General features: G+C 72.5%; 56 protein-coding genes and 1 pseudogene (2 of these 57 only partly in view). 25 read left to right on the top strand and 32 right to left on the bottom strand.

Translation table 11 applies throughout. The features are described 5' to 3' along the window. Window positions 1-247, top strand: the 3' portion of a protein-coding gene (locus tag G3I60_RS18395; protein ID WP_138353842.1) for an ATP-binding protein. It extends 215 nt beyond the left edge of the window; only the last 247 of its 462 coding nucleotides appear in the window; the start codon falls outside the window, past its left edge; its stop codon occupies window positions 245-247. A 145-nt stretch (window positions 248-392) separates the two neighbouring features. Here G3I60_RS18395 and G3I60_RS18390 read toward each other — a convergent pair. The 4 genes and pseudogenes from G3I60_RS18390 to G3I60_RS18375 form a co-directional block, all read right to left on the bottom strand. Next, window positions 393-2,956 (bottom strand): annotated as a pseudogene (locus G3I60_RS18390) (ABC transporter permease). Then, the gene (locus G3I60_RS18385) at window positions 2,953-3,741 is read right to left on the bottom strand and encodes an ABC transporter ATP-binding protein (RefSeq protein WP_164294224.1); all 789 of its coding nucleotides are present in this window, start codon (window positions 3,739-3,741) and stop codon (window positions 2,953-2,955) included. The pseudogene G3I60_RS18390 and the gene G3I60_RS18385 overlap by 4 nt, the downstream one beginning before the upstream one ends. After that, window positions 3,738-4,070 carry an SHOCT domain-containing protein gene (locus G3I60_RS18380; protein WP_164294225.1) on the bottom strand — a complete coding sequence of 111 codons (333 nt, stop codon included), beginning with the start codon at window positions 4,068-4,070 and terminating at the stop codon, window positions 3,738-3,740. The genes G3I60_RS18385 and G3I60_RS18380 overlap by 4 nt, the downstream gene beginning before the upstream one ends. Window positions 4,071-4,222: 152 nt before the next feature. Continuing rightward, window positions 4,223-4,603, bottom strand: a complete 381-nt coding sequence (locus G3I60_RS18375; protein ID WP_138353846.1) for a PPOX class F420-dependent oxidoreductase — start codon at window positions 4,601-4,603, stop codon at window positions 4,223-4,225. A gap of 59 nt (window positions 4,604-4,662) precedes the next feature. Between G3I60_RS18375 and G3I60_RS18370 the strand changes: the two genes are divergently transcribed. After that, window positions 4,663-5,562 carry a DUF2797 domain-containing protein gene (locus G3I60_RS18370; protein WP_343241045.1) on the top strand — a complete coding sequence of 300 codons (900 nt, stop codon included), beginning with the start codon at window positions 4,663-4,665 and terminating at the stop codon, window positions 5,560-5,562. Window positions 5,563-5,615: 53 nt separating this feature from the next. Here the strand turns inward: G3I60_RS18370 and G3I60_RS18365 are convergent, their stop codons facing one another. Together G3I60_RS18365 and G3I60_RS18360 are read right to left on the bottom strand one after the other, a co-directional pair. Next, a complete protein-coding gene (locus G3I60_RS18365; RefSeq protein WP_164294226.1) occupies window positions 5,616-7,253 on the bottom strand; it encodes a DUF2142 domain-containing protein in 1,638 nt (545 codons plus the stop codon). A 434-nt stretch (window positions 7,254-7,687) separates the two neighbouring features. Continuing rightward, window positions 7,688-8,911, bottom strand: a complete 1,224-nt coding sequence (locus G3I60_RS18360; protein WP_164294227.1) for an ROK family protein — start codon at window positions 8,909-8,911, stop codon at window positions 7,688-7,690. Between the two features lie 41 nt (window positions 8,912-8,952). Between G3I60_RS18360 and G3I60_RS18355 the strand changes: the two genes are divergently transcribed. Both G3I60_RS18355 and G3I60_RS18350 read left to right on the top strand, forming a co-directional pair. Beyond that, window positions 8,953-10,182, top strand: coding sequence for an MFS transporter (locus tag G3I60_RS18355; RefSeq protein WP_164294228.1), 1,230 nt, complete (start codon window positions 8,953-8,955; stop codon window positions 10,180-10,182). 161 nt (window positions 10,183-10,343) lie between these two features. After that, entirely contained in the window at window positions 10,344-11,087 is a 744-nt protein-coding gene (locus tag G3I60_RS18350; RefSeq protein WP_138353849.1) for a maleylpyruvate isomerase family mycothiol-dependent enzyme, read from the top strand. 27 nt (window positions 11,088-11,114) lie between these two features. Here the strand turns inward: G3I60_RS18350 and G3I60_RS18345 are convergent, their stop codons facing one another. Next, window positions 11,115-12,485 (bottom strand): deoxyribodipyrimidine photo-lyase, encoded by a 1,371-nt coding sequence (locus tag G3I60_RS18345; RefSeq protein WP_164294229.1) that lies wholly within the window; start codon window positions 12,483-12,485, stop codon window positions 11,115-11,117. A gap of 100 nt (window positions 12,486-12,585) precedes the next feature. Continuing rightward, complete coding sequence (locus tag G3I60_RS18340) at window positions 12,586-12,981, bottom strand: MarR family winged helix-turn-helix transcriptional regulator (protein ID WP_164294230.1); 396 nt, start codon at window positions 12,979-12,981, stop codon at window positions 12,586-12,588. Window positions 12,982-13,067: 86 nt separating this feature from the next. Between G3I60_RS18340 and G3I60_RS18335 the strand changes: the two genes are divergently transcribed. Together G3I60_RS18335 and G3I60_RS18330 are read left to right on the top strand one after the other, a co-directional pair. Then, entirely contained in the window at window positions 13,068-14,585 is a 1,518-nt protein-coding gene (locus tag G3I60_RS18335; protein WP_164294231.1) for an MFS transporter, read from the top strand. A gap of 147 nt (window positions 14,586-14,732) precedes the next feature. Further along, window positions 14,733-15,011 (top strand): DUF6332 family protein, encoded by a 279-nt coding sequence (locus tag G3I60_RS18330; protein ID WP_164294232.1) that lies wholly within the window; start codon window positions 14,733-14,735, stop codon window positions 15,009-15,011. A 41-nt stretch (window positions 15,012-15,052) separates the two neighbouring features. Here G3I60_RS18330 and G3I60_RS18325 read toward each other — a convergent pair whose 3' ends face one another. Genes G3I60_RS18325 through G3I60_RS18315 form a run of 3 tightly spaced genes read right to left on the bottom strand, consistent with a single transcriptional unit; the run spans window position 15,053 to window position 17,710 of the window. Beyond that, entirely contained in the window at window positions 15,053-15,718 is a 666-nt protein-coding gene (locus tag G3I60_RS18325; protein WP_138353854.1) for a response regulator transcription factor, read from the bottom strand. Further along, window positions 15,715-16,932: a sensor histidine kinase gene (locus G3I60_RS18320; protein ID WP_164294233.1), complete on the bottom strand. Its 1,218-nt coding sequence runs from the start codon at window positions 16,930-16,932 to the stop codon at window positions 15,715-15,717. Before G3I60_RS18320 ends, G3I60_RS18325 begins: the two co-directional genes overlap by 4 nt. Window positions 16,933-16,990: 58 nt before the next feature. Then, window positions 16,991-17,710, bottom strand: a complete 720-nt coding sequence (locus G3I60_RS18315; RefSeq protein WP_164294234.1) for a TetR/AcrR family transcriptional regulator — start codon at window positions 17,708-17,710, stop codon at window positions 16,991-16,993. Window positions 17,711-17,842: 132 nt separating this feature from the next. On the opposite strand from G3I60_RS18315, the gene G3I60_RS18310 reads away from it, so the two are divergent. Beyond that, window positions 17,843-18,298, top strand: coding sequence for a nitroreductase family deazaflavin-dependent oxidoreductase (locus tag G3I60_RS18310; protein ID WP_164294235.1), 456 nt, complete (start codon window positions 17,843-17,845; stop codon window positions 18,296-18,298). 81 nt (window positions 18,299-18,379) lie between these two features. Here G3I60_RS18310 and G3I60_RS18305 read toward each other — a convergent pair whose 3' ends face one another. Together G3I60_RS18305 and G3I60_RS18300 are read right to left on the bottom strand one after the other, a co-directional pair. Further along, entirely contained in the window at window positions 18,380-19,036 is a 657-nt protein-coding gene (locus tag G3I60_RS18305; protein ID WP_138353858.1) for a DUF4230 domain-containing protein, read from the bottom strand. Window positions 19,037-19,094: 58 nt separating this feature from the next. Further along, window positions 19,095-20,324, bottom strand: a complete 1,230-nt coding sequence (locus tag G3I60_RS18300; RefSeq protein WP_138353859.1) for a geranylgeranyl reductase family protein — start codon at window positions 20,322-20,324, stop codon at window positions 19,095-19,097. Between the two features lie 149 nt (window positions 20,325-20,473). Between G3I60_RS18300 and G3I60_RS18295 the strand changes: the two genes are divergently transcribed. Next, on the top strand, window positions 20,474-21,835 hold the full coding sequence (locus G3I60_RS18295; RefSeq protein ID WP_164294236.1) for a dipeptidase: 1,362 nt from the start codon (window positions 20,474-20,476) through the stop codon (window positions 21,833-21,835). Between the two features lie 46 nt (window positions 21,836-21,881). Here G3I60_RS18295 and G3I60_RS18290 read toward each other — a convergent pair whose 3' ends face one another. Beyond that, window positions 21,882-22,976, bottom strand: coding sequence for an NUDIX hydrolase (locus tag G3I60_RS18290; protein ID WP_164294237.1), 1,095 nt, complete (start codon window positions 22,974-22,976; stop codon window positions 21,882-21,884). Between the two features lie 307 nt (window positions 22,977-23,283). Between G3I60_RS18290 and G3I60_RS18285 the strand changes: the two genes are divergently transcribed. After that, window positions 23,284-23,736 carry a DUF6069 family protein gene (locus G3I60_RS18285; protein WP_164294238.1) on the top strand — a complete coding sequence of 151 codons (453 nt, stop codon included), beginning with the start codon at window positions 23,284-23,286 and terminating at the stop codon, window positions 23,734-23,736. Between the two features lie 20 nt (window positions 23,737-23,756). Here the strand turns inward: G3I60_RS18285 and G3I60_RS18280 are convergent, their stop codons facing one another. From G3I60_RS18280 to G3I60_RS18265, 4 genes are all read right to left on the bottom strand, one after another. Further along, the gene (locus G3I60_RS18280; protein ID WP_138353863.1) at window positions 23,757-24,686 is read right to left on the bottom strand and encodes a carbohydrate ABC transporter permease; all 930 of its coding nucleotides are present in this window, start codon (window positions 24,684-24,686) and stop codon (window positions 23,757-23,759) included. Further along, entirely contained in the window at window positions 24,683-25,597 is a 915-nt protein-coding gene (locus tag G3I60_RS18275; RefSeq protein ID WP_164294239.1) for a carbohydrate ABC transporter permease, read from the bottom strand. Before G3I60_RS18275 ends, G3I60_RS18280 begins: the two co-directional genes overlap by 4 nt. Before the next feature lie 11 nt (window positions 25,598-25,608). Then, entirely contained in the window at window positions 25,609-26,937 is a 1,329-nt protein-coding gene (locus G3I60_RS18270; protein WP_203673225.1) for an ABC transporter substrate-binding protein, read from the bottom strand. Between the two features lie 262 nt (window positions 26,938-27,199). Further along, window positions 27,200-28,183: an ROK family protein gene (locus tag G3I60_RS18265; protein ID WP_138353865.1), complete on the bottom strand. Its 984-nt coding sequence runs from the start codon at window positions 28,181-28,183 to the stop codon at window positions 27,200-27,202. A 151-nt stretch (window positions 28,184-28,334) separates the two neighbouring features. Here G3I60_RS18265 and G3I60_RS18260 point away from each other — a divergent pair, with 151 nt between their 5' ends. Beyond that, on the top strand, window positions 28,335-29,321 hold the full coding sequence (locus G3I60_RS18260) for a LacI family DNA-binding transcriptional regulator (RefSeq protein ID WP_138353866.1): 987 nt from the start codon (window positions 28,335-28,337) through the stop codon (window positions 29,319-29,321). 97 nt (window positions 29,322-29,418) lie between these two features. On the opposite strand, the gene G3I60_RS18255 is transcribed toward G3I60_RS18260, so the two are convergent. From G3I60_RS18255 to G3I60_RS18235, 5 genes are all read right to left on the bottom strand, one after another. Beyond that, a complete protein-coding gene (locus G3I60_RS18255; protein ID WP_164294240.1) occupies window positions 29,419-30,687 on the bottom strand; it encodes an aldolase/citrate lyase family protein in 1,269 nt (422 codons plus the stop codon). 197 nt (window positions 30,688-30,884) lie between these two features. Further along, window positions 30,885-31,847, bottom strand: coding sequence for an electron transfer flavoprotein subunit alpha/FixB family protein (locus G3I60_RS18250; RefSeq protein ID WP_138353868.1), 963 nt, complete (start codon window positions 31,845-31,847; stop codon window positions 30,885-30,887). An 81-nt stretch (window positions 31,848-31,928) separates the two neighbouring features. Further along, entirely contained in the window at window positions 31,929-32,714 is a 786-nt protein-coding gene (locus G3I60_RS18245; protein ID WP_164294241.1) for an electron transfer flavoprotein subunit beta/FixA family protein, read from the bottom strand. A gap of 186 nt (window positions 32,715-32,900) precedes the next feature. After that, window positions 32,901-33,419 (bottom strand): flavin reductase family protein, encoded by a 519-nt coding sequence (locus G3I60_RS18240; RefSeq protein WP_164294242.1) that lies wholly within the window; start codon window positions 33,417-33,419, stop codon window positions 32,901-32,903. 240 nt (window positions 33,420-33,659) lie between these two features. Then, entirely contained in the window at window positions 33,660-34,073 is a 414-nt protein-coding gene (locus G3I60_RS18235) for a thioredoxin family protein (RefSeq protein ID WP_138353871.1), read from the bottom strand. An 87-nt stretch (window positions 34,074-34,160) separates the two neighbouring features. Here G3I60_RS18235 and G3I60_RS18230 point away from each other — a divergent pair, with 87 nt between their 5' ends. Both G3I60_RS18230 and G3I60_RS18225 read left to right on the top strand, forming a co-directional pair. Beyond that, a complete protein-coding gene (locus G3I60_RS18230; RefSeq protein WP_232485043.1) occupies window positions 34,161-34,604 on the top strand; it encodes a DUF4395 domain-containing protein in 444 nt (147 codons plus the stop codon). A gap of 141 nt (window positions 34,605-34,745) precedes the next feature. Further along, window positions 34,746-35,501 (top strand): 1-acyl-sn-glycerol-3-phosphate acyltransferase, encoded by a 756-nt coding sequence (locus G3I60_RS18225; protein WP_138353872.1) that lies wholly within the window; start codon window positions 34,746-34,748, stop codon window positions 35,499-35,501. A 28-nt stretch (window positions 35,502-35,529) separates the two neighbouring features. Here G3I60_RS18225 and G3I60_RS18220 read toward each other — a convergent pair whose 3' ends face one another. From G3I60_RS18220 to G3I60_RS18195, 6 genes are all read right to left on the bottom strand, one after another. After that, a complete protein-coding gene (locus tag G3I60_RS18220; protein ID WP_164294243.1) occupies window positions 35,530-36,243 on the bottom strand; it encodes a B3/4 domain-containing protein in 714 nt (237 codons plus the stop codon). Between the two features lie 32 nt (window positions 36,244-36,275). Next, window positions 36,276-36,875, bottom strand: coding sequence for a transglutaminase family protein (locus G3I60_RS18215; RefSeq protein WP_164294244.1), 600 nt, complete (start codon window positions 36,873-36,875; stop codon window positions 36,276-36,278). A gap of 74 nt (window positions 36,876-36,949) precedes the next feature. Further along, entirely contained in the window at window positions 36,950-37,345 is a 396-nt protein-coding gene (locus G3I60_RS18210) for an STAS domain-containing protein (protein ID WP_138353875.1), read from the bottom strand. A gap of 162 nt (window positions 37,346-37,507) precedes the next feature. Then, on the bottom strand, window positions 37,508-38,602 hold the full coding sequence (locus tag G3I60_RS18205; RefSeq protein ID WP_138353876.1) for a low specificity L-threonine aldolase: 1,095 nt from the start codon (window positions 38,600-38,602) through the stop codon (window positions 37,508-37,510). Beyond that, window positions 38,581-39,342 carry an SDR family NAD(P)-dependent oxidoreductase gene (locus G3I60_RS18200; protein ID WP_164607513.1) on the bottom strand — a complete coding sequence of 254 codons (762 nt, stop codon included), beginning with the start codon at window positions 39,340-39,342 and terminating at the stop codon, window positions 38,581-38,583. Before G3I60_RS18200 ends, G3I60_RS18205 begins: the two co-directional genes overlap by 22 nt. A 23-nt stretch (window positions 39,343-39,365) precedes the next feature. Next, window positions 39,366-40,763 carry a DUF6421 family protein gene (locus tag G3I60_RS18195; protein WP_164294245.1) on the bottom strand — a complete coding sequence of 466 codons (1,398 nt, stop codon included), beginning with the start codon at window positions 40,761-40,763 and terminating at the stop codon, window positions 39,366-39,368. Window positions 40,764-41,127: 364 nt separating this feature from the next. On the opposite strand from G3I60_RS18195, the gene G3I60_RS46425 reads away from it, so the two are divergent. The 5 genes from G3I60_RS46425 to G3I60_RS18175 all read left to right on the top strand — a co-directional run bounded on the left by G3I60_RS46425 (window position 41,128) and on the right by G3I60_RS18175 (window position 44,597). Further along, the gene (locus G3I60_RS46425; RefSeq protein ID WP_269287308.1) at window positions 41,128-41,253 is read left to right on the top strand and encodes a hypothetical protein; all 126 of its coding nucleotides are present in this window, start codon (window positions 41,128-41,130) and stop codon (window positions 41,251-41,253) included. A 10-nt stretch (window positions 41,254-41,263) separates the two neighbouring features. After that, window positions 41,264-41,959 carry a glycerophosphodiester phosphodiesterase family protein gene (locus tag G3I60_RS18190; protein ID WP_138353878.1) on the top strand — a complete coding sequence of 232 codons (696 nt, stop codon included), beginning with the start codon at window positions 41,264-41,266 and terminating at the stop codon, window positions 41,957-41,959. 114 nt (window positions 41,960-42,073) lie between these two features. Beyond that, entirely contained in the window at window positions 42,074-42,967 is an 894-nt protein-coding gene (locus G3I60_RS18185) for an ABC transporter substrate-binding protein (RefSeq protein WP_164294246.1), read from the top strand. Then, the gene (locus G3I60_RS18180) at window positions 42,964-43,836 is read left to right on the top strand and encodes an amino acid ABC transporter permease (protein ID WP_244809080.1); all 873 of its coding nucleotides are present in this window, start codon (window positions 42,964-42,966) and stop codon (window positions 43,834-43,836) included. The genes G3I60_RS18185 and G3I60_RS18180 overlap by 4 nt, the downstream gene beginning before the upstream one ends. Beyond that, window positions 43,833-44,597 carry an amino acid ABC transporter ATP-binding protein gene (locus tag G3I60_RS18175; protein ID WP_164294247.1) on the top strand — a complete coding sequence of 255 codons (765 nt, stop codon included), beginning with the start codon at window positions 43,833-43,835 and terminating at the stop codon, window positions 44,595-44,597. The genes G3I60_RS18180 and G3I60_RS18175 overlap by 4 nt, the downstream gene beginning before the upstream one ends. A 4-nt stretch (window positions 44,598-44,601) precedes the next feature. Here the strand turns inward: G3I60_RS18175 and G3I60_RS18170 are convergent, their stop codons facing one another. After that, window positions 44,602-45,180 carry a GNAT family N-acetyltransferase gene (locus tag G3I60_RS18170; RefSeq protein ID WP_164294248.1) on the bottom strand — a complete coding sequence of 193 codons (579 nt, stop codon included), beginning with the start codon at window positions 45,178-45,180 and terminating at the stop codon, window positions 44,602-44,604. A gap of 57 nt (window positions 45,181-45,237) precedes the next feature. Here G3I60_RS18170 and G3I60_RS18165 point away from each other — a divergent pair, with 57 nt between their 5' ends. Further along, window positions 45,238-45,624, top strand: coding sequence for a VOC family protein (locus G3I60_RS18165; protein WP_138353883.1), 387 nt, complete (start codon window positions 45,238-45,240; stop codon window positions 45,622-45,624). Here the strand turns inward: G3I60_RS18165 and G3I60_RS18160 are convergent. Beyond that, window positions 45,608-47,041: a PLP-dependent aminotransferase family protein gene (locus G3I60_RS18160; RefSeq protein WP_164294249.1), complete on the bottom strand. Its 1,434-nt coding sequence runs from the start codon at window positions 47,039-47,041 to the stop codon at window positions 45,608-45,610. The genes G3I60_RS18165 and G3I60_RS18160 overlap by 17 nt on opposite strands. On the opposite strand from G3I60_RS18160, the gene G3I60_RS18155 reads away from it, so the two are divergent. Continuing rightward, window positions 47,040-47,933, top strand: a complete 894-nt coding sequence (locus G3I60_RS18155) for a DMT family transporter (protein WP_164294250.1) — start codon at window positions 47,040-47,042, stop codon at window positions 47,931-47,933. The two genes, G3I60_RS18160 and G3I60_RS18155, sit on opposite strands and share 2 nt — an antisense overlap. Before the next feature lie 153 nt (window positions 47,934-48,086). Next, window positions 48,087-48,614: a DUF5134 domain-containing protein gene (locus G3I60_RS18150; protein WP_164294251.1), complete on the top strand. Its 528-nt coding sequence runs from the start codon at window positions 48,087-48,089 to the stop codon at window positions 48,612-48,614. A gap of 28 nt (window positions 48,615-48,642) precedes the next feature. On the opposite strand, the gene G3I60_RS18145 is transcribed toward G3I60_RS18150, so the two are convergent. Continuing rightward, window positions 48,643-49,764 carry a hypothetical protein gene (locus G3I60_RS18145; protein ID WP_138353887.1) on the bottom strand — a complete coding sequence of 374 codons (1,122 nt, stop codon included), beginning with the start codon at window positions 49,762-49,764 and terminating at the stop codon, window positions 48,643-48,645. A 295-nt stretch (window positions 49,765-50,059) separates the two neighbouring features. Here G3I60_RS18145 and G3I60_RS18140 point away from each other — a divergent pair, with 295 nt between their 5' ends. The 5 genes from G3I60_RS18140 to G3I60_RS18120 form a co-directional block, all read left to right on the top strand. Beyond that, entirely contained in the window at window positions 50,060-50,998 is a 939-nt protein-coding gene (locus G3I60_RS18140) for a M56 family metallopeptidase (protein ID WP_164294252.1), read from the top strand. Between the two features lie 67 nt (window positions 50,999-51,065). Continuing rightward, the gene (locus tag G3I60_RS18135; protein WP_164294253.1) at window positions 51,066-51,755 is read left to right on the top strand and encodes an HAD family hydrolase; all 690 of its coding nucleotides are present in this window, start codon (window positions 51,066-51,068) and stop codon (window positions 51,753-51,755) included. 69 nt (window positions 51,756-51,824) lie between these two features. Continuing rightward, window positions 51,825-53,099: an FAD-dependent oxidoreductase gene (locus tag G3I60_RS18130; protein ID WP_164294254.1), complete on the top strand. Its 1,275-nt coding sequence runs from the start codon at window positions 51,825-51,827 to the stop codon at window positions 53,097-53,099. Then, entirely contained in the window at window positions 53,096-53,821 is a 726-nt protein-coding gene (locus tag G3I60_RS45520) for a DUF1365 domain-containing protein (RefSeq protein ID WP_164294255.1), read from the top strand. Before G3I60_RS18130 ends, G3I60_RS45520 begins: the two co-directional genes overlap by 4 nt. A gap of 98 nt (window positions 53,822-53,919) precedes the next feature. Then, window positions 53,920-54,687, top strand: the 5' portion of a protein-coding gene (locus G3I60_RS18120) for a cyclopropane-fatty-acyl-phospholipid synthase family protein (RefSeq protein ID WP_239069968.1). Its footprint extends 507 nt past the window's final position; only the first 768 of its 1,275 coding nucleotides appear in the window; its start codon is at window positions 53,920-53,922; its stop codon lies beyond the right edge, outside the window.

The raw sequence follows: 54,687 nt of genomic DNA, 5'->3' as shown, positions 1-54,687 counted from the left end.
GGGCCGGCTGACCGTATCCGTCCTGGACAGCGATCCCCAGCTGCCCCAGGTCAGCTCCCCCGAGCCGCTCGCCACCGGCGGCCGCGGGCTCGCCATGGTGGCGGCGCTCAGCGACAGTTGGGGAGCCGATCCGGTACCGGACGGCGGCAAGGTGGTCTGGTTCAGCCTGCATGTCGAGGCTCCGGCACCGGCGCCGCGCAGGCGCCCGGCAGCCCGGCGGGTTCCCGCCGTCGCCGCCGCGGCCTGACCTCCCGACGGCCCCGGCCGCCGTGTCCCCCTGTGCGGGACGCGGCGGCCGGGGCCGTGCCCGGGCCGGGGCCGTGCCCGGGCCGGGCCCGTTCGGAGCCGACCTGTTTTCGTCGGATCCGTTCTCCCCCGGATGCCCTGACGGCTCATTCCGTGGCGATGGCCCGCAGGACGTCCAGCCGGGCCGCCCGGCGTGCCGGGCGCCATCCCGCGAGGACCCCCGCGACCAGGCCGACCAGCAGCACCACCGCGAGCTGGGCCGGCGGCACCGCGAAGGCGCTCGTCCCCGAGCTGTCGGTGGCCTTCACCAGCGCCCAGCCGAGGAAGGCGCCGAGGCCGAGACCGCCGACGGTGCCGAACGCGGCGACCAGCACCGACTCCCAGCGCACCATCGCCCGTAGCTGCGACCGGGTCTGGCCGACCGCGCGCAGCAGCCCCAGTTCCCGGGTGCGCTCGTGCACCGCCAGGGTGAGGGTGTTGGCGATGCCCAGCAGCGCGATGAGCACGGCGAGCGCCAGCAGTGCGTAGACCAGCGTCAGCATCATGTCGATGGCCGACGCGGAGGACTTGGCGTACTCGGCGCGGGTCTGCACCGTGGGACCGCCGTACTCTGCCGCCACCTTCTCGACCGCTCCCTTGCCGTCGCCCGTGGACACCCCGTCCTTGAAGGCGACCGCGACGAGGGTGTCGGAGTCCTGCACCCGGTGCGGGGCCCAGGCCTCGCGGGTGATGACGTAGTCGCCCGCCAGGTCCGCCCGCTCGTAGACCGCCGCCACGGTGAAGGGCAGCCGCTTCCCGTCGGTGAAGACCAGCGAGGCCGTACTGCCGGTCGTCCAGCCGTGCTTGTCCGCCTCGTCCCTGGCGACCGCGATGCCGTCGGCGCCGAGGCCGGTGAGCGAACCGTCGACCGTACCGAGGTCGAGGACGGTAGCGAGCGCCGCCGGATCCGTGACGGTCAGCGTGCGGCCGCCGCCGTCGACCTTCGCGACGCCCCTGCCGAGCCCGACCGCGGTCCGCACCTGTGGCAGCGCGGCCACGGCGGGGGCCAGTTTCGGGCTGAGTCCGCTGCCGCCCGCCCCGAACACCGGGGCGCTGATGGCGACATCACCCGCGAAGGACCGCGACACCGTCCGGTCCATCGTCGCCTTGAGCGAGGCGCCGAAGACCGTGAACAGGGAGACGACCGCCACCCCGATCATCAGCGCGGTCGCGGTGGCGGCCGTGCGCTTCGGGCTGCGCAGCGCGTTGCGCCGGGCCAGTCCGCCGGTCACCCCGCGCAGCCGGGCCAGCGGGGCACCCAGCAGCCGTACCGCGTACGAGGACGCGACCGGTCCGAGGACCACGAACGCGGCCAGGGTGAGCACCGAGCCGCCGCCGGTGAGCCAGACGTCGGGCGTGCCCGCCGCGCCCGTCACGGTCAGCGCGATGCCCGTCACCGCGGCGAGCGTGCCCAGCACGGCACGATTGCGCGAGGCACCGGAGGTGTCCACGGCGGTCTCCCGCAGTGCGGCCAGCGGCGCGGTGCGCCCGGCCCGTACGGCGGGCAGCAGCGCCGAGCCGGTGCACACCAGCAGCCCGACCAGGAACGGCAGGACCAGGGCGGTCACGCCGATCACCAGGTCACCGTCGGGGAACGGGAAGCCGACCACCGGGAACAGCGCCTGGAGTCCGGCCGCGACCCCGATGCCGCCGAGGAGTCCGGCGGTCGAGGCGACGACCGCGACGACCGCGGACTCGACGAGCGTCGAGCCGAGCACCTGGCGGCGGGACGCGCCCAGCGCCCGCAGCAGCGCGTTCTCCCGGGTCCGCTGCGCCACCACGATCGCGAAGGTGTTGTGGATGCTGAAGGTCGCCACCAGCAGGGCGATGCCCGCGAAGACCAGCAGCAGTGAGGTGAAGATCTTCAGGAATGTGCCGGAGATCATGGTGAGGCTCTCGTCCGTGGCCTGCTGCCCGGTGATCGCCTGAACGTCGCGGGCAGCACGGGCGCGAGCCGCTCGGCGAGCTCCCGCTGGCCGACGCCGGGTCCCGCGCGCACCTGGATGGTCGACGCCAGGCCCGGCTTCGGGGTGAGGTAGCGCTCCGCGTCGGCCCGGGTGAGGCCGGTGAACGTGGTCTGCCCCATGCCGTCCTCGCCGCCGAAGGCGGCCACGCCGACGATCGTCACCCGGACCGGATCGGGCGTGCGCAGCACCGTCGTGTCTCCGATCCGCAGCTTGCCGGACCTGGCCGCGCCGCGGTTGATCACGACCTCGCCGGGCGCCTTCGGGGCCCGGCCCCCGGTGAGGGTGTACGGGTTGAGCTGCGCGTCCTCGATCCAGTTGCCGGCGAGGGTGGGCGGGCCCTTCCCGCCGACGGCCTTGCCGTCGGCCCCGACGAGCTGGCCGGCGCCCGTGATGTTCGGGGCGGCCGCGGCCACTCCCGGCACCGCCTCGATCCGCTGGACGAGCGCGGTGTCGACGGGCTCGCGGGTGCCCTGGCCGCCGCCGGTGACGGTGATGACGTCGGAGCTGCGGACGACAGCGTCCGTACCCCGGTTGGCGTCCGTGAACAGGGTGTCGAAGCTGGCCTTGAGGGTGTCGCCCATGACCATCGTGCCGGCCAGGAACGACACCCCGAGGAAGACCGCCAGGAACGTGCCGGCGAAGCGCCGCTTGTGGGCGCGCAGCGAGGCGAGGCTGATCCGCAGTGAGGTGCGTGCGCCGCTCATGACACCGTCCCCCGGCCCGCGCCCGCGCCCGCACCGGCGAGGCCGTCGAAGGCCTTCATCCGGTCGAGCACCTTCTCGGCGGTGGGGTCCGTCATCCGGTCCACCAGCCGGCCGTCGGCGAGGAAGACGACCTCGTCGGCGTGGGCGGCGGCGACCGGGTCGTGGGTGACCATGACGACGGTGCGGCCCATCTCGTGCACCGCGCGCCCCAGCAGGTTCAGCACCTCGGCGCCCGAGCGCGAGTCGAGGTTGCCGGTCGGCTCGTCGGCGAAGACCACGTCCGGGCGGCCGGCCAGCGCGCGGGCCACCGCCACCCGCTGCTGCTGGCCGCCGGACAGTTCGCTCGGGCGGTGCAGCAGCCGGTCGCCGAGGCCGACGACGTCGATGAGCGCGTCCACCCAGCCGGTGTCCGGCCGGGTGCCCGCCAGATCGAGGGGCAGGGTGATGTTCTCGGCGACGGTCAGCGTCCCCACCAGGTTGAACGACTGGAAGACGAAGCCGATCCGCTCGCGGCGCAGCAGCGTCAGATCCCGGTCCCCGAGCGTGCCCAGGTCCGTGCTGCCGATGAACGCGGAGCCGGAACTGAGCGTGTCCAGGCCTGCGGCGCAGTGCATCAGGGTGGATTTTCCGGAGCCGGACGGTCCCATGATCGCGGTGAAGCGCGCCGCCGGGAACCCGACGGTGACGCCGTCCAGCGCGCGGACCTCGGCGTCCCCCGCGCCGTAGACCTTGAAAGCGTCCACGACGCGGGCGGCGGAGGTGCCGACAGGGGTGAGGGTGGTCATCGGGGGCCGTCCTCGGTGCCGGACTTGTCGAACGTCCCGCGCGGTCCGTGCTCTTCGTACGGTCCGTGCTGCTCGTTCAGTACGGCGAGCCGGCTGCGGTACTCGTCCTCGTCGATCTCGCCCGACGCGTAGCGGCGGCCGAGCAGCGCCACCGGCGAGTGCTCGCCGTTCACCGCCCGCCACTGCCACGGTCCGCGGCCGCAGCCCCGGCCGCGCCACACGGTGCGGCGCAGCACCAGGACGATGCCGACCACGACGAGCGCCCAGACGAGCGGGAAGAACAGGATCCACGGGCCGGGCCCGCCGTCGTTCCATGCCATGACGTTCATCTGCATCGTCTCCTCGGTGATGGTGGGATGCGATGCATCCCGACACCACCGAGCCTGGTCCGGAACGGCCGCCGGGTCGTCGTACGGCCAGCGGCACTCCGCGTACCACGTGGGGAGTACGAACGCCGGCCGCGGCTACGTCCGGCGGCCGGTCAGAAGGTGACGGCGATCCCCACGTGCGGCCGCTTGCCACGCCGGAGCAGCGCGCCGCCCACGTCCAGGACCCTGAAGCGCAGGCCGTACTTGCCGGCCATGGCCTTGCGGACCCGGTCCAGCTGCGACGCGTCCAGCAGCCGCGCGGTCCCCTCGGCGGTCGGCGCTCCGGCCGCGATCCTGCCCCGGGCGTCGCACGGGGCGACGGTCACCCGGCCACTGTTGCGAATCCGCTTGACCTTGCCGGTGTCGTCCTTGGTCCAGACGAGCAGTTCGTCCCCGTCGCGGACCGACCACACCGGGGTGGCCACCGCGTCGCCGCTGCGGCGGTAGGTGGTCAGGCTGACGTAGGGGCTGCGGGCGAGCTCGTCGGACACCATGGAACCGGAGGGTACTCCGCGGGAACGGGGACCACCACGCTCCGCCTACCATCGGGCTGGTGGAGACGTGGCGATGCACCGGACTGCGCTGGAAGGGCGGCCCGGGCTCCTGGGAGCCGTGCTGGCAGTGGTCGCACCCCCGGCACGGCGAGCGGAGCAGCCCGGTCCCAGTCGGCCGCCCGCTGGCCCTGGCCGTGGGCCCGGACGCGGTGCGGCGCTGTACCGGCGTACGGCGGCAAGGCCGTCACCTGGTGTGCCCGCGCGCCGCGGAGCTGGGCCCGACGGCCCGCCGGGACCTGTGCGACGACTGCGCGGCGCTGGACCGGCTCTCGTCCGTCGCCGCCGACACCATGGCCGACGACCCCCGGCCGTACTCGGTGTACCTGGCCTACTTCGGTCCCGGTCTGACCAAGGTCGGCATCACCGCGGCCGAGCGCGGCGAGACCCGGCTGGTGGAGCAGGCGGCGGTCTGTTTCAGCTTCCTCGGACGCGGTCCGCTGATGGCGGCCCGTCGTACGGAGGCCTCGCTCGGCGCCGCGCTGGGCATTCCCGACCGCGTGACGGCCGGTGCCAAGCGGGCGGCGCGGTGGGCGCTGCCGCCCGCCGCCGAGCGGGCCGCCGAACTCCGCGCCCTGTACGAGGCGGTGACCGGACTGCCGGACACCCTGGACCGGCTGCCCTACGCCCTGGTCGACCACGCGGCGCTGTTCGGGCTGGAGCCGGAGCCGCCGCGGCCGGCGGCCCGGATCACCGCGCTGGCGCCGGGAACCTCGGTCACCGGCACGGTGCGGGCGGCGGCCGGGAGCGATCTGTACCTCGATACGCCGGACGGCGGGCTGCTGCTCGACTCCCGGCTGGTCTCCGGCTGGCCGCTCACCACGCCCGCCCCCGGACCGCGCTCGACGGCCCCCACCGCTCCCGTGCCCCGGCCGGAGGACGTTCCGGAGCCGCTCTTCTGAACTCCTGTTCCGAACTCCCGCGATCCCGGGGCCCGTCCGCCCGTCCGTCCGGGTCAGCCGCGGCTGGGTTCCTGCTCCCGGACGGCATGGTTCTCCGCCGACGGCTCGGCGGACGCGCGCAGCGCGGTCCCGGCCGGATCCGCGGCCATCGGCCGCCCCGCCCTGATCGCCAGCAGCACCAGCAGGAAGCCCGACAGCGCCGGCAGGACGAGCGCGGCGGACCAGCCCACGACGGGCGGCGACCACTGCAGCGGGCCGCCGGAGAACTGGTTCGCCCGGCCGAACGCGTAGCGCAGCGCGGCCCAGACGAACGCGCCGCCCTGTGCCAGCGCCCAGCAGCCGATCAGCAGCAGGGGCAGCCGGGTCCGCAGCCGTTCGGGGAGGTCGCTCCAGCGCCGGCCGGCGACCACCGCCGCCAGCACCGGGATCCCGACGGCGACGGCCAGCAGATAGCGGCCCTGCCAGATGAGTCCCAGGTGGGCGGCCTGCGGGGCCATCAGCACCAGCGGGCCGAAGGCGGTGCCCGCCATCAGCGCCGTCAGGACGAGGGTCTCGCGCGCCCGTCCCGTCGCCAGGGCGAGCATCACGAGGCAGCCGGCCATCACCCACCACAGCACGTAGGTGAGTTCGGGGGCCGCGACGTTCAACGAACCGAAGATCGCCACCATTTGGTGCAGGTAGTTCGGGAGAAGGTCGAAGACCGCCTTGAGGGCGGAGGTCAGCGGTGTGTACTGCTCCAGGGTCTGGGTGGGCAGCGCGAGCGTGTCGGCCGTCATCGTCCAGGCGACAGCGGCCAGCCCCGCGGCGGCCGCCACCCCCAGGCACACCCACACCGGGCGCAGCCGCGCCAGCTGCCGCAGCCGTCCCGGGCGCGCCAGGACCAGGCCTCCGGCCAGCACCAGCGCGATCCACAGCGGGCCCAGCGCCCGCATCGAGGCGAGCAGGACGCAGGCGGCGCCGAGCCGCACCAGCCGTCGGCGCAGCAGCGGCAGACCGTCCTCGTCGGTCACCAGGCGGACGACGACCGCCCAGGCCAGGACGGCCGCCGTGACCTCAGGACCGTTGGGATTGACGACGCCGCCGAGGTAGACGGCCGTCGGAGTGGCGGCGGTCAGCACGCCGATCAGCGCGACCCGTCCGCTGTATCCCTTGGCCGCGCCCTCCAGAACCGTCACCACGGCGCTCGCCAGCAGCGCGGCGCACAGCAGCGCGCTCAGCAGCCGCATCGCGTACAGGCCCGCCTCACCGGTGAGCAGCAGACTCGGCCAGCCGACCAGCAGGTAGTAGCCGGGGCCGTAGGTGCCGGCGCTGGTGATGACCGTCGCGGTGTCGCCGGAGGGGGCGACGGTGCCCCGGCAGGAGACGGAGAGCTTGTCGTCGTTGCGGAAACACCGGTAGACGCCGTCGGTGACATCCAGGTCGCGGTATCCGGCGGGCACGCGGACCGCCGTGAATCCGACCTCGACGTCGACCCCGACGTGATGCGCTTCGATGACCCGCTGCTCGCCGCCGAACTCACCGCGGACGACGGCGGCGGCCTTGACCATGTGGGCTGCCTCGTCCGGAGGCGCGGTGATGGGTGTGGCCAGCGACCACGCGGTCATGAGCGTGACGAACGTGGCGAAGGCCAGCGTCCAGACCGTACCGGCGGCGGCCCACGCCGACACCCGCTTCCGCAGCCAACCGGCCACCGTATGGCTCCACTTCTTCCGCCGCCGACACCGCCGGCACCGCGCGGGGCGCGCCGCTGACGGGCGCACCTCGCTGACGGCCGCGCCGTCGATTGAGGCGCACCATATACGCGCGACCTGACGGCAGGGTTCCGCTCGCCCGGCACCCCGGATGCCCCCGGACGCACCCCTCGGCGTCGCCCCTCAGCAGGGGATATTCCCTGGTCACACGGGTAGTTCGGCGGCTCCGTGCGGTGCCGCGGGCGTCCACCGGGCGGCCTGGCGGGACGGTCGCGGGGCCCGACCGGACGGTGGCGCGGCGTCGGGAATTCCCCCGCCCGCCCCGCACTGTTCAGCGCCGGGTCACCGTTTCGCGGGTTGCCGCTCATCGGCGGCGGACCCGCGGTCAGCACGGGCAACCGCGCGCCGGCCCCGGGTGTCCGGCCCGCCGTGGCTCAGCCGCCGAGCGCCGTCAGCGGGTCGTCGAGCACCGGCTGCCAGGCGAGCTCCGCGGCGCCGACCAGACTGTTGTGGTCCAGGGCGCAGGCGAGCAGCGGAACGCTCCCGCTGCGCCCCCACAGGCTGCGGTCCGCGACGACCGCGCGCAGCCGCTCCGGGTCGGCGTCCAGGAGGTGGCGGTGCAGGCCACCGAGCAGGATGCGGTCGGGGTTGAGGACGTTGACGAGGCCGGCGAGCCCGAGGCCGAGCCGGTCGATGAGGGTGTGCGCGGCGGCGCGGACGGTGGGGTCCTCGTACTCGTCCCGGAGCAGGTCGCGGGCCTGTTCGAGGAGGGAGACCGCCGGTCCCGGCGGGCGTCCCGCCGCTTCGAGGAAGGCGAGCGGGTCGACCTCGACATCGAGGCAGCCGCGGCTGCCGCAGTGGCAGGGCCGGCCCGCCGGATTGACGGTCAGATGGCCGACCTCGAGGGCCAGACCCGAACTCCCGGTGTGCAGCCGCCCGCCGAGCACCAGCGCTCCGCCGACGCCGCGGTGGCCGGTGGCGACGACCAGCAGCTGGCCGGCGCCGCGCCCGGCGCCGTGCCGGTGCTCGGCGAGGGCGGCGACGTTGACGTCGTTGCCCAGGAAGGAGGCCATCGGGGCGCCGCCGGGTCCGGTGATGCCGGCCCGGGCGATCTGCTCGGCGAAGACCTGGCGCACCGGGGAACCCGCGGGCCAGGCGACGTGCAGCGGGTTCAGAGCGGTGCCCTCGGGCTCCGCGACGGCGGACGGTACGGCCAGCCCCGCGCCCAGGCAGGTGCGCCCGGAGGCCCGCAGCAGCTCCGCGCCGGCTTCGACGACCGCGCCCAGGACGTGCGCCGGATCGGCGGGCACGGTCATACAGCCGGGAGCGGTGGCGACGATCCGCCCGCCGAGCCCGACCAGTGCCGCGCGGAAGCCGTCGGAGTGCACCTGGGCGGCGAGGACCACCGGTCCCGCCGGATCGAGGTCCAGTCCGTGCGAGGGCCTGCCCTGCGCCCCGGAGGCACCGCCCGGCCGGGTGTCCACCCGGATGAACCCCAGTGCCTCCAGTTCCGCGGCGACCGCGCCCGCCGTGGCGCGGGTCACGCCGAGTTCCGAGGTGAGCAGGGCGCGGGTCGGCGCGCGGCCGGTGTGCACGAGTGCGAGCGCCGGGCCGAGTGCGCTCCGGCCTCGCTCGAGCCTTGTCCGAATCTGGGTCACGCCCCTATTCTGACTTTGTGCCGACGCTAAACAAAATAGGGATGGCCCTTACGGCCTCCCGCCGCCGCCCGACCGACCCCTCTCTCACCCGGATCCGCGTCGCCCTCACCACGTTCTTCGCCCTCGACGGCTTCATCTTCGCGGGCTGGGTGGTCCGCATTCCGGCCATCAAAGCGCAAGTGGGCGCCTCCTCCAGTGAGCTGGGCCTCGCCCTGCTCGGTGTCTCGGCGGGCGCCGTGGCCACGATGGTGCTGACCGGCGGGCTCTGCCGCCGCTTCGGCAGCCGCCGGATCACGGTCGTGACCGGCGTGCTGATGGCCCTGAGCATCGCGCTTCCCCCGCTCACCCATTCGGCGCTCGCCCTCGGCCTGGTGCTGCTGGCCTTCGGCGCCGCCTACGGCGGGATGAACGTCGCCATCAACAGCGTCGCCGTCGACCTGGTGGCGGCGCTGCGCCGTCCGGTGATGTCCGGATTCCATGCCGCGTACAGCCTTGGCGGGCTGCTCGGCGCCGCCCTCGGCGGACTGCTCGCCCCGCATCTGTCGCCCACCACCCATCTGCTGCTGCTCACCCCGGTCGGTCTGCTGGTCGCCGCCGTCGCCGGCCGGACGCTCCTCACCCAGCGGATCACCCCGCCGGCTGACGACCGGCAGGACCGCAGCGGATCCGCGGGCTTCCCCGCTGAAGGGACGGCCGGCGCCGCGCCGACCGTGCACCGGACCGGCCTGCTGGTGGCCGTGTTCGGTCTGATCGCGCTCTGCACGGCCTACGGCGAGGGCGCCCTCGCGGAGTGGGGGCCGCTGCACATCCAGGAGGACCTCGGCGGCGGCCAGGGCATCGCCGCGGCCGGATACGCGGCCGTCGCGCTCGCGATGGCGCTCGGCCGGCTGTCCGGGACGGCGCTGCTGGAACGGCTCGGCCAGACCCGGGCGCTGGTACTCGGCGGGCTGACCGCCGCCGCGGGCATGCTGCTCGGCGCGCTCGCCCCGTCCGTCTGGCTCGCGCTCGCCGGCTTCGCCGTGACCGGCCTCGGCCTGGCCAATCTGTTCCCGGTCGCCATCGCCCGCGCGGGCGAGCTCGCCGGACCCAGCGGTGTCGCGGCGGCCTCCACCCTCGGCTACGGCGGGATGCTCCTCGGCCCGCCCTCCATCGGCTTCCTGGCCGACGCCTTCGGGCTGCCGACCGCGCTGACCACGGTGGCGCTGCTGGCCGCGACCGCGTCCGCCATCGCCTACGCCGTACGGAACCTGGGCACCCGTCCGGGCCCCTGACGGCCCGGCGTCCCGGCCCGGGGCCGGACCCGGTGCCGGGTATACGATCCGCGCCGCGGTGGCACCGGTTCCGGCGCAGGTCGGCGCGGTGTCGCCGGGCACCGCGAGGCCGGTGCCGTACGGGCGTACCACGCGCCGTGACGGGATGTCACAATCCCGCCATGGAGACGGTTGAGTTCATCGAGATCCTGCGCCACAACGGAACGCTGCTCGCCGATGCCGCCGAACAGGCCGGCCTGGACGCACCGGTGCCGCCCTGCCCCGACTGGCGGGTTCGCGACCTCGTACAGCACACCGGAATCGTCCACCGCTGGGCGACCGGATTCATCGTCGAAGGCAGGAAGGAACCCGCGCCGATAGAGGGCAAGGTGCCCGACGACGGCGCGCTGCTCGACTGGTACCGCGAGGCGCACGCCGACCTCGTGGCCGCGCTCACCGCCGCCCCGGCGGATCTGCGGTGCTGGCACTTCCTCACCGCCCCCTCGTCGCTGGAGTTCTGGGCGCGGCGCCAGGCGCACGAGACGGCCGTCCACCGGGTGGACGCCGAGGCCGCGCTCGGCGTTGCCCCTTCCCCCGTGACCACGGCCTTCGCCACCGACGGCGTGGACGAACTGCTGGCCGGATTCCACACCCGCCCCCGCAGCCGGGTGCGCAGCGAACTGCCGCGCACCCTGCGCGTCCGGGCGGTGGACGCGCCCGCCGGCACGGGCGACTGGCTGGTCCAGCTCTCCCAGGAGGCCCCGCGGGTCGAGCGCGGGGCGCCGGGCGCGGCCGACTGCACCGTGAGCGGACCCGCCGCCGACCTCTACCTCGCGCTGTGGAACCGCGGACCGTACGACGGGCTCGACGTCTCCGGGGACAGGACACTCGTGGAGCTGTGGCAGCAGGCCTCCCCCATCATGTGAGGCGCTCCGGTGCGCGGGGCCGGTGGTTCAGTCGTCGAGCCCCCGGGCCCGGCGGAAGCGCGCGGCGGCGACGTCGAGGTCGACGATCGGTTCCGGGTACTCCAGGGCGGCGCGTTCGGCCGCGGGCAGCCGCCAGGGCCGGTGGACCGCACCGCCGGGGATGCCCGCCAGCTCCGGAACGTAGCGGCGTACGTAGCTGCCGTCCGGGTCGAAGCGCTGGGCCTGGGTGAGCGGGTTCAGCACACGGTTGGGGCGGGTGTCGGTGCCGGTGCCCGCCGCCCACTGCCAGTTGAGCTGGTTGTTCGCCATATCCGCGTCGACCAGCAGCTCCTGGAAGTGGCGGGCGCCGGTCCGCCAGTCGGCGTAGAGCGTCTTCGTGAGGAAGCTCGCGGCCAGCAGCCGTGCCCGGTTGTGCATCCAGCCCTCCTGCCGGAGCTGGCGCATCGCGGCGTCGACGATGGGATAGCCGGTGCGGCCCGCGCGCCAGGCATCGATCTCGTCCGCGTCGGCGCGCCAGTGGTCGCCCCGGCTCCGGTAGTCGCGGTGCGCGGCGGCGGGACGGGCGGCCAGCACCTGGTGGTGGAAGTCCCGCCAGGCCAGCTGCCGTACGAAGGCGTCCGCGCCCGCGCCGCCGCGGGCCGCCGCCCGGTGCACCAGCTCGGCGGCCGACAGACAGCCGAAGTGCAGATAGGGCGAGAGCCGCGAGGTGAGGTCCCCCGGCAGGTCGTCGTGGCCGTCGGCGTACCCCTCCAGCGGCCCGTCCAGCCAGCGGCCGAGCCTGCGGCGGGCCGCCGTCTCCCCGCCCTCGGGCAGCGTGGGAGACGGTGTACCGCCGGCCAGCGACGAGGGGGACGGCAGCGATCCGTACCGGACCCGCGCACCGGGAACCCGGCGCGGCGCGGGCAGCGGTTCGCGGACGCCCTGCTCCGCCCAGCGTCTGAAGTACGGGGTGAAGACGGCGTAGTGGTCCTTGCCCTGCGGTGTCACGGCGCCCGGGGCGACGGCGGTCACCACCGCCTCGTGCACCACCAGGAGGCGGCCGTCGAGCTCCAGGGCGCGGCACAGCCGCTCCTCGCGGCGCTGGGCGTAGCCGCTGACGCCGGCCGCGAGGTGCACCTGCTCCGCGCCGGCCTCGGCGGCCACCGCGCGGACCTGTTCGGTGACGTCGCCGGTGCGCAGGGCCAACCGGGCTCCGGTGCGGCGCAGCCGGGTGTCGAGATCGGCGAGGCAGCCGGCCAGGAAGGCGGCGCGGTTGGGGGAGGGAAAGCCGGTGTCGCGGATCGCGTGGTCCACGACGAAGAGCGGGACGACCTGGTCGGCCGAGCCCAACGCGCCGCGGAGCGAGGGGTTGTCGTGCAGCCGGAGGTCGCCGGTGAACAGCGCGATGGAGACGGACATACCGCCAACAGCTACCGACTCCGGCGGCCCGCGGCCGGGCGACACGCGGAGGGCACGGTCACGCCTACTCGAAGGAGCACGCGCTGCTCGAAGAAAGCGGTCAACCCGTGCCGAGCATGCGCTCCAGTACGGCGCGCTGCCCTGGCCGGGCCACCTCGTACCGGGTGCGCCCCAGGTCGGTGATCCCGACCCGTACGCCGCGCCGGTCCTCGTCGCAGATCCCGCGGCTCACCAGGCCGTCCTTCTCCAGCCGGGCCACCAGCCGGGACAGCGCGCTCTGGCTCAGATGGACCCGGTCGGCCAGTTCCTGGACGCGGAAGGTGCAGCCGCCGTCCGCCGGATCCCCGCCGGCGAGTACGTCGAGGACCTCGAAATCGCTGGCCCCGAGACCGTGCTGATGCAGCTCACGGTCGAGTTCGCACGCCGTACGCGCGTGGACGGCGAGGATCGCCCGCCATTCCTCCACGAGCGCCCGCTCACCTTTGTCACCGGTCATCTCTGCACGGTAGCAGAAAAACGACGCTCCATGCGCAAGCATTAAATGCACTTGCATTGGATGCATGCGCATGTAGTCTGCTCCGCATGACCTCTCCGTCCTCCACCGTCCGCGCTACCGAAGCGAGTTGGAACGCCCGCCAGTGGGGCACCCTGCTGGTGCTCTGCGCGGCGCTGTTCCTCGACGCGCTCGATGTATCGATGGTGGGCGTAGCCCTCCCCTCGATCGCCCACGACCTCGACCTCACCACCGCCTCGCTCCAGTGGATCGTCAGCGGCTACATCCTCGGCTACGGCGGTCTGCTGCTGCTCGGCGGCCGCGCCGCCGACCTGCTCGGACGCCGCCGCGTCTTCCTGATCGCGCTCGGCGTCTTCGCCGCCGCCTCGCTGCTCGCCGGCGTCGTCGACTCCGGTGAGCTGCTCATCGCCACCCGCTTCATCAAGGGTCTGAGCGCCGCGTTCACCGCACCCGCCGGACTGTCGATCATCACCACCTCGTTCGCCGAGGGCCCGGTCCGCAACCGGGCGCTCACCATCTACGCCTCCTGCGGCGCGACCGGCTTCTCGATGGGCCTGGTGCTCTCCGGGCTGCTCACCGAGGTGGGCTGGCGCTGGACCATGCTGCTGCCCGCACCGGTCGCCCTGATCGCCCTCGTCGTCGGCCTCAAGCTCATCCCCAGGAGCCCCCGCGAGAGCGGCGCGGGACGCGGCTACGACCTGCCCGGCGCGCTGACCGGTACCGCCGCGATGCTGCTGCTCGTCTACACCGTCGTCGAAGCCGGACAGACCGGCTGGGGCTCGGCCCGCACCCTGGTGTCGTTCGCCGTCGTCTCCGTACTGCTGGCCGGCTTCATCGCCATCGAACGGCGCTCCGCGCACCCGCTGATCCGGCTCGGCATCCTGCGCTCCCCCAACCAGATCCGCGCCAACCTGGGCGGCGCCACCTTCATGGGGTCGTACATCGGCTTCCAGTTCCTCGTCACCCAGTACATGCAGTCCCTGCTCGGCTGGTCGGCGCTGCACACCGCGCTCGCCTTCCTGCCGGCCGGCGCGCTGGTGGCCATCGCCTCGCCCCGGATGGGGCCGGTGGTCGACCGGTTCGGCACCCCGCGGGTGATCACGGCGGGCTTCGCCTCGCTCGTCCTCGGCTATGTGCTCTTCCTGCGGGTCGACCTGTCGCCCGACTACGCCCTCGACATCCTGCCGTCGATGCTGCTGCTCGGCACCGCCTTCACCCTCGCCTACTCGTCGCTCAACATCCAGGCCACCAACGGGGTCAGCGACCATGAGCAGGGCATGGTCTCCGGCCTGCTCAACAGCTCGTTCCAGGTGGGCGGGGCGATCTTCCTGGCCATCGTGACCGCGGTGGTGACGTCGAGCGGCACCGGGTCGCCCAGCACGCCGCAGGCGGTCCTGGACACCTACCGGCCGGGGCTCGTGGTCGTCACCCTCATCGGGGTGGCGGGGCTGCTGATCACCGTCACCGGGCTGCGCAAGCGCCGTCCGGCCCACGAGATCGTCGTCGCGACCTCCGTACCGTCGGCCTCGTCCGCCGGTGTGGTGGCGGCGGAGGCCGAGGCGCAGCCGGTGGCGGTGCGCGACTGACCGACCGGTCCGCCGTACCACCCGGGAACCGACCGTCGTCCGGTCCCGCGCCACGAGGGAGGGCGCGGGGCCGGACGTCTCCCGTAGCGCGGGGCCGGGTGCCGGACCGGCGGATTGTGCCGCCGGTCCCAGGGGAAGGGTGTTCCTATGCGTAGGACTCGTACACAGGCCGAGCGGGACGCCACCACGGTCGAGATGATGTACGCGGCGGCGGCCGGAACGGTCTTCGCCGCGATCGCCTTCGCCCTGGTGGTGAGCCCGGTGCTCGCCGGGCGAGTGCACGGGGACGCCCGGCACAGCTGGGTGACTGCGGCCGTCGCCGTGGCGGTGGTGACCTTCTGCGGCACGGTGGCCGGCGTCCTGCAGCGCCATGAGAACCGGACGCGCGAAGCGCGGGACGTACCGGGCCGCAGAGAATCCCGCTGAGCCGGATCGATTCAACCCCGGTCGGGTGCCGGCCCCATCGGTCAGCCGAGCCACCCAGGGCGTACCAGCCCGGACTCATAGGCCAGGACGACGAGTTGGGCCCGGTCGCGGGCACCGAGCTTGATCATGGCGCGGCTGACATGGGTCTTGGCGGTGAGCGGGCTGACAACGAGTCTGCGGGCGATCTCCTCGTTCGACAGGCCGATGCCCACCAGCGCCATCACCTCGCGCTCGCGGTCGGTGAGGTGCTCCAGGCCCGCGACGGTCGTCGGCTCCTTCGACCGGGCCGCGAACTCCGCGATCAGCCGGCGGGTCACCCCCGGCGAGAGGAGGGCGTCGCCCTCCACCACCGCCCGGACCGCCCGCAGCAGTTCCGCCGGCTCGGTGTCCTTGACCAGGAAGCCGGAGGCACCGGCGCGGATCGCCTCGAAGACGTACTCGTCCAGCTCGAACGTGGTCAGGATGACCACCTTGACGCCGGTCAGCGCCGGATCCGCGGTGATGTGCCGGGTGGCCGCCAGACCGTCCATACGCGGCATGCGGATGTCCATCAGGACGGCGTCCGGGGTGAGTTCGCGCACCAGCCGCAGCGCCGCCTCCCCGTCGTCGGCCTCACCGACCACCTCGATATCGCTCTGGACGTCGAGCAGCGCCCGGAAGCCGGCCCTCACCAGGACCTGGTCGTCGGCAAGCAGTACGCGGATCATCGGCCCTCTTCCTCGGTGGCGCCCGCCACGGTACCGGCCGCGCCGGACGGCAGCCGTGCCAGCACGCGGAAGCCGCCGCCGGGGCGCGGTCCTGCCTCGACCGTGCCGCCCAGCGCCGCGGCCCGTTCGCGCATACCGATCAGGCCGTTGCCGCCGCCCCCGTCGCCCTCCTGCCGCTGCGCCGAGGGTCCGTCGTCGTCCACGCTCAGCTCGACCCCCTCCGGCCCGTATCCGAGGCGGACGCGCGCGGTGCGGGAGCCGGAGTGCCGGACGATGTTGGTCAGCGCCTCCTGGATGATGCGGAACGCCGCGAGGTCCGCGCCGGGCGGCAGCGGGAAGCGCGCTCCGGCGGTGGTGATGTCCACCGTCAGACCGGCGCCGGCCGCCTGTTCGGCGAGTTCGGGCAGCCGGTCCAGGCCGGGGGCGGGCGACCGCGGCGCGTCACCCGGTGCCCGCAGGGTGCTGAGCACCTGCCGGACCTCGCCGAGTGCCTCCTTGCTGGCGGCTTTGATGGTGGTCAGCGCCGTACGGGCCTGCTCGGGGTGGTCGTCCATGAGCGCGAGGGCGACACCCGCCTGCACATTGATCACCGAGATGCTGTGCGCGAGGACGTCGTGCAGCTCCCGGGCGATCCGCAGCCGCTCCTCGTCGGCGCGCCGGTTCTCCGCCTCCTCGCGCTCGCGCCGCTCGCGCGCGATCCGCTCACGGCGGGCCCGGAACAGCTCGGCGCCGGCCAGGACCGCCAGCAGCCAGGCGGCGATGCCGGACGCGGCCATCCAGGACGAGGGGCCGTCGCCCTCCGGCGGCAGCCAGCGGTACAGCCACTGGCCGACCAGCAGCTCCCCTGCGTAGACCACCCCCGCGATGATCAGCACGGCGCGGCGGCGGCCCGCTCCGATGGCGGCGAAGAAGGCCACGACCACGCTGAGGAAGACCGGCCCGTACGGGTAGCCGAGCGCGAGATAGCCGCCGGCCACGGCGGCGGTGCCGGCGGCGACGAACACCGGCAGGCGGTGGCGCAGCGGCAGCATCGCCGGTCCTGCCAGCAGCAGTACGTAGGCCAGCGCGTCCAGGGGCACGCGGCCCGTCTGGTTGCGCGCCGCTCCGTTGGAGCCGACGAGCTGCGCGACCGCCACGGCGATCGAGGAGATCCAGGGGTAGCGGGTGGCGATGCCACGGAACCGGGGTGCCCGGGGCGACTCCTGGTCTGTCATGCCGCAACGCTAGACCGGCGGACCGGTGGCCGTCGTCCGCTGCCGGTGGTCATCGTGACTACTCCGCCGGGAGTACGGCGGCGGGCGACAGCCCGACCTGGCCGGCCAGCGCGCCCACGGCCTGGTCGAAGAACGCACCGCGGGCCGCCACCACGCGGTTGAACTGGCCGAAGAGCTCGAAGCTCAGCAGTCCGAAGAGCTGGGCCCAGCTGCCGACCAGCGCGGCGACGACCGGGATGGGGAGCTCCGGGCCCAGCTCCGCCGCCAGCCGGGCGGCGTCCGCCCTGACCGGCGCGGCCAGCGGCGATCCGGGGGGCGGGCCCAGGGTGCCGGCCGCATGCGCCTCCCGCACCACGGCGACCAGCGTGAGCGGAACGCGGGAGGCGGGGCCCACGGTGTCCATCGGCGCGATGTAGCCGGGCACCGGCGAGCCGTAGATGAGGGCGTACTCGTGCGGGCGTGCCAGGGCCCAGTCGCGCACCGAGCTGCAGACCGCCACCCAGCGCGCGTGCGGGGCGTCGCCGGCCGTGCGGGCGAGGGCGGCCTCGGCCTCCGCTCCCATGGCGTCGTACGCGTCGATGATGAGCGCGGTCAGCAGCTCGTCCCGGCTCGGGAAGTAGCGGTAGAGGGCCGAGGAGACCATGCCCAGCTCGCGCGCCACCGCACGCAGGGAGAGGCGGGACGCGCCCTCGGCGGCCAGCTGCCGTCTCGCTTCTTCCTTTATGGCGGCGGTTACTTCGATTCGGGCCCGTTCCCTGGCTCCGCGGATCACACTCATGTCGTCCAGTCTGCCATCTTCCGGAGCATCGGCCAACAATGAGAGCACCGCTCTTGTTTTTTCCGGACGACGGTGACAGGCTGAACTCAAGCGAGAGCACCGCTCTCCATTTCGCCTCAGGGAGCACCGATCATGGCCGACCGCGACCACGTCAAGAAGCCCGGCTGGTTCACCGTCAACGTCTTCAACCGCACCGTCGCGTGGCTGACCCGGCGCGGGCTGAGCATCTGGGGATCGCGGGTGCTGGCCGTGAAGGGCCGCAAGAGCGGCGAATGGCGGCGCACCCCGGTCAACCTGCTGACGGTCGGCGAGGAGCGCTACCTGGTGGCCCCGCGCGGGCACGTCCAGTGGACGCACAACATGCGGGCGGCCGGCGGCGGGCAGCTGATCCTCGGCCGGAAGACCGAGGAGTTCACCGCGACCGAGATCGCCGATGACGACAAGCCGGTGCTGCTGCGCGCCTACCTCAAGCGCTGGAAGGCCGAGGTCGGCGTGTTCTTCGGCGGCGTCGGACCCGATTCGACCGACGAGGAGCTGCGCGCGATAGCGCACAAGCACCCCGTCTTCCTGGTCACCACCTCGGGCTGACGGCGAACCGCCCGCGAACGGCCTGCGGGCGGACCGCCAGGAACAGGGGTCGACGGGCCACGGGACCACGGAGCCGTCGGACTACGGGGCGAAGGTCACCTCGACCTTGGTGAACCCGAGCGAGGTGAGCAGCCGCTGCAGCATCGACTGGGTGTTGGCCTCCGCGCGCCGGCCCAGCTCGGTCGCCTTGGCCGCGTCCTGGATCTTCTGCGCGGCCAGTTCGTTCAGCTGCTTCTCGTTCCCGGGGTTATTGCCCAGGAAGTCGCCGAGCCGGTCGAAGAAGCCCCGCTGCTGGGAGACCACATAGGAGTTCTTCGGGTCGAGGGCGGTGCGCTCCAGCTCCGCGTGGGGCAGCCGGATGGTCGCGGCGGTGCGGTCGGCGGAGACCGTGACCGCGTCCTTGCCGACCTTGCCCAGGTCCACATAGGAGTCGACGCTGCCCGCGCCGACGTACAGCGTCCGCTTGCCCTTCACGGAGTCGGGAAGGAAGGTCGCGTCCTTCTGCAGATCGACGACGACCTGGAAGTTCCCGCTCGCGCCCTGGAAGCGGCTCATGTCCTGGATCGACTTCAGCACCACGGGACCGCTGCGGTCCTTGGTCTTCTCGCCGAACGGATTGGGGATTCCGGGAAGCAGGTCTGCCTTGGCGAAGAGAAAGAAAAGCCCGGCCAGGACCACCACCGTGGCGGTCAGCCTGGCCCACCACGGCATTCGGCCCGCACTGTCGCGCAACACCATGTTGACGGCACCTCCTGGGAAGTCGCCTTCCCCTCAAGTGCCGTTCCATGGGCCGCCGTTACGAACGGTCCAGCGCCCACAGCGCCCGGCGGGCGAGCGGATGGTTACGGACCAGGTCCGCGAGGGTGCCCTTGCCGCGGGTGATCCCCGCGAAAGCGTTCCAGGCCGGCGGGAAGGTGGTGAGAACGGCGTGCAGCAGACCGGGGCGCTTCTCGAACAGGGCCAGCATCCGCCGCCCCACCCCCATCTCCACACCGAGCCCGGCCTTCACGGCGAAGGCGTAGTTCAGCGCCTGCCGGCGGGCGTCGACCGCGTCGTGCGCCTCGGAGATCCGGACCGCCCACTCCCCCGCCAGCCGTCCGGAGCGCAGCGCGAACGAGATGCCCTCACGGGTCCACGGCTCCAGCAGCCCCGCGGCGTCACCGCACACCAGGACCCGGCCACGGGACAGCGGGGAGTCGTCGGAGCGGCAGCGGGTGAGGTGCCCGGAGGAGATGCTCGGTTCGAAGCCGGCCAGCCCGAGGCGGGCGATGAAGTCCTCCAGGTAGCGCTTGGTCGCGCTGCCGTCACCGCGCGCGGAGATCACGCCGACGGTGAGCGAGTCGCCCTTGGGGAACACCCAGCCGTAACTGCCGGGGAGCGGGCCCCAGTCGATGAGGACGCGGCCGGCCCAGTCCTCGGCCACCGACACCGGTACCGGGATCTCGGCCTCCAGGCCGAGGTCGACCTGGTCCAGCTTGACCCCGACGTGAGCTCCTATCCGGCTGGCGCTGCCGTCGGCGCCGACCACGGCGCGGGCCAGGACGGTCGCCCCGTCGTTGAGCACGACGGCGACCGTCCGCCGGTCGGGCACGGCCGGGCCGTGCTGCTCCACGCGGGAAACGGTCACCCCGGTCCGCAGCACGGCCCCGGCCTCCTGCGCCGTCCGGACCAGGGCCTCGTCGAACTCGGGGCGGTTGATCAGGCCGAACAGCATGTGCCGCGAGCGCTTGGTGCGGGTCAGCTTGCCGTTGAGACTGAAGGTGACCGCGTGCACGCGGTCCCGCAGCGGAAGCTCGAAGCCGGGCGGCAGCGAGTCGCGGGAGGGGCCGATGATGCCGCCGCCGCATGTCTTGTAGCGCGGGAGTTCGGATTTCTCCAGCAGCAGCACCCTGCGGCCGGCGGCGGCCGCCGCATGGGCTGCCGAGGCACCACCGGGGCCGGCACCGACCACCACGACATCCCAGACCGTGTCGTCCGCTCCGTCGTCCGCCGAACCGCTGCCCTGCGCCGCTTGCTCGCTGCTCACGTGTGATTCCGCTCCCGCTCGACCCGCCGACTCTCGTCGCCCCTGCTCAGCCGCATCCTATGGCGAGAACCCGGCTCCGACCGCTGTGGCACCATCGGCAACGTCCACTTGTGCGCACGAACACACCATCACACCCGCAAGGAGCGCCCATGCAGGCCGTCCCGCTCTCCGAAACCGTCGCCTCCCTCATGCCGCGCGCCCGCGCGGAACTCGCCGAGCTCGTGTCGTTCGCGTCGGTCGCCGACGAACGCCAGTTCCCGAGGAGCGGCTGCGAGAAGGCCGCCGGCTGGGTCGCCGACGCACTGCGGGCCGACGGCTTCCAGGACGTGGCACTGCTGGACACCCCGGACGGCACCCAGTCGGTCTACGGATACCTCCCAGGACCGCAGGGCGCGCCGACCGTGCTGCTGTACGCGCACTACGACGTGCAGCCGCCCCTGGACGAAGCCGCCTGGATCTCGCCGCCGTTCGAGCTGACCGAGCGGGACGGCCGCTGGTACGGGCGCGGCGCCGCCGACTGCAAGGGCGGCATCCTGATGCACCTCACGGCGCTGCGCGCGCTGCGCGAGCACGGCGGGTCCCCGGTGAGCATCAAGGTCATCGTCGAGGGTTCCGAGGAGCAGGGCACCGGCGGCCTGGAACGTTACGTCGAGGCGCACCCCGAGCTGCTGACGGCCGACGCGATCGTGATCGGTGACACGGGCAACTTCCGGGTCGGGCTGCCGACGGTCACCGCGACCCTGCGCGGCATGGCGATGGTCGAGGTGAAGGTCGAGACCCTCGGCGGCAATCTGCACTCGGGCCAGTTCGGCGGTGCGGCCCCGGACGCGCTCGCCGCGCTCATCCACATGCTCGGCACCCTGCGCGACGAGAACGGCGCCACCACCGTCGACGGGCTGGCCGCGGACGGCCGGTGGGACGGGCTGCAGTACCCGGAGGACGACTTCCGCAAGGACGCCAAGGTGCTGGACGGTGTCGGCCTCGTCGGCACCGGCACGGTCTCGGACCGGGTCTGGGCCCGGCCGTCGGTGACCGTGCTGGGCATCGACTGCCCGCCGATGGTGGGCGCGACCCCGTCCGTCCAGGCGAGCGCGGGAGCGGTGGTCAGCCTCCGGGTGCCGCCGGGCATGGACGCGCAGGAGGCCGCCGACGCGCTCATCGCGCATCTGCGGGCGGCCGCCCCCTGGGGTGCCCGGGTCGAGGTCACCCAGCGCGGCAGCGGCCAGCCGTTCCGCGCCGACACCACCAGCCCGGCGTACACCGCGATGGCCGACGCCATGCGCACCGCGTACGGCCAGGAGCTGGAGATCGCCGGTCAGGGCGGGTCGATCCCGCTGTGCAACACCCTGGCCACGCTGTACCCCGAGGCGGAGATCCTGCTGATCGGCCTGAGCGAGCCGGACGCCCAGATCCACGCGGTGAACGAGAGCGTCTCCCCGCAGGAGCTGGAACGCCTGTCGCTGGCCGAGGCGCTGTTCCTGGGCCAGTACGCCGCGTCCAAGTCCGTATGAGCTGACGGGGTCCCGCCGCTGAGCGGCGGGACCCCGTCAGGCCGGTTCACTCGACGGGCCGGCCGGCCTCCAGGTTCAGCGGGACGCCGCGCTCGCGGGCCCGCAGCGCCCAGTGCAGCCGGTCCAGCCGTACCGGGGGCAGCAGCCCCGCGGCCTCGTCCTCGGTGACGAACCGCCAGCCGCGCAGTTCGGCGCCGGGGAGCAGCAGCCGTTCGGCGTCGGCCGCGGGTATGCGTCCGCCGTCGAAGAGCAGCCGCATTCCGCCGAAGCCGGGTGGCGCCGGCGGTTCCCAGTCGACGACCAGCAGCCTCGGCACCACGGCGAGTTCGATGCCCAGTTCCTCGGAGACCTCGCGCAGTCCCGCCTGCGCCGGTGCCTCGCCCCGCTCGACGACCCCGCCGGGGAACTCCCAGCCCGGTTTGTAGGTCGGATCGACGAGCAGCACCCGGTCGTGCTCGTCGAAGAGCAGCACCCCGGAGGCGACGGTCTCCGCCGTGGGTTCCGGGGTCTGCACGATGTCGCAGCGCCCCACACCCTGGCGCAGCGCCTCGGCGATCCGCTCCGCGGTCTGGCGGGGCGTCAGCTTCGCCGTCCTGATGACATACGCGTCGGTGCTGAGCCAGGACAGCGCGTCCAGGTACTCCGGAAGGTGGTTCCCGGACCAGCGGCGCTCCGGCGCGCCGGCGCCGGGCGGCAGCGGCAGCCCGCCGACCGGTCCGCCGTCCGGTCCCTCGCCGGGGTCCGCCCGCAGCTCCTCCTCCGCCTCCTCCCGGCGGGCGAGACGCTCCCGCAGGATCGTTTCCCCTGGGTCGAGCAGCACATGTCGCACCACGATTCCGCGCGAGGCCAGACCGCCGAACAACTCGTCGCGGTACTCCTGCCGCAGCAGAGTGGCCGGGACGACCAGCACTCCCCCGACCTCCTGGAGCAGCGCGGCGGCGGTGTCGACCACCAGCCGCCGCCAGATCTGCAGGTCCTGGAGGTCGGTCACCTCCTGGAGCCGCTTCTCGGACAACAACTGGCCGAGTCCCGTACCGACGACCTCCGGATCGTAGAGAGTGCTGCCCGGCAGTAGGTCCAGCAGTTCGCGTGCGGCGCTGGTCTTGCCAGCGCCGACCGCCCCGTTCACCCAGACGATCACGGTGCCCCCTTCTCCGTAGCCCCCTACGAATTGCCCGGATCATCGCTATCGGCAAACGCGCAGTACCGGCCATCGGCTCGTACCGGCCCCCACCGACGGCCTCCCGACGGCCTCCCCACGCTCCTCTCGGCGCCCAGCCTGCACCCGCCCGTCACCCGCCCGGAAGAAAGTTCTCCCGCCGTGTCGATCCGGGGCGACCCCGTTCGACGCATGAGTAGAAGCCATGAGCAGAAGCACGGTCCGGCCGGCGCGCAGCGCCGGAGCACCCGGCCCGGACGCCGTCCCTCCCCACCTCAGGAGCAGCATCATGACCACGACCCACTCCGCGTCCCCGTCCGTGAACCGCCCCTCCGCGGCCCGCCGGCTGTCCGCCGCCGCATCGGGCCGGCGGCGGCGCGTCCGGGCCGCCGCCGTGGCCGGCGCCGTCGTCGCCACCTGCGCGCTCCGGGCCGTGGGCCACGCCGCGGGTGCGGACTTCGCGCTCGCCGACTCCATGGGCAGGACCGTCATCAACCTGCCGGTCGTGGCCGTCTTCAGCCTGCTGTTCGCACTCCTCGGCTGGGGCGGCCTGGCGCTGCTGGAGCGCTTCACCCGGCACGCCCGCACCGCGTGGACCACGCTCGCCACGGCGGTGCTGCTGCTGTCGCTGCTGCCGGTCCTCGCCGAGGAGGCCACGACGGCGACCAAGGTCGCGCTGTGCCTGGTGCACGCCGCCGTGGCCGCGGTCCTCGTCCCGGCGCTGCGCCGGACCACCCGCTGACCGCCGGGCCCGCTCCCGCTTCACCCCTTGTTCGCGCCGAGGGTGAGGCCCGCGATGAACTGCCGCTGCAGGATCATGAAGACCAGGATCGTGGGCAGCGCGACCATGACCGACCCGGCCGCCAGCAGGTTGTAGTCGGTGAAGAACTGTCCGCGCAGGTTGTTCAGCGCCGAGGTGATCGGCAGTTTGTCGCCGGAGGACATGAAGACCAGCGCCCACAGGAAGTCGTTGTACATCCAGGTGAACTGCAGCGTGGCGAGCGCCGCGACAGCCGGCCGGCACAGCGGCAGCGTGATGCGCCAGTACTGGGTCCAGACGCCCGCGCCGTCGACGATCGCCGCCTCGATGATCTCCATCGGCAGGGTGCGCATGAAATTGGCGAGAACGAATACGCAGAAGCCGGTCTGGAAGGCCACCTGGACGGCGATCACGGCCCAGTAGGAGTCGTACATCGTCATCGAGTCGGACATCCAGTACGGGAGCGGAATCCGGTTGAAGAGGGCGTACAGCGGGGTCACGATCACCTGCTGCGGCAGCAGGTTTCCCGCGGTGAACATGACCAGCAGGAAGACCCGGCCCCTGAGCTGGATCCGGGACACCGAGAAGGCGACGAAGGAGGCGAAGAACAGCGTGAGCAGCAGCGCGGGCACCGCGATGATCAGGGAGTTGACGAAGTACTTGCTCATCTCCCCCTCGGTGAACGCCTGCCGGTAGTAATCGAACGACAGATGCCGCGGCAGGGAGAAGTACCCGTACTTCGCGGTCTCCTGGTAGGGCCGCAACGAGGCGTAGACCGCGAGCAGCAGCGGGGCGAGGAACGCCAGCGACACGGCCATCAGGAACGTGTGGAGTCCCAGACGCGCGGGCCGGACCCGGCGCCGGTCCCGCGAACCGCCGGTGGCGGCCTTCGCGTGCTGGTGGGAGGGCCGGGCGGCAACGGCGGATGTCATGGCTTCCTCTCCTCGCGCATCTCCTGGACCAGGTACGTCACGATGAATCCCAGCGAGATGGTGAGCAGCACCACCGCGATCGCCGACCCGAAACCGATCCGGCTCGCTTCGCCGATGATGTTGTCCGTGACGAGCACGCTGAGCAGTTCCAGGCCGTTGCGACCGTGGTTGACGGCGTAGACGATGTCGAACGCCCGGAGCGCCTCGATGACGGTGATCACCACGACGATGACGTTCACCGGCCGCAGCGCCGGCAGCACGACCCGGAAGAACGCCTGCACCTCGCTGGCCCCGTCGATCGCCGCGGCCTCCTTGAGGGCCGGGTCCACCGACTTCAGCCCGGCCAGGAAGAGGATCATCACGTAGCCGGTGTGCCGCCAGGCCGCGGCGAGCAGGATCGCCCAGATGTTCAGCGAGGGGTCGCCCAGCCAGTCGGTCGGGTTGTCGGTGTTCGCCAGGACGGCGTTGAGGGCGCCCTGGTCGCGGGAGAAGACCAGCTGCGCGATGAAGCCGACGACCGCCAGTGAGAGCACGACCGGCATGTACAGGGTGCTCTGGTAGAAGCGGCTGAAGCGGATGTTCTTGTCCAGGAGCACCGCGAGCAGCAGCCCGAAGGGGGTGGCGATCAGGCCCAGGAACCCCAGCCAGAGCAGGTTGTTGCGGGCCGCCCGCCAGAACGGCGGATAGTTCGTGAACAGGTCGTGGTAGTTGCGGGTGCCGACCCAGTGGATGCTGCCGACGCCGTCCCAGCTGGTGAACGACAGCCCGATGGAGGCGAACGTGGGGCCCCAGATGAGGCCGATCTCCAGCAGGACGGGTATCCCGAGCAGCACACCGAGGACGGCGAGGTCGCGGGGGGAGAACCTCCGCGGACCCCGCCGTCCGGCGCGCCGCGTGATGATCTGCGGCACAGCCTGTACTCCTAGTCCGCGGCGGCGAAGATGGACTTCTTCTGCCTCTCGATGCTGTTGACCAGCCCGTCGATGTCGTCCGGCTTGTTGATGAACGTCTGCAGCGCGGGGATCATGACGGTCGAGGCGAAGTCCGGGCGGGTGTCGCGGTCCAGGTACTGGGATATGTGTTGGGCGCCGGCGACCAGTACCGCGGACTTCTTCTGCAGTTCGGTGTACTTGGCGGTGGAGGCACCGGAGTTGACACCGACGTTGTTCGGGTCGCTCGCGAGATAGGAGTCCTCGGCCGCCGGGGTGGCCAGGTACGTGAGGAAGTTCCGTGCCGCGTCCTTGTTCTTGGCCTTCTTCGACATCAGGAAGCCGTCGATGGGTGCTTCGACCGAGTCCTGCCCGTGCGCCGGATCGATCTCCGGGAAGGGGAAGAAGTCCAGGTCCGCGTGCTCGGCCTCGGGGAACTGGGTGCCGGGGTGCGGCAGTCCGAAGACCGCCATGCCGGTCTTGCGCTGCTGCAGGCTCTGCCCCGCCTCCTCCCAGGTCCGGCCGTTGGCGCCCTTCTGGTGGTAGGGCATCAGGCTGCGCCAGAGGTCGAAGACATGCTTGACCTTGGGGTCGGTCCAGGACTCCTTGCCGGCCATGAGCGAGGCGTGGAAGTCGTAGCCGTTGGCCCGCAGGTTGATGTAGTCGAACGTGCCCATCGCGGGCCAGCCGTCCTTGTCGCCGAAGGCGATCGGCGTGAGCCCGTCCTTCTGCATCTGCCGGGCGAGCGCGGTGTACTGGTCGAACGTCTTCGGCGGCTGGTAACCGTGCTGCTGGAAGAGGCTTTTGCGGTGGAAGACGGCCCACGGGTAGTAGTAGTACGGCACGAAGTACTGCTTGCCGTCATGCCCGGTGGACTGCGCCTTGAGCGCGTCGGAGAAGCCCTTGAATCCCGACCACACATCGCTGATGTCGGACAGCAGGCCCTTTTCCGCGAAGAACTGCATCCGGTTGCCGGCGAACCACATGAAGACGTCGTCCGGGCTGCCCTGCAGATAGCGGTTGATGTTCTCCTGGAAGGTGTTGTGGTCGACGGTGTTGACCTTCACCGTCCGGCCCGACTGCTGCTGATAGGCGTCAAAGGCCGACTGGAACGCCGTCTTCGGCACGGCGTCCGACGCGTTGGAACCGAGAGTGACCGTCTTGCCGTCCCCGGAGGGACCGCTGCTGCAGGCGGCGAGCAGCGAGGGAAGGGTGACCGCTCCCGCGCTGATCGCCGTGCCCCGTAACAGACTTCGGCGGGAGATCCGATGTCCGGACGCTTCCCCGACTGTGGGCCGACCACTGAACGATGACTGCGCCATGTCCCCCTCCTCGTGGGTGGAACTGAACACAACCGAACGCGAGCGGTGCGATCCCATCGCCAAGAAGAGGCGGTGTCAAGGTTTCTGACCGGATGACCGGCAACAGCTAGAGGATCTCGCCTCACCAATTTCAACCATTGTTCAACACAAACAATCGCCATTTCCCGTGGAATGACGCTGCGTCACTCCGGGCGGAGCCGAATCCGGGACGATATGTCCCTACTCCGCAGGCGCCGCGTACCGCCAGTCATCGGAGCGCTGGTCACCCTTCCAGGGCGAACTCCGGTGAGAACTCGGCCAGTCCGAGCACCTGGGCGGCGGCCGCCGCGGCGCCGACCAGACCCGCGTCGGTGCCCAGCAGCGCCGGAACCACCTCGATCCCGGCGGCGAACGACAGAGTCGCGTAGCGCGCCAGATGCGCGCGCAGCGGGCCGAAGAGCACGTCTCCCGCGCCGGCCACCCCGCCGCCGATCACCACGACCCGCACCTCGACGAGCGTCGCGGTGGCGGCGATCCCGGCCGCGAGCGCCTGCGCGGCCCGGTCGAAGGAGGCCAGCGCGACCGGGTCGCCGGCGCGCGCGGACTGCGCCACGGCGGCGGCCGTCGGCTCGGCGCCGCCGGCCGGCACCCAGCCGTTCTCCAGGGCCCGGCGGACGATGTTCGGTCCGCTGGCCAGCCGCTCCACACAGCCGCGCGATCCGCACGGGCAGGAGTCGCCGTCGAGGTCGACGCTGATGTGGCCGATGTGGCCCGCGTTCCCCGTGGGGCCGGGCAGCAGGGCGCCGCCGAGCACCAGCCCGCCCCCGACGCCGGTGGAGACGACCATGCAGAGCGCGTTGTCGTAGCCGCGGGCGGCGCCCAGCCAGTGCTCGGCCGCAGTCATCGCGACGCCGTCGCCCGTCAGGACGACCGGAAGCGCGTCGGCCGCCCGCGCCACCCGCTCGACCAGCGGGAAGTCACGCCAGCCGGGAACGTTGACCGGGCTGACGGTGCCCCGCGAGGCGTCCACCGGGCCCGCGCTGCCGATGCCGACGGCCACCACCCGCCGCCATCCGCCGTCCAGGCGCAGCTCACCGAGGACCTCCCCGACGGCGCGCATCACCGTCTCCCCGTCCTGCTTGGCGGGGGTCGGCCGCAGCGCGCGGACGAGCAGCCGGCCGCTCGCGTCGACCAGAGCGCCGGCGATCTTCGTTCCGCCGATGTCCAGTGCGGCAATCAGCGAGCCTGCGGCGCGGTCGGAGTGCATCGGGTTCCGTTCTCCCTCTCATTGGCCGGATACCCGCACGTGACGCGGGGTTAGGAGTAGTGTTTCCTTTCGCTGACAACGTTGTCCATTCATTGCGGCAAGGAATATCGCGACAGTGACCCATACCCCGGGGCATACCCCCCGCCCCACCATGAAGGACGTCGCGGCGCGGGCCGGAGTCGGGCTCAAGACGGTCTCCCGGGTGGTCAACGAGGAACCGGGGGTCACCCCGGACACCATTCAGCGGGTCCGGGAGGCGATCGACGCCCTCGGCTTCCGGCGCAACGACAGCGCACGGCTGCTCCGCACCGGACGCACGGCCAGCATAGGGCTGGTGCTGGAGGATCTCGCCGACCCCTTCTACTCGCCGCTGAGCCGGGCCGTCGAAGAGGTGGCCCGCGCGCACTCGACCCTGCTGTTCACCGGTTCCAGCGCCGAGAACGCCGAACGCGAGCAGGAACTGGTCCTCGCGTTCTGCGCCCGCCGGGTGGACGGGCTGGTCGTGGTGCCCGCCAGCGACGACCACCGCTATCTGGAACCGGAGATCGACGCCGGTGTCTCCACCGTCTTCGTGGACCGGCCGGCCGGCGGCATCGACGCCGATGTCGTCCTCAGCGACAGCGCGGGCGGCACCCGTGAGGGCGTCGCCCATCTGATCGCACACGGCCACCGCAGGATCGGCTTCATCGGCGACGAGCTGCGGATCCACACCGCGAACGAGCGGCTGCGCGGCTACCGCGAGGCGATGGCCGCCGCGGGGCTGCCGGTGAGCGAGGAGTGGATCTCGATGGGCCCCACCGCGCCCGAGCGGGTACGCGCCGCGCTGACGGCGATGCTGGCCGCTCCGGAACCGGTCACCGCGCTGTTCGCCGGCAACAACCGGGTCACCGTCACCGCGGTGCGGGTGCTCCTCGGCGAGGTGCGTCCGGTCGCCCTGGTGGGGTTCGACGACTTCGAGCTCGCCGACCTGCTGCGCCCCGCGGTCACCGTGATCGCGCAGGACGCCGTCGGACTGGGACGGGCGGCGGCCAAGCTGCTCTTCCGCCGGCTGGACGGCGGATCGGACAAGCCGCGCCGGATCGAGCTGCCCACCCGGCTGATCGTGCGCGGCTCGGGCGAGATCCCGCCGGCGCCGTAGCCGGCGGCCCCGGTGCCCGGCCCGGAACCGCAGTGCCCGGCCGGGCGCCGTCAGGGCGCGCCGGCCGGGCACGGTCGGTGGGAGGCTCCCCCGGGGCTCAGCGGCCGGCCAGGGCGTCCAGTTCCGCACGGCCGAGCCCGGTGCGGGCGGTGACCTCTTCGAGGTCGACGGCGCCGCAGTCCAGGCCGCGCAGCAGGTAGCCGCTGAGCGCCTTGGCGGTGGCGGGCTCGTCCATCACATCGCCGCCGGCCTTGGCCACGTACGCCGTGAGCCGGGCCGCGGCGGTGTCGAGGCCCTCGCGGTAGAAGGCGTAGACGGCGGCGTAGCGGGTGGGCAGGTGGCCGGGGTGCATGTCCCAGCCCTGGTAGTAGGCGCGGGCGAGCGAGCGGCGGACGAGGCCGTGGTGGAGCCGCCAGGCGTCGTGCACCTGGGCGGTCGGACCGACCGGCAACACGTTCGTGGAGCCGTCGGAGAGCCGGACGCCGGTGCCCGCCGCGGCGACCTGCATGACCGCCTTGGCGTAGTCGGCGACCGGGTGGTCCATCGATTGGTAGGCGGCGCTGACCCCACAGGAGGCGCTGTAGTCGAAGGTGCCGTAGTGCAGTCCGGTGGCGCGGCCCTCGGCGGCGTCGATGAGGCGCGGCACGGTGGCGGTGCCGTCGGGGCCCAGGATCGACTGGGTCGTCTCGATCTGGATCTCGAAGCCGATGCGGCCGGGCGTCAGGCCGTGCGCCTTCTCGAACTCCTCGCAGAGCCGGACCATCGCGGTGACCTGCTGCGGGAAGGTCACCTTCGGCAGCGTCAGCACCAGCCCGTCCGGCAGGCCGCCGGACCGCATCAGGGTGCTGAGGAAGATGTCCAGGGTGCGGATCCCGCGGTCGCGGACCGCCGCCTCCATGCACTTCATCCGGATGCCGATGTACGGGGGCGCGGTCCCGTCCTCAACCGCGGCCGAGACGATCCGGGCGGCGGCCACGGCCGCGGCGTCCTCCTCGGCGTCCGGGCGCTGGCCGTAGCCGTCCTCGAAGTCGATCCGCAGGTCCTCGACGGGCTCGCGCTCCAGCTTGGCGCGCATCCGGTCGTGGACCGGCCCGGCGAGCTCGTCGCTCAGGCCCAGCACCCGAGCGAGGGCCGCCGCGTCCGGGGCGTGCTCGTCGAGCGCGGCCAGCGCCTGCCGGCCCCAGCTGCGGACGGTGTCGGCGGTGAAGGCGTCGGCGGGGACGTAGACGGTGTGCACCGGCTGCCGGGTGCCCGGGTCCCCGGGGTAGCGGCGGGCCAGCTCCGCGTCGGTCGCGGCGAGCGAGGCACCGATGCCCTCTCGTACCGCGTCCGCCAACGTCGTGCCGACCGTCTCACCCTGCGTCATGTGCCAGCCTCCCGAACTTCAACAAACCGTTGAAGGGAAGCTATCCGCGCCGCAGGACCGGGTCAACACCCGGACCGGCCGGATGTCGGGGTAAAACGCGATTTCCTATTCTTTCCCGGCCCTGCGGACCTGGCGGAACGCACGACGGCCCCCGCACGCGCCAGGCGTGCGGGGGCCGTCGGAGGCGTTCCTCGGGATCAGCCCTTACGGGCGGTGATCTCCTCGGTCAGCTGCGGGACGACCTGGAACAGGTCGCCGACCACGCCGTAGTCGACCAGGTCGAAGATCGGCGCCTCGGCGTCCTTGTTGACCGCCACGATCGTCTTCGAGGTCTGCATGCCGGCCCGGTGCTGGATGGCGCCGGAGATGCCGTTGGCGATGTAGAGCTGCGGCGAGACCGACTTGCCGGTCTGGCCCACCTGGTTGGTGTGCGGGTACCAGCCGGCGTCCACCGCGGCACGGGACGCGCCGACGGCCGCACCGAGCGAGTCGGCGAGCGCCTCGATGACGTGGAAGTTCTCGGCGCCGTTGACACCGCGTCCACCCGAGACCACGATCGCGGCCTCGGTCAGCTCCGGGCGGCCGGTGGACTCACGCGGGGTGCGCGTGAGGACCTTGGTGCCCGTGGCCAGCTCGCCGAAGGAGACGGCGAGCTGCTCGACCGTGCCGGCGGCCGGGGCGGCCTCCGGCGCGGCGGAGTTCGGCTTGACGGTGATGACCGGCACGCCGGTGGTGATGCGCGACTTGGTGGTGAACGACGCGGCGAACACCGCCTGTGTGGCGACCGGGCCACCCTCGCCCGGCTCGACGTCGGTGGCGTCGGTGATGATGCCGGAGCCGAGGCGCAGCGCGAGGCGGGCCGCGATCTCCTTGCCCTCCGCGGATGACGGCACCAGGACGGCCACCGGCTCCACGGCCTGGGCGGCGGCCTGCAGCGCGTCCACCTTCGGTACGACGAGGTAGTCGGCGAACTCGGCCGCGTCGGCGGCCAGCACCTTGACCGCGCCGTACTCGGCGAGCACGGGGGCGGCGGTGTCGACACCGGCGCCGAGGAAGACGGCGACGGGCTCGCCGATCCGGCGGGCCAGGGTCAGCAGTTCGAGAGTCGGCTTGCGGACGGCACCGTCCACGTGGTCGACGAGGACGAGGACTTCACCCATGGGTACGGTCTCCTGCGAAATCTGTAGGGGCGGGGGCGGATGGGTCGCGGCTCAGATGAACTTCAGCCTCGCGAGGCTGCTCTAGATGAACTTCTGCTCCGCAAGGAAGGCGGCAAGCTGCTTGCCGCCCTCGCCCTCGTCCTTGACGATCGTGCCGGCGGTGCGCGCCGGGCGCTGCGTGGCCTCGTCCACCGTGGACCAGGAGCCGGCGAGGCCGACCGTGGCCTCGTCGATGTCCAGGTCGGACAGGTCCAGGGACTCCACCGGCTTCTTCTTGGCGGCCATGATGCCCTTGAACGACGGGTAGCGGGCCTCGCCCGACTGGTCGGTCACGGAGATCACGGCGGGGAGGGACGCCTCGAGCTGCTCGCTCGCCGCGTCGCCGTCACGGCGGCCGGTCACCTTGCCGTCGGCGACGGACACCTCGGACAGCTGGGTCACCTGCGGGACGCCGAGGCGCTCCGCGAGGATCGCCGGCAGCACGCCCATGGTGCCGTCGGTGGAGGCCATGCCGCACACGACCAGGTCGAACCCGGCGTGCTCCACGGCCTTGGCGAGCACCAGCGAGGTACCGAACACGTCGGTGCCGTGCAGTGCGTCGTCCTCGACGTGGATGGCCTTGTGGGCGCCCATCGACAGCGCCTTGCGCAGCGCGTCCTTGGCGTCCTCGGGACCGACGGTCAGTACCGTGATCTCGGCATCGTCGGCGGCGTCGGCGATCTGCAGCGCCTGCTCGACCGCGTACTCGTCGAGCTCGGACAGCAGACCGTCAACGGCGTCGCGGTCAGTGGTCAGGTCCTCGGCGAAGTGACGGTCGCCCGTGGCGTCGGGCACGTACTTCACACAGACAACGATCCTCAAGCTCACGCCTGCTCTCCTACTGCTTAGTCTCGTCAACTGCCCTTGCAGGCAGCATAGGCGCCTTAGCGGGGTGGCCCCCCACCGGCACGCACCAGCGTTCCAACAGAAGGTTACTCGCCAGTACACCCAGCTCCTCACCCGTAAGCAAGGGTGATGAACTGTGACGTTGCCGACGCCACGGTCCGGAACGGGTCAGTGGCGCAGCCCGTTGAAGCCGCCCTGGTGGTAGAGGAGCGGGCTGCCGGGGCCCGTCGGGTCGCCCGCGACGGCCTGTGCCACCACGATCCGGTGATCGCCCGCCGGGATACGGGCCAGCACGCGGCAGACCAGCCAGGCCGAGACCTCGCCGAGCACCGGCACACCGTGCGGCCCCTCGCGCCAGTCGGTGGCCGGGCCGAACCGGTCGGCGCCGCTGCGCGCGAAGGTCGCGGCCAGCGCTTCCTGGTGGTCGCCGAGCACATGGACGCCGACGAACGGGACCTCGGACAGCGTGGGCCAGCTGGAGGAACCGGTACTGATGCCGAACGAGAGCAGCGGGGGTTCGGCCGATACGGAGGTGAGCGAGGTGGCCGTGAAACCCACCGGCCGGTCGCCGGCCGCGGTGATCACGGCGACCCCGGCCGCGTGGCGGCGGAACACCGAGCGGAAGACGGTCGGGTCGAAGCCGGCGGCGGTGCCGGGAAGGGTGCCGAGGTCGGTCAGGGCAGTCATGGAGTTGTCCTTCTGGAGCGGTCGGGCCGGAGGCGAATGGTCGTCTGGGGCGCTCAACAACTCGGACAGCGCGCACTCGAATGGCGACCGAGATCGACATCCGCGCGCGTGTGAAGAAGGGGGTCTCGCGACATAACGTCAGAGTGACGATGGCAGACGGGCTCCGTCAAGAGCGGCCCGGGATTTGGGATCCCCATCACAAGATCACCGGTCCGGATGCGCCGGTCCGCGGGCCGGCCGTCACACCGCGGCGCCGAGCGCCGCGATCACGTCCACCTTGCGCGGCTGACCCGCCGCCCGGCGCACCACCGCTCCGCTCGCGTCGAGCACGAGGACGGTCGGGGTCTTCAGGATCGCCAGCCTGCGGACGAGTTCCAGATGGGCCTCCGCGTCGATCTCGACGTGGGTCACCCCTTCCACCATGGTGGCGATCTCGTCGAGCGTCCGCCGGGTGGCCCGGCACGGGGCGCAGAAGGAGCTGGAGAACTGCACCAGCGTGGCGCGCGCACCGAGCGGCCCGCCGATCTCGGCAGCCGTCAGCCGCTCCTGGCCGTCCTTCGTCCGCACCCGAATCCTCCCGTTCCGGCGCTGGTGCACCAGGCCGAACGCGCTCGCCGCCGCGAGGACAGCGAGGCACACCACCAATCCCGTCATCGTTTCCTCCCGCAGCGGTGCAGCGTTCACGGGACCGCAATGATTCCCGTGGGGCCGGGTGCGCCCCGGTCCGGGATCATCGGCTCCATGAACGCGATGAATGCCGCGAACGCCGCCCCCGCCTCGAGCCTCGATGTCCGCGGGCCCCGCTTCGGCGCCGTCCTCACCACGGTCGTCCTGGCCGCCGTCCTGGTCACCGGGAGTGGCTGGCTGCTGGCCGTACAGGCGGTGGTCTTCGCGACCGGTGCCGCGGCCGGCGTGCGGCGCTCCCCCTACGGCTGGCTGTTCGCCACCGTCGTACGGCCCCGGCTCGGGCCGACGCAGGAGACCGAGGACCCCGCGCCGCCGCGCTTCGCGCAGGCCGTGGGGCTCGTCTTCGCGCTCATCGGTCTGGTCGGCTACTTCGCCGGACCGCTGTGGCTGGGTATGGCCGCGACCGGCTGCGCGCTGGCCGCGGCGTTTCTCAACGCTGCCTTCGGGTACTGCTTGGGGTGCGAGATGTATCTCTTGTTCCGGCGTGCGACGGGGTGACGTGACGAGAATCTCGCGGGATCGTGGGCACGCAAGGTGACACGGGGCACGTTGTCGGTGCACGATCCATCAGCGACCGGAACCTACGGGCGCGTAACTTCCGCCGGGAGAGCCGCCCCCGGAGAGAGCAGGTACCCGGACATGGCTGAACTCGTCTATCCCCCGGTCATCGGCGTTGCCCGCACCATGTTCCGTGTGCAGGGGCTGCGCTTCGACATCGGCGGCACGGAGAACGTACCGCGCAAGGGCGGAGCGCTGCTGGTCTCCAACCACATCGGCTACCTGGACTTCGTCTTCGCCGGTCTGACGGCGCTGCCGAACAAGCGGCTGGTCCGCTTCATGGCGAAGGACTCGGTCTTCCGGCACAAGGTGTCGGGTCCGCTGATGCGGGCGATGAAGCACATTCCGGTGGACCGCTCGGAAGGTATGCACGCGTACGCGCACGCGCTGGACGCGCTGCGGGCCGGCGAGATCATCGGGGTCTTCCCCGAGGCCACCATCTCGCAGTCGTTCACCCTGAAGTCGTTCAAGTCCGGCGCGGCGCGGCTCGCCGAGGAAGCCGGCGTACCGCTGCTCCCGATGGCCCTGTGGGGCACCCAGCGGCTGTGGACCAAGGGGCACCCGCGCCATCTCGGCCGCAACAAGTTCCCCATCACCATGCGGGTGGGCGAGCCGATGCGGGCGAACGAGGGCGAGAAGCCGGGCGCGCTCACCCGGCGGCTGCGGATGCGCGTCCAGGAGCTGCTGGAGGACGCGCAGCGCGCCTACCCGGGCAAGCCGAGCGGCCCCGACGACCGGTGGTGGCTGCCCAGCCACCTCGGCGGCACCGCGCCCACCCCGGAAGAGGCCGCCGAGCTGGACCGTGCGGACCGCGACGAGCGGGCGGCCAGGCGCTGACCCACCGCGCCACGGCGCCCGGCCGGGCTCAGTCCGCCTCGCGGACCGTCACCTCGGCCGCGGGGCTCAGCAGACGCAGTCCCTCGGCGAGCTCGCCCGCGGCGGTGTGCAGCTCGTCGAGCGGCATCGGCGCGAGGCGTTCGAGCAGGAAGACGGCGTTGACGGAGTCCTCCGTCAACCGGGTGCGGACGCCCTGACGCCAGTTCCAGCGGCGGCAGGTGACCCCGGTGTCGTCCTGCCAGACGACCTCGCCGGGCTCGGGGTGCTCCACGACCGGCTCGCCACCGGCCGCGGTCTCGAACTTCTCGTCGCCGCCGGCCCGCACCAGCCGCATCCCGCCGAGGATGTGGTCGGTGTCCTCGCCGCCGACCGGCACCAGATGGGCCACGCTGACGGCGTTGTAGAGGTCGACGAGGAGATTGATCCTCGGCAGCCCGCCGTCGGCGAGTGCCCGCCTGGCCAGCGCCTCGGCGGAGTTGCGGGTGCGGGACGGCTTGGCGCCGAAGGCGGTGTACACGTCGCGCCAGGCCGCGATGTGCGGGTCCTCGTGCGGGGCGCGGCCGGCCAGCCGCGCGGTGAGCCGGCGCACGGCGTCGTCGAGCAGCGCGGAGCTCGGCTCGTCGCTCGGCCCGTTGGTGAGGCCGCGGGCCTCGACGATGAGCGGGACGAATCCGGGTACGAGCTCGTGCACCTCGGGGGCCACGGTGATGTTCAGGGGCTGAGCGGGGTTCGTCGGGGGCATCGCAGACCTTGGTTCCTTGACGGGGACGGCGTTCACAGCGCGGTGGGCAGCAGCTGCCACAGGTGCGGCCGGTCGGTGGCGCGCTGAAGAGATTCCAGCACGGCCGGCGGCGGAGCCGCGTACAGCACCGGGTAGTCGGCCTCGCCGAACTCGGGGCGGACCCGCCAGGCGAGCTGTTCCCGCTCCGCCGAGAACTGCGCGTCCACACCCGGCTTGTTCCCCCGCGCGTCCTGCCGCGCCCACTGCGTCCGCCCGGGCAGCAGGACGGCGACGAGGCCGTGCACCAGCGGATTGTCACCGGCTTCGTCGGTGAGGCGCTGGTAACAGAGCCCGGTGGGAATCCCCACGGCCCGCAGCAGCGCGGCGAGGGCGTGCGACTTGGCGTGGCAGATACCGGTGCGCAGCCGCAGGACGTCCGAGGCGCGCCAGGTCACCCGGGGGTCGTCGGCGTCGCCGGAGTGCGGAACGGTGTCGCGGACGAACTCGAAGGCCGCCCGGGCGTAGTCGTACGCGCCGTCACTACCGGCGCGCAGCCGTTCCGCGGTCTCGCGCACCAGCGGATGGTCATGGTCGATGACGTCGTCGGCGGCGAGATACGCCGCGGGACCGGGTACGTCCTGGAGGAGTTCCATATTCGGAACCCTAGGCAGGATCACACGTCCGATCAATCGAAATACGAATCAGTGCATACTTATTCAGAAGCGGGCTAGGCGATCGCACCGTTCGTGGCGCCCGGTCCGGCGTCGTCCGCGTGCCGGGCCAGCGCGGACGCCAGATCGGGATGGATCTCGAAGACCCGCCCCAGCCGGGTGAGCCGCAGCAGCCTCGTGAAGGACGGATCGGCGCTGACGATCCGGATGCGGCCCCCGTTCTCGAGGGCGTGCATCCGGAACCGGCAGAGCAGCGAAAGACCGCTGCAGTCGATGAACGTCACGGGCCGCAGATCGATGATGAAGTCCGAGTCGGCCACCCGGGCGAGTGCGTCGAGGAAAGGGGACAGCCCCGCCGCGGCGAGGACGTCCAGTTCTCCCCACAGCTCGACCACGGTGGTCCCGGCCACCGATCGCCGACTGGCGCCGAAGGCGGGCTGATCGTCGTACATGGCAGGCCCCCCACTCCTGGTGATGGGCGTGCGCCGATGCGCATGTGTACGTGTCATACCCGCCGGTCGGCGATGAAGTCAACCGTTGGGACAGCAGCGGAAGTTGGCTTGTTCCGGGCCGTGGCCGGGCCGTGGCCGGGCCGTGGGACAGCGGTGGCGGGACTAGTGTCCGGCCAGTTCCGCGGCGATGGCAGCCGCGAACGAGTCGACGTCGTCCTCCGTGGTGTCGAAGGAGCACATCCAGCGGACCTCACCGGTGTTCTCGTTCCAGAAATAGAAGCGGTAGCGCTTCTGCAGCCGCTCACTGACCTCGCGCGGCAGGATCGCGAAGACGGCGTTGGACTGCACCGGACGGACGATCGTCACACCGTCGACCCCCCGGACGGCCGCTTCCAGCCGCTGCGCCATCGCGTTGGCGTGCCGCGCGCCGCGCAGCCAGAGGTCGCCGGCGAGCAGCGCCTCGAACTGCACCGACACGAAGCGCATCTTGGAGGCGAGCTGCATCGACAGCTTGCGCAGATGCTTCATGGCGCGCACCCGCTCGGGGGTGAGCACGACGATGCACTCCCCCATCAGCAGGCCGTTCTTGGTGCCGCCGAAGGAGAGGATGTCGACCCCGGCGTCGGTGGTGAACGCCGCGAGCGGCACACCGAGCGTGGCGGCGGCGTTGGAGATCCGCGCCCCGTCCAGATGGACGGCCATGCCGTGCTGGTGGGCGTGGTCGCAGATCGCCCGGATCTCGTCCGGGGTGTAGCAGGTGCCCAGTTCGGTGGTCTGGGTGATCGAGACGACCTGCGGCTGCGCCCGGTGCTCGTCCTCGAAGCCGAACGCCTGGAGGTCGATCAGCTCGGGGGTGAGTTTGCCGTCCGGCGTCGGGACGGTCAGCAGCTTGAGGCCGCCGACGCGCTCCGGAGCGCCGCACTCGTCCACGTTGATGTGCGCGGACTCCGCGCAGATCACCGCGCCCCAGCGCTCGGTGACGGACTGCAGCGCCGTGACGTTGGCGCCGGTGCCGTTGAAGACCGGGAAGACCTCCGCGCGCGGGCCGAAGTGGCCGCGGAAGATGTCCTGCAGATGGGCGGTGTAGTCGTCCTCGCCGTACGCGACCTGGTGGCCGCCGTTGGCGAGGGCGAGGGCGGTGAGCACCTCGGGGTGCACGCCGGCGTAGTTGTCGCTGGCGAAGCCCCGGACCTCGGGGTCGTGGCGCCGGACGGCGTCGGTGGCGAGCTGCTCGCTCACGGTTGGGGCGTCAGCCACAGTCGGGTTCCGTTCACTTCCTCGGCGGGCCGGTTCCAGATGTCCGTGACGGCCTCGGCGAGGTCCGTCACATCGGTGAAGCCGGCGAATTTGGCGTTCGGGCGCTGCGCCCGCATCTCATCGTGCACCAGCGCCTTGATGACGACGACGCTGGCCGCCGCGGTGAGCGGGTCGGTGCCCGCCAGCTTGCGGAACGAGTCCCCCATCGCGAGCGTCCAGGCCTCGGCGGCGGCCTTCGACGCGGCGTAGGCGGCGTTGCCGGCCGTCGGGCTGCTGGCACCGGCGGCGCTGATCAGCACATAACGGCCGCGCGTGCTGCGCAGCAGCGGGTCGTGGAACGCCAGCGAGGTGTGCTGGACGGTGCGGATCAGCAGCTTGTGCAGGAAGTCCCAGTCGGCGAGGTCGGTCTCGGTGAACGACGCGGAGCCGCGCCAGCCGCCGACCAGATGGACCAGACCGTCGACCGGACCGTGGTCCTTCTCGATCCGCTCGGCCCATTCACGGGTCGCGTCGGGGTCGAGCAGGTCCACGATCTCGCCGGTGATGTCCGCACCTCCGGCGTCGAAACGGGCCTGGTCGACGGCTTGCGCGAGCCGTTCGGGGTTCGCGTCTGCGGCGACCACATGAGCGCCCGCCTTGGCGAGCCGCTGGAGCATCGCGCGGCCGGCCGGGCCGCCGGCCCCCGCCACCGCGATGACCGCTCCCTGGAGCGGTCCCTGGCTTTCGGTCCCGTTCGTCATCTTCGCCTCCTCGGCCGCGTCGCTCACGCCGCCGTCCGTACGACGCCGCTCGCGGTGATCCCCTTGGTCGAGGCGATCACGTCGCGCAGCTTCTTCGCGAGTGCCTCATAGAACATGCTCAGCGGGAACTCGTCGACGAGCACCTCGTCCACGAGCTTGCGCGGCGGCAGCGACAGGTCGAGGGCGTCCGGGCCCTTGGCCCACACGGATCCCGGGTGGGGCGAGAGGTACGTCGCGACCAGGTCGTACGCGGCGAACCAGTGCACGAGCTTCGGGCGGTCGATGCCGTCGCGGTACAGCTTCTCGATGTCGGCGCAGAGCTGGTTGGTGACCTTGGGAGCCAGCTCCCAGTCGATGTGCAGGGTGTTGTCCGTCCAGCGTACGGCGTCGTGCTTGTGCAGGTAGGAGAAGAGCAGCTGGCCGCCCAGGCCGTCGTAGTTGCGGACCCGCTCGCCGGTGACGGGGAAGCGGAAGAGGCGGTCGAAGAGGATCGCGTACTGCACGCCCAGGCCCATCGGGTGGCCCTCGGCCTGCAGCTTCACGGCCTCCTTGAAGGTCGTGAGGTCACAGCGCAGCTCTTCGAGGCCGTACATCCAGAACGGCGCCCGCTGCTTGATCATGAAGGGGTCGAACGGCAGGTCGCCGCGGCTGTGGGTGCGGTCGTGGATCATGTCCCACAGCACGAACGTCTGCTGGGAGAGCTCCTGGTCCTCGATGAGCCGCGCGGCCTCACCGGGCAGTTCCAGGCCGAGGGTGTCCACGGCGGCGGCGGTCACGGCCCGGAAGCGGGCGGCCTCGCGGTCGCAGAAGATGCCGCCCCAGGTCCAGCGCTCGGGCGCCTGGCGGACGGCCACGGTCTCCGGGAAGAGCACCGCGGAATTGGTGTCGTAGCCGGGCGTGAAGTCCTGGAACGTGATCGGCACGAACAGCGGGTTGTCGTAGCGGGTCCGCTCCAGCTCGGCGAGCCAGTCGGGCCACACGACGCGCAGGGCGACGGCTTCCAGGTTGCGGTCCGGGTTGCCGTTCTGCGTGTACATCGGGAAGACGACCAGGTGCTGCAGGCCGTCGCGCCGGTCGGCGGCGGGCTGGAAGGCCAGCAGCGAGTCCAGGAAGTCCGGGACGCCGAAGCCGCCGTCGGCCCAGCGGCGCAGGTCGGTGACGAGCGCCTGGTGGTACGCCGTGTCGTGCGGCACCAGCGGGGAGAGCTGCTCGATCGCGTCGATGACGCGCTCCAGGGTGCGCTCCACATCGGCCAGCGACGGGACGACCTCGGCGGAGAAGTCGATCGAGCCGTCCTTCTGCTGCCAGGGCCTGATGGCTTCCACGGCTTGCTTCAGTACGGCCCACGCCGGATGCGAGGCGATGCCCTCGCCGGATATCCCGGCCCCGTCAGCCACTACAGCCGAAAGATTTTCACTCATGACCCCTCCTTCACAGAAGAAACGCGCTTGATCCGCCAAGGAAGCGTATCTATACGAGCTTCCTCCGTTCAAGGGGGGTCGGAGCAGATTATCCTGTGCGACCCCCCACAAGACCGGTCATTTTCCTGTCATGCGCCGTTCTCGCGATGAGTTCTGTTAGTTGCGTCATGATGGGGCGGCCGACCTTCGGAATATTGCTCCCTTATGACCGTAAAGCGACTTCGTTCCAGTCTCGCCCAGCTTCCCGGCGCGCGCGATCCCCGCGCCGGATCCCGGCGGCCCGGTGGCAGCCCGGCGGGCGGCACGCCCTCACACGAGTGACGGAACCGGCCGGCCGGGGTCCGGCGGCGGTAGGAGAGGGGTCATGAGTACCCGCGCTGTCCTCGTCGCCGCCCTGATCACCGGATTCGTCCTCGGCACGGCGGGTGTCCGCTCCTCGCACTCCGCGCCGTCACACCACGTTCCACCTGCCGTCACCGCCCGTCCCTAGGATGTCGGCCATGAACTTCCTCACCGTCGGTCACCGGGGTGTCATGGGCGTGGAGCCCGAGAACACCCTGCGTTCCTTCGCCCGCGCCGAGCGCGAGGGGCTGGACCAGATCGAGCTCGATCTGCACCTGAGCAAGGACGGCGCGCTCGTCGTCATGCATGACGCGGAGGTGGACCGCACCACGGACGGCACCGGCCGGATCGGCGACCTCACCCTCGACGAGCTGCGCGAGCTGGACGCGGGGCAGGGCGAACGGGTGCCCGTCCTCGAAGAGGTGCTGGACGCGGTCACCGGACCGATCCAGGCCGAGATCAAGGACGTGGCCGCCGCCCGGGTGCTCGCGAAGGTGCTGCGCGACCGCGACGAGGTGGGCCGGGTGAGCGTGCTGTCCTTCCACGACGAGGCGCTGCGCGAGATCCACGAACTGCTGCCGGAGTCGCACCGCGTGCTGGTCGCCAGCGAGCTCGGCCGGGACCTGGTGGCACGCGCGCGGGCCGTGGGTGCCCGGATGGTCAGTCTGGAACTGCCGCAGCTCAGCCTCGACGTGGTCCGCCGCTGCCGGGACGCCGGGCTCGCCGTGATCGCGTGGACGGTGAACACTCCGCAGGAGCTGGACCTGGCGCACGCACTCGGGCTGGACGGCATCGTGACCGACCTGCCGTCCATCGACGGTCGGGCGATGCCGCAGATCGCCGGACGGGCCTGACAGGTACGCCTCCTGGCGAGGCGCGGGGCAACACCCCGGACACAAACGTCCGGCATTCGGACGTATGCTCCCGCGGCCTGGACAGATTCCCCCGGCCGATGTCAATGTCCGGCCATGCGTTCCGCGAACCTGCTGTCCCCGCGCCTCGCCGCCATCGCCGCGGCAGCCCTGCTCACCCTCGCCGCCGCCGGCTGCGCGCCCCAGGAGGACGACTCCGCAGGCAGCACCGCCGCGCCCTCGGGAACGTCCGCCGCGAGCTGTGCCCCGGCCGGTCTGTCCACCCGCACCGCGGGCAAGCTGACCGTGGGCACGGACACGCCCGCGTACGACCCGTGGTTCACCGACGACAAGCCCGCCAACGGCAAGGGCTTCGAGTCGGCCGTCACCTACGCCGTCGCCAAGCAGCTCGGCTATGCCCAGGCCGATGTCGTCTGGCAGACCGTCGCCTTCAACAACGCCTTCGCGCCCGGCGCGAAGACCTTCGACTTCGACATCAACCAGGTCTCGATCAGCGACGACCGCAAGAAGGCCGTCGACTTCTCGTCCGGCTACTACGACGTGCGCCAGGCCGTCATCACGCTCAAGACCTCGAAGATCGCGAACGCGAAGTCGATCGCCGACCTCAAGGGCGCCAAGCTCGGCGCCCAGGTCGGCACCACCAGCCTGGACGTGCTCAACGACGTCATCAAGCCGGCCCAGGCACCCGCCGTCTACCAGAAGAACGACCTCGCCAAGAGCGCGCTGAAGAACGGTCAGGTGGACGGCATCGTCGTCGACCTGCCCACCGCGTTCTACATCACCGGCGCCGAGGTGCCGGAGGCCAAGGTCGTCGGGCAGTTCGAGACCGGCGGCGCCCAGAAGGAGCAGTTCGGCCTCGTCCTGGACAAGGGCAGCAAGCTCACGGCGTGCGTCAGCAAGGCCGTCGACGCACTGCGCAAGGACGGCACGCTGGCCGGGCTGGAGAAGCAGTGGCTGTCCGAGGCCGTCGACGCGCCGGTGCTGAAGTGACGCTGGAGGACGTCCGGCCGGACACCTACCGGCCGTCCGAGCGGCGGATCGAACGGGAGCGCTTCCGGCGCGCCCGCACCCGCCGCGCGGTGATCATCGGTGCCGTCAGCACGCTCGCCACCGCCGGGTTGCTCATCGGGCTCGTCGTCAGCTCCCCCGGCTGGCAGCGCACCCGCGAGACCTTCTTCAACGCGCACGACGCGCGCGCGTCACTGCCGAAGATCCTCGACGGGCTCTGGCTCAACCTCCAGCTGATGGTGGTGTGCGGAGCTGTCGTCCTGGTCCTCGGGCTGCTGCTCGCCGTCACCCGCACCCTGCGCGGGCCGGTGTTCTTCCCGCTGCGGGCGCTCGCCACCGCCTATGTCGACTTCTTCCGCGGTCTGCCGCTGATCATCTGCCTGCTCGGCGTGGTCTTCGGCGTCCCCGCGCTGCGACTGCAGGGCGTCACCACCGACCCGGTGGTGCTGGGCGGCACGGCCCTGGTCCTCACCTACTCGGCGTACGTCGCCGAGGTCTTCCGGGCCGGGATCGACACCGTCCACCCCAGCCAGCGCGCCGCCGCCCGCTCGCTGGGGCTGAGCAGCGCGCAGACCATGCGCCACGTGGTGCTGCCGCAGGCCGTCCGGCGGGTCGTGCCCCCGCTGCTGAACGACCTGGTCTCGCTGCAGAAGGACACCGGTCTGGTGTCGATCGCCGGCGCGGTCGACGCGGTGTACGCCGCGCAGATCTACGCGGGCAAGACCTTCAACTACACCTCGTACGTCGTCGCCGGCCTGATCTTCGTCGCGCTCACCATCCCGATGACGCGCTTCACCGACTGGATCACCGCCCGGATGAACCGCCGCCAGTCGCAGGGAGGAACCGTATGAGTGACGGCACGAGCACGACACCCGTGCTGCGGCTGGAGTCCGTACGCAAGACGTTCGGCTCAACGGTGGTGCTCCGCGACATCGATCTCAGCGTGCCCCCGCACACCGTCACCGCGCTGATCGGCGCCTCCGGCTCCGGCAAGTCGACGCTGCTGCGCTGCGCCAACCTGCTGGAGGACATCGACGACGGGGCGATCTTCCTGGACGGCGAGGACATCACCGACCCCCGGGTCGACCCGGACACGGTGCGCCGCCGGATCGGGGTCGTCTTCCAGGCGTACAACCTGTTCCCGCACATGACCGTGCTCGACAACATCACCCTCGCGCCGCGCCGGGTGCACAAGGTCGCGCGCGCCGAGGCGGCCGAGCGGGCCCGTGAACTGCTCGCCCGGCTCGGCCTCGGCGACAAGGCCGGCGAGTACCCGGACCGGCTCAGCGGCGGCCAGCAGCAGCGCGTCGCGATCGTCCGGGCGCTGGCCGGGAAGCCGCGGCTGCTGCTCCTCGACGAGATCACCGCGGCGCTCGACCCGCAGCTGGTCGGCGAGGTGCTGGGCGTCGTCCGCGATCTCAAGGACCAGGGCATGACGATGGTGATCGCCACGCACGAGATGGGCTTCGCCCGTGAGGTCGCCGACCAGGTCTGCTTCCTCGACGCCGGGGTGGTGCTGGAGCGCGGCACCCCGAAGCAGGTGTTCGGGGCACCGGAGCAGGAGCGCACTCAGCGCTTCCTGCGGCGCTTCGCGGAGGCCGGGCGGCTGTAACGGGTCAGCCGGTGGCCGCGGCCTTGAGGTCCTTGAGGTCCTTGAGGTCCTTCACCAGCAGTTCGAACTCGAGGTCGTCACGCTGCGGCACCCCGAAGCGCTCGTCCCCGTAGGGGAAGGCGTGCGTCTCGCCGGTGCGGATGTAGCCGCGGCGCTCATACCAGGCGATGAGGTCGGCGCGCGCCGTGATCACCGTCATGTGCATCTGCGCCGCGTCCCACTCGGTCGCGGCGTAGCGCTCGGCCTCCGCGAGGACGGTCTTCCCGAGACCTCCGGCCTGGGCCGTGGGCCGGACCGCGAACATCCCGAAGTACGCGTTGTCCCCGCGGCGTTCGATGTGGCAGCACGCGATCAGCTCTCCCGCGCGCTCCACCAGGACGAGCCGGCTGCCCGCCTTCTCGATCACCTCGACGACACCCTCGGGGTCCGTCCGCTGTCCCTGCAGGATGTCCGCCTCGGTCGTCCACCCGACCCGGCTCGAGTCCCCCCGGTACGCCGACTCGACGAGAGTCACGACGGCGGGAACATCGGCCGGCGTGGCCGTGCGGAAGGTCGGCTGCGCGGTGCGCTCGCTGATGTCCATGGGGCCGAGGCTACCCGGGAGCACATCCGGGGCGCCGGGGCCGGGTAGCTTCACCGCATGGTGAATGTGGTGAGCAGCCGGATCCTGTTGCAGCCGACCGACCTGGAACGATCCCGGGCCTTCTACCGTGACGATCTCGGGCTGGCGATCTACCGGGAGTTCGGCAGCGGTCCTGAGCGCGGCACGGTGTTCTTCCTCGGCGGCGGCTATCTGGAGGTCTCCGGGCGCTCCGGGGCGCCGATGAGTGCGGCGCTGCGCATCTGGCTGCAGGTCCCGGACGTCACGGCGGCGCACGCCGAACTGGCCGGTCGCGGGGTGACCGTGCTGCGGCCGCCGGTGAAGGAGCCCTGGGGGCTGGTCGAGATGTGGATCGCGGATCCCGACGGGCTGGAGATCGTCGTGGTGGAGGTGCCGGCCGACCACCCGATCAGATACCGGCCCTGACCTCCGTGAAGGCGGCCGCGAGCCGCCGGATCCCCTCGTCGATCTCCTCCGTGCCGCTGGTGTCGGCGAAGCTGACGCGGATGTACGGCGCCGGGGCCTCGGCGGCGAAGTAGGCGCGCCCGGCCGCGACCGCGACCGAGGCGCGCAGGGCCGCAGTGCACAGCTCCGTCTCGTCGGTGCCGTCGGGCAGTCGCAGCCACAGCTGGTAGCCGCCGCTCGGGACCCGGTCGGGGACGAGTTCCGGCAGGTCGCGCCGCAGCGCCGCCAGCATCGCGTCGCGGCGCTCGCGCAGCCCCGTCGCGACGGCCCGCAGATGGCGCGGCCAGGCGGGTGCGCCGACCAGTTCCAGGGTCGCCTCCTGCAGGGGGCGGGGGACGAAGAAGCTGTCGACGACCTGGATGGCGCGCAGCCGTTCCACGACCGGGCCACGCGCGATGAGCGCGCCGACCCGCAGGCTGGGCGAGGTCGGCTTGGTCAGCGACGTGACATGGACGACGGTGCCGTGCGGGTCGTCGGCGACCAGCGGCGCGGGCAGCGGGCCGCCGTGGCCCAGCCGCCGGGCGAAGTCGTCCTCGATGACGAACGCCCCGGCCGCGCGGGCGATCCCGGTGATCTGCGCCCGCCGCGCCGGGGCGAGAACGGTGCCCGTCGGGTTCTGGAAGAGCGGCTGGCAGAAGAACACCCGTGCGCCCGTGGCGTCGAAGGCGTCGGCGAGCAGGTCCGGGCGTACGCCGTCGGCGTCGGTCGGCACCGGGACCGGCCGCAGTCCGGCCGCCCGGGCCACCGCGAGCACTCCGGGGTACGTCGGGGACTCGACGAGCAGCGCGGAGCCGGGCGGGGCGAGCGCGCGCAGCGCGGTGGTGAGCGCGGCCTGGCCGCCCGCCGTGATCAGCACCTGGGCGGGTCCGACGCCGGCCTCGCGCGCGAACCAGGTGCGCAGCGCCGTCAGCCCCTCCACCGGCGGCCGGTCCCACGCCCCGGGCCGGCGGGCCGCGCGGGCGAGCGCGGCGCCGAGGGCCTGCTGCGGCTGGAGATCCGGGTGCAGATAGCCGCCGTTGAGCGGGATCACACCGGGCGGCGGGGCGGCGAGCGTGGCGAGCACCCCGGAGGCGTCGACGACGCGGGGGGCGGGCTCGCCGTGCTGGTCCCCGGCGGTCAGGGCGACCTGCTGCCAGGAGGTGTCGACGGGGCCGGCGGGGTGCGCCGCCGGCTGCGACCGGTAGGTGCCCGAGCCGGGGCGGGTCTCCACCAGCCCCTCAGCGGCGAGCGCGGCCAGCGCCCGGGACACCGTCACGGGGCTGACGCCGAACCGGTCGACGAGGGAGCGGCTCGACGGCAGTTTCGCTCCGGGAGAGAAGCGCTCCAGCTCTCCTCGCAGCGAATCCGCCAGGGAATGCGAACTGCTACCGTCGTTCATGACAGCACATAATAGCGCTACCGCACTGCGGCCGATAGCGGTGAACGGCACCGCCCTCGCCGCGCTCGGCGTCGCGGTCTTCTCCTTCACCTTCCCCGCGACCCACTGGGCGCTCGGCGGCTTCGGGCCGTGGACCACCGTCGCCGTGCGCGGTGTGCTCGCCGCCGTCATCGCGGGTGTCTGCCTGGTCGCCGGGCGGGCGCCCCTTCCCGCCCGGGAGCACTGGCCGGGACTGCTGGTCGTCGGCCTCGGGGTGGTCGTCGGCTTCCCGCTGCTCACCACGCTGGCGCTGACGACCACCGACACGTCGCACGCCGCCGTCGTCATCGGCGCGCTGCCGCTGGCCACCGCCATCGTGGCCGCGGCCCGGGAGGGGAACCGTCCGTCGCGCACCTTCTGGGCCGCCGCGGTCGCGGGGGCCGGCGCCGTCACGGTGTTCACCCTCGCGCAGAGCGGCGGTGCGCCGACCACCGGCGACCTCTACCTCTTCGGCGCGCTCGCGGTGTGCGCGGCGGGCTACGCCGAGGGCGGCCGGCTGGCCAGGGTGATGCCGGGACTGCGGGTCATCTCGTGGGCGCTGATCGCGATGCTCCCGTTCACCCTGGCCGGCTCGCTCGTCGCGCTGGCCTTCGAGCCGGTGCACTTCGGCGGCCAGGCGCTGCTGGGGCTGGCGTATCTCGCGGCCGTCTCCCAGGTCCTCGGCCTCATGGTCTGGTACCGGGGCATGGCCGCCATCGGCGTCGCGCGCGCCAGCCAGCTCCAGCTCGCGCAGCCGCTGCTGACGCTGGTGTGGTCCGCGGCGCTGCTCGGCGAGCACCTTGACGCCGCCACCCCGCTCGCGGCGCTCGCCGTCCTGGTCTGCGTGGCGGTCACCCAGCGCGCCAGGGCCTGAGCTCCCGCTCCTCGAGTCCTTCATCGCGCCCCCCGAGTACGTCCGTGCGCGTGGGTGTGCGCCCTCGTGTCCGGGCAGCTCTCCAGCGGACCGCCGTCGCCCGGGGACGCGGGGCGGCCGGTGGGCGGGAACGCCGCGAACGGGAGGCCGGTCATGCACGGACCACCGCTGGTGGGGTGGCTGCTGGTCGTACTCAGCGCCGCGACGGGGCTCTCGTGCCTGCTGCGGCACGCCGCACGGCACGAGGCCCTGATGGGGGCCGGCATGGCGGTGATGGCCGTGCCCCTGTCCGTAATCGACCCCCGGCCCTGGGGGTCGCTGCTGCTAGCGCTGGTCTTCGCGGCGGCGGCGGTCCGGGCCCTGCTGCTCGCCCGGCGGCCGGGCCACCATCTGCACCACGCCCTGGGCGCCGCCGCGATGGTCTACATGGCGGCCGCCATGGGCACCGCCGCCCCGGCCGGCGGCCACGCCGGGCACGCCCCGGCGGGCGCTCCGCTGCTGACGGGGGCCCTGCTGGTGTACTTCGCCGGATACGTCCTGGCCGCCGGGGCCCGGCTGGTGACGGTGGCGGCCGTCGCCCCGGCCGGCGGTCCGCCGGCCGGGGCGGCGATCGCGCCGGAGCTGGCGGCCTGCCGGGTCTCCATGGCGCTGGGGATGTTCGCGATGCTGCTGACGCTGTGACCCGGGGTACCGGCCGCCCCGGACGGCGTCAGCAGGCGAGGGCGAGCGGCGGCCGCCAGACCTGGCCGTCACCCGGGGTGCCGGAGGCCGGGCTGGAGTTGAGCGGCACGAACATCATCCGCGCGCCGGTCTGGTTCCGGTCGCCGGTCCACAGGTCGATGCCCTGCCAGGCCTGCCCGTCGACGACCGACACCGTGCGGGACTGTCCGCCACAGCTGTTGGCGGAGATGAGGCGGCGGCCGTTCGCGGGCTGGCCGAACCCGAGGTTGGGGGGCGCGACCCAGGTCCCGTACAGGTTCGTGGTGGTGGCGTAGCCGGTACCGGTGCCCGTGCAGTAACCGCAGCCCGGGTCCGAGTAGGTGAGGAAGTACTGCCCGCTGGCCCGGTCGTACCAGCCGCCCGGGCTCTCGATGTTCTTCAGTCCGGCGACGGTCACCCCGCCCGATCCGGAACCGCCGACGCCCGCGGCGTTGAGCTCCTCGATGGACAGGGACAGCGCACCGGGCATCGTGCACACCAGAGCGGGCGCGGCACCCGGCGTGACGGAGTCGATGAAGCCCATGTCCCCGTTACCGGTGCAGAACTTCAGGCTGGGCTTGGTGTACGAGCCGTTCGGCGCGCCGGCGGTGGGACCGCAGGGGCCGGCCGGGCCGTTGCAGCCCATCGCGTTGTAGGCGTTGGACCGGTCACGGTTGAAGTCCGCCGGGGAGTTGAACCACAGGATCCACGCCCCGTCGCCGGCGCCCCAGCCGCTGCGCTGGATCATCCGCGCGTTGAAACAGCCCGCGCCGGTGCCGCCGCACTCCACCTGCCAGGTCTGCCCGGTGTACGGATCGATGTCGTTCGGGCCGAACAGCAGCTGGGGAGTGGACCAGGGTCCCAGGAGCGACGGAGCGGTGGACACCTTGAAGCCGCACCAAGGGGTGTTGGCCACCTGCCAGTGGAACCCGCAGGCGTACGCGGTCCCGTACGCGTAGTAGGTGCCGTTGAACTTCTGGACGGTGCCGTCGTGCAGGTCGAGCGAGGCGGGCAGGCTGAACGCCACGGGCTGCCCCTCAGGAGCCGAATCGGCCTGAGCGGTGGACGCACCCCCGAGGAACGTGACGAAGGAAAGAGCGAGGACGGCGAGCAGGGCACCGATACGGCACACCACGCCTCCAGTTCGATGAGGTCGTCGCGGACAGGGTCGTGGGCAAATCGAGGGCGAGCCGTTCCGATGATCGGCCCGCATGACGCACCGTAGTCGTGCGTTTCCGGTGCGTCGGACGACGCGACCGGCTGCCGCCCCACGTCACCCATAGCGACGAAGGCTCGTACGCCCGGCCGAGTCCCGCGCCGGCCGGGCACCGGCCGGCGGGCGAGGCGGGGCGGGACGGGGTGAGGCGTGCATCACTTCGGACGGCGGACCGTACCCGGGGCTCCCGGGGCCTCCTAGGGTGAGCGGCATGACGGTCCCGTTCGTGCTGCTGGTGGTCGGCGCACTGGCGGCGGCGATGACGCCGCGCCTGCTGTCCCGTGCCGCCTGGCCGGAGCGCGAACCCGTGCTGGCCCTGTGGGTCTGGCAGTGCGTCGTCGCCGCCGTCCTGCTGTGCTGCGTCCTGGCGATGGCGCTCAGCGCCGCCGCCGCTTCGGCCGCGGTCCGCTGGCACCTGTTCGGTTTCGCCCCGCACGGTGTCGTGGACGCGTACGGTCTGCCCGGCTACGGGCGCTGGGCCGGATCGCTGGCGGTCCTGCTGGCCTGCGGTGGTGTGTGGACCGCCGCGATGCTCACCCGCGAGGTGCGCGGGGCGCGGGCCCGGCGCCGTCAGCGGCGTGCCGAACTGCTCGTCCGCTCCCCCCGGCTGCCCGGCGAGGAGCCGCCGGCCGGTGACCGGCTGGTGGTGCTGGAGGGTGACCGGCCCGACGCCTGGTGGCTGTCGGGCGCGCAGCCGCAGCTGGTCGTCACGACGGCCGCGCTGCGCCGGCTCAAGGGCCGCCAGCTCGACGCCGTGCTCGCCCATGAACAGGGCCACGTCCGTGCCCGGCACGATGTGCTGCTGCACTGCGCGGGCGCGCTGGCCTCCGGCTTCCCGCAGGTCCCGGTCTTCGCCGGGTTCCGCGACCAGGTGCACCGGCTGATCGAGCTGTCCGCCGACGACACCGCCTCCCGCCGCTTCGGCCGGCTCACCACGGCACTGGCCCTGGTCGAGCTCAACGAGGACCGCGGGGTGTTCGGCCCCTGCCCGACCCCGCTCGCCGAACTGCCGCGCCGGGTGCACCGGCTGCTGGACCCGGCGCCGCGGCTGGCTCCGGTACGCCGGGCCGGACTGACCGCGACCGCGCTCCTCGTCCCGGCTGTTCCGCTCCTGATCGCGTTCGTTCCGGGGCTCAGCGCTCTCGCGTAGCCCACCGGAACCGCTCCTTCCGGGCCCCTGGCGGCTCCTTCCCCGGCCCGTTCCGGAGAATGGCGCCATGGTGATCAAGGGATGCATGTTCGACTTCTCCGGGACCTTGATGAGAATCGAACCAGCCGGGCGCTGGCTGGACGCGGTCCTCACCGCGGCCGGGCACGACGTTCCCGCCGGACAGGCCGCGCGGTACGCGGAGCGGCTGGAGCGGGCCGGGGCGCTGCCCGGCGGCGCGCATCCGAGCGCGGTGCCCGAAGCGCTGCGGGAGGTCTGGCAGGAGCGGGACCGCAGCGCGGAACAGCACCGGGCCGCGTTCACCGGCATGGCCCGGCAGGCGGAGCTGCCGTGGGACGTCTACGACGCCCTGTACGACCGCCATATGACGCCGGCGGCCTGGACGCCCTACCCCGACGCCGCCGAGGTGCTGGGGGAACTGCGCGGGCGCGGGACCGCCGTGGCCGTGGTGAGCAACATCGGCTGGGACCTGCGGCCGGTCTTCCGCGCCCACGGACTCGACGCGTTCGTCGACGCGTATGTGCTGAGTTTCGAACACGGCATCCAGAAGCCGGACCCCCGGCTGTTCACGATCGCCTGTGAGGCGCTGGGACTGCCTCCCGCGCAGGTCGCGATGGTGGGCGACGACCGGCGGGCCGACACGGGCGCCGCCGCGCTGGGCTGCCCGGTGCACCTCGTCGACCATCTGCCGGCCGATGAGCGGCCGGACGGTCTGCGGAAGATTCTCGATCTGCTGTAGATCCACCAATCCGCACCGGCCGCCGCTCCGAATACCTCACAGGACATGCGGGCGTGAGGAGGGCGGACTGTGATGACGGAACGACGTCGGGTCGCGATCATCGGGAGCGGGATCGCCGGACTCACGGCCGCATACGTCCTGCGCGGGACGCACGATGTCCTGCTGTTCGAGGCGGACGCCCGGCTCGGCGGCCACGCCGACACCCACGACGTCGTGGCCGCTGACGGCGGCCGGGCGTTCGCCGTCGACACCGGCTTCATCGTGCACAACCGCCGTACGTACCCGCTGTTGACGCGGCTCTTCGCCGAACTCGGCGTGGCCACCCAGGAGACCGACATGAGCATGTCGGTGCGCTGCGACGGCTGCGGTCTGGAGTACGCCGGAGCCCGCGGCGCGGCGGGGCTGTTCGCGCGCCCCGGCAACGCGGCGAACGTCCGCTATCTGCGGCTGCTCGCACAGGTGCCGCGCTTCCACCGGGCGGCCCGCGAACTGCTGGCACGGCCTGCGGACGGACCGGAGCCGACCCTCGGCGAGTTCCTCGCCGAACGGCGCTTCCCGCCGTATTTCGTCTCGCACTTCATGACGCCGCTGGTCTCCGCGGTGTGGTCCTGCGGCGCGGAGCAGGCCGCCGGCTATCCCGCCCGTTATCTCTTCCGCTTCCTGGACAACCACGGGATGCTCTCGGTGACCGGGGCGCCGGCCTGGCGGACCGTCACCGGCGGCTCGCACGAATACGTCCGGCGGATCGCCAAGCAGGTCACCACGGTGCACACGTCGGCCCCGGTGCACGCGCTCACCCGCCGTCCCGGCGGCGTGCGGCTGTGGACCGGCGACGGCGCCGAGCACACCGCGGACGCCGTGGTCGTCGCCGTCCACCCCGATCAGGCGCTGCGGCTGCTCGCCGACCCGACGCCCGCGGAGTCCGAGGTGCTGGGCGCGTTCTCCTACTCCCGCAATCCGGCGCTGCTGCACACCGACGCCTCCGTGCTGCCCCGGGCGAGCGGCGCCCGCGGCTGCTGGAACTATCTGCTGCCGTCGTGCGGCGCCACCCCCGACCGGGTCCTGGTGAGCTACGACATGACGCGGCTGCAGCGGCTCGACACCCCGCAGGAGTACGTCGTGACCCTGGGGGGCGAGCGGCTCGTCGACCCGGCCCGGGTGCTGGACCGCATGGACTACGCGCACCCGGTCTTCACCACCCGCTCGGTCGCCGCCCAGCGGCGGCTTCCGGAGCTCAACGGCCCGGTCACCACCTTCGCCGGGGCCTACCACGGCTGGGGATTCCACGAGGACGGCTGCCGCTCGGGAGTCGCGGCGGCCGCGGCGCTGGGGGTCCGGTGGTGACCGCGGCGCTGTACGAGTGCGTGGTGTCGCACGTGCGCACCGCCCCGCTGCGGTACTCCTTCCGGCACCGTACGTATCTCTGGCTGGTGGACCTGGACGCGCTGCCCCGGCTGCCGCGCCCGCTGCGCCCGCTGGCCCGTTTCGAGGCCCGTGACCACTTCGGCGGCACGGCACCGGACATCCGCGCGGGACTCGACCGCTTCCTCGCGGCGGAAGGGGTGGAGCCGCCCGGCGGGCGGGTGCTGATGCTCACCGCGGCCCGGGTGTTCGGCCATGTCTTCAACCCGCTGACCGTCTACTGGTGCCACAGATCCGACGGTTCGACGGCCTGTGTCGTCGCCGAGGTGCACAACACCTACGGCGAACGGCACTGCTACCTGCTGCGCCCGGACACCGCGGGCCGGGCCGGTACCGCGAAGGACTTCTACGTCTCGCCGTTCTTCCCGGTGGACGGCGAGTACCGCATGCAGCTGCCGGAACCCGGCGCGCGACTCGCTCTGACGGTCCATCTGGAGCGGGCCGGCACCCGGCCGTTCACCGCGACGCTGCGGGGCGAACGGCGCCCCGCGACCACCGCGGGCCTGCTGCGGACCACCGTGCGGCACCCGTGGTCGACGGCCACCGTGTCCGCGCTCATCCGGATGCACGGCGTCCTGTTGTACCTGCGCGGCCTGCCCGTGCGGCCCCGTCCCCCGCACCGACCCCAGGAGGGTGTGCAGTGACTGCCCCCGTTTCCCGTCCGATCCTCTCCCGTCCGATCCTCTCCCGTCCGGTCCTTTCCCGTCCGTCGGCGGCCGGTCCGCCGGAGTCCCGTCAGCCCCTGGCCCGCGGCCTGCCGGTGAACCCGGAACTCTGGCCGGACGTCGTCCGGGTACCCGGCGCTCCGGTCCGCGCGGCCGTCGCCGAGCACCTGGTGCGGCGGGCCGTGGCCCGTCTGCCGCTGCGCCTCGCTCTGCCGGGCCGCGCACCGGCCGGGTCGGCGGACCCGGACGCCCCGCTGCTGCGGGTGCACCGGCCCGACGCCTTCTTCGCGCGGATCGCCACGTCGGGACTCGTCGGCTTCGGCGAGTCGTACATGGCGGGCGAATGGGACTCCGATGACCTGGTGGGAGTGCTGACCGTGCTCGCCTCGCAGGTCGGGTCGCTCGTCCCGGCTCCGCTGCAGCGGCTGCGCGGCGCGTGGGCACTGCGGCGGCCGTCGGCCCAGCGCAACACGGTCGTGGGGGCGCGCGGCAACATCAGCCGCCACTACGACCTGTCGAACGACCTGTTCTCGCTCTTCCTGGACGAGTCGATGACGTATTCGGCGGCTCTGTTCCCGCCGGACGGCGAGCCCGCCGACGTCCGCTCCCCCACCGGGGCCGAGCCGCTGACCGTCGCCCAGCACCGCAAGATCGACCGGCTGCTGGACCTCGCCGCCGTGCGGCCCGGCACCCGGCTGCTGGAGATCGGCACCGGCTGGGGCGAGCTGGCGCTGCGGGCCGCGGAACGCGGCGCGGAGGTGGTGACGGTGACCCTGTCGCGGGAGCAGCGCGAGCTGGCCCGGCTGCGGATCCGCGAGGCTGGGTATGAGGACCGGGTGACGGTG

Origin of the sequence: Streptomyces sp. SID13666 (assembly GCF_010548325.1) — a bacterium.
In the GTDB taxonomy this organism is placed as follows: domain Bacteria; phylum Actinomycetota; class Actinomycetes; order Streptomycetales; family Streptomycetaceae; genus Actinacidiphila; species Actinacidiphila fildesensis.
The sequence above is the reverse complement of the archived record's forward strand: the minus strand, read 5'-3'. Positions and strand labels throughout refer to the sequence as shown.

Bases quoted from the DNA above. Each gene is read 5' to 3' on its own strand.
- G3I60_RS18235 (WP_138353871.1), bottom strand. From the start codon at position 34,073: ATGACGGGATTGGTGGTGTGCCTCGCTGTCCTCGCGGCGGCGAGCGCG.
- G3I60_RS18155 (WP_164294250.1), top strand. From the start codon at position 47,040: ATGACAGCACATAATAGCGCTACCGCACTGCGGCCGATAGCGGTGAAC.
- G3I60_RS18375 (WP_138353846.1), bottom strand. From the start codon at position 4,603: ATGGTGTCCGACGAGCTCGCCCGCAGCCCCTACGTCAGCCTGACCACC.
- G3I60_RS18225 (WP_138353872.1), top strand. From the start codon at position 34,746: ATGGCTGAACTCGTCTATCCCCCGGTCATCGGCGTTGCCCGCACCATG.
- G3I60_RS18150 (WP_164294251.1), top strand. From the start codon at position 48,087: ATGCACGGACCACCGCTGGTGGGGTGGCTGCTGGTCGTACTCAGCGCC.
- G3I60_RS18315 (WP_164294234.1), bottom strand. From the start codon at position 17,710: ATGAGTGTGATCCGCGGAGCCAGGGAACGGGCCCGAATCGAAGTAACC.
- G3I60_RS18355 (WP_164294228.1), top strand. From the start codon at position 8,953: ATGGCCCTTACGGCCTCCCGCCGCCGCCCGACCGACCCCTCTCTCACC.
- G3I60_RS18325 (WP_138353854.1), bottom strand. From the start codon at position 15,718: ATGATCCGCGTACTGCTTGCCGACGACCAGGTCCTGGTGAGGGCCGGC.
- G3I60_RS18190 (WP_138353878.1), top strand. From the start codon at position 41,264: ATGAACTTCCTCACCGTCGGTCACCGGGGTGTCATGGGCGTGGAGCCC.
- G3I60_RS18380 (WP_164294225.1), bottom strand. From the start codon at position 4,070: ATGAACGTCATGGCATGGAACGACGGCGGGCCCGGCCCGTGGATCCTG.
- G3I60_RS18260 (WP_138353866.1), top strand. From the start codon at position 28,335: ATGAAGGACGTCGCGGCGCGGGCCGGAGTCGGGCTCAAGACGGTCTCC.
- G3I60_RS18135 (WP_164294253.1), top strand. From the start codon at position 51,066: ATGGTGATCAAGGGATGCATGTTCGACTTCTCCGGGACCTTGATGAGA.
- G3I60_RS18280 (WP_138353863.1), bottom strand. From the start codon at position 24,686: ATGACATCCGCCGTTGCCGCCCGGCCCTCCCACCAGCACGCGAAGGCC.
- G3I60_RS18285 (WP_164294238.1), top strand. From the start codon at position 23,284: ATGACCACGACCCACTCCGCGTCCCCGTCCGTGAACCGCCCCTCCGCG.
- G3I60_RS18320 (WP_164294233.1), bottom strand. From the start codon at position 16,932: ATGACAGACCAGGAGTCGCCCCGGGCACCCCGGTTCCGTGGCATCGCC.
- G3I60_RS18240 (WP_164294242.1), bottom strand. From the start codon at position 33,419: ATGACTGCCCTGACCGACCTCGGCACCCTTCCCGGCACCGCCGCCGGC.
- G3I60_RS46425 (WP_269287308.1), top strand. From the start codon at position 41,128: ATGAGTACCCGCGCTGTCCTCGTCGCCGCCCTGATCACCGGATTCGTC.
- G3I60_RS18255 (WP_164294240.1), bottom strand. From the start codon at position 30,687: ATGACGCAGGGTGAGACGGTCGGCACGACGTTGGCGGACGCGGTACGA.
- G3I60_RS18185 (WP_164294246.1), top strand. From the start codon at position 42,074: ATGCGTTCCGCGAACCTGCTGTCCCCGCGCCTCGCCGCCATCGCCGCG.
- G3I60_RS18140 (WP_164294252.1), top strand. From the start codon at position 50,060: ATGACGGTCCCGTTCGTGCTGCTGGTGGTCGGCGCACTGGCGGCGGCG.
- G3I60_RS18265 (WP_138353865.1), bottom strand. From the start codon at position 28,183: ATGCACTCCGACCGCGCCGCAGGCTCGCTGATTGCCGCACTGGACATC.
- G3I60_RS18385 (WP_164294224.1), bottom strand. From the start codon at position 3,741: ATGACCACCCTCACCCCTGTCGGCACCTCCGCCGCCCGCGTCGTGGAC.
- G3I60_RS18310 (WP_164294235.1), top strand. From the start codon at position 17,843: ATGGCCGACCGCGACCACGTCAAGAAGCCCGGCTGGTTCACCGTCAAC.
- G3I60_RS18230 (WP_232485043.1), top strand. From the start codon at position 34,161: ATGAACGCGATGAATGCCGCGAACGCCGCCCCCGCCTCGAGCCTCGAT.
- G3I60_RS18295 (WP_164294236.1), top strand. From the start codon at position 20,474: ATGCAGGCCGTCCCGCTCTCCGAAACCGTCGCCTCCCTCATGCCGCGC.
- G3I60_RS18175 (WP_164294247.1), top strand. From the start codon at position 43,833: ATGAGTGACGGCACGAGCACGACACCCGTGCTGCGGCTGGAGTCCGTA.
- G3I60_RS18200 (WP_164607513.1), bottom strand. From the start codon at position 39,342: ATGACGAACGGGACCGAAAGCCAGGGACCGCTCCAGGGAGCGGTCATC.
- G3I60_RS18345 (WP_164294229.1), bottom strand. From the start codon at position 12,485: ATGTCCGTCTCCATCGCGCTGTTCACCGGCGACCTCCGGCTGCACGAC.
- G3I60_RS18170 (WP_164294248.1), bottom strand. From the start codon at position 45,180: ATGGACATCAGCGAGCGCACCGCGCAGCCGACCTTCCGCACGGCCACG.
- G3I60_RS18340 (WP_164294230.1), bottom strand. From the start codon at position 12,981: ATGACCGGTGACAAAGGTGAGCGGGCGCTCGTGGAGGAATGGCGGGCG.
- G3I60_RS18335 (WP_164294231.1), top strand. From the start codon at position 13,068: ATGACCTCTCCGTCCTCCACCGTCCGCGCTACCGAAGCGAGTTGGAAC.
- G3I60_RS18165 (WP_138353883.1), top strand. From the start codon at position 45,238: ATGGTGAATGTGGTGAGCAGCCGGATCCTGTTGCAGCCGACCGACCTG.
- G3I60_RS18305 (WP_138353858.1), bottom strand. From the start codon at position 19,036: ATGGTGTTGCGCGACAGTGCGGGCCGAATGCCGTGGTGGGCCAGGCTG.
- G3I60_RS18220 (WP_164294243.1), bottom strand. From the start codon at position 36,243: ATGCCCCCGACGAACCCCGCTCAGCCCCTGAACATCACCGTGGCCCCC.
- G3I60_RS18160 (WP_164294249.1), bottom strand. From the start codon at position 47,041: ATGAACGACGGTAGCAGTTCGCATTCCCTGGCGGATTCGCTGCGAGGA.
- G3I60_RS18215 (WP_164294244.1), bottom strand. From the start codon at position 36,875: ATGGAACTCCTCCAGGACGTACCCGGTCCCGCGGCGTATCTCGCCGCC.
- G3I60_RS18350 (WP_138353849.1), top strand. From the start codon at position 10,344: ATGGAGACGGTTGAGTTCATCGAGATCCTGCGCCACAACGGAACGCTG.
- G3I60_RS18195 (WP_164294245.1), bottom strand. From the start codon at position 40,763: ATGAGTGAAAATCTTTCGGCTGTAGTGGCTGACGGGGCCGGGATATCC.
- G3I60_RS18210 (WP_138353875.1), bottom strand. From the start codon at position 37,345: ATGTACGACGATCAGCCCGCCTTCGGCGCCAGTCGGCGATCGGTGGCC.
- G3I60_RS18250 (WP_138353868.1), bottom strand. From the start codon at position 31,847: ATGGGTGAAGTCCTCGTCCTCGTCGACCACGTGGACGGTGCCGTCCGC.
- G3I60_RS18270 (WP_203673225.1), bottom strand. From the start codon at position 26,937: ATGGCGCAGTCATCGTTCAGTGGTCGGCCCACAGTCGGGGAAGCGTCC.
- G3I60_RS18330 (WP_164294232.1), top strand. From the start codon at position 14,733: ATGCGTAGGACTCGTACACAGGCCGAGCGGGACGCCACCACGGTCGAG.